Annotated in this window: 50 protein-coding genes and 1 tRNA gene (2 of these 51 running past the window's edge); 29 read left to right on the top strand and 22 right to left on the bottom strand. The window is 69.6% G+C overall.

Features of this window, described 5'->3' with window-relative positions:
- The 6 genes from kdgD to garD form a co-directional block, all read left to right on the top strand.
- On the top strand, window positions 1–637 hold the 3' portion of the coding sequence (kdgD, locus tag JI746_RS17315; protein ID WP_201691266.1) for a 5-dehydro-4-deoxyglucarate dehydratase. 275 nt of this gene lie to the left of the window's left edge; the window shows 637 of its 912 coding nt (coding positions 276–912); its start codon lies off the left edge, out of view; it ends in the stop codon at window positions 635–637.
- A gap of 29 nt (window positions 638–666) precedes the next feature.
- The gene (locus tag JI746_RS17310) at window positions 667–1,623 is read left to right on the top strand and encodes a Bug family tripartite tricarboxylate transporter substrate binding protein (RefSeq protein WP_408004112.1); all 957 of its coding nucleotides are present in this window, start codon (window positions 667–669) and stop codon (window positions 1,621–1,623) included.
- Window positions 1,624–1,630: 7 nt separating this feature from the next.
- Complete coding sequence (gene gudD, locus JI746_RS17305; RefSeq protein WP_408004109.1) at window positions 1,631–2,956, top strand: glucarate dehydratase; 1,326 nt, start codon at window positions 1,631–1,633, stop codon at window positions 2,954–2,956.
- A 129-nt stretch (window positions 2,957–3,085) separates the two neighbouring features.
- A complete protein-coding gene (locus JI746_RS17300) occupies window positions 3,086–4,525 on the top strand; it encodes an aldehyde dehydrogenase family protein (RefSeq protein WP_201691264.1) in 1,440 nt (479 codons plus the stop codon).
- 38 nt (window positions 4,526–4,563) lie between these two features.
- Window positions 4,564–5,535, top strand: a complete 972-nt coding sequence (locus tag JI746_RS17295; protein ID WP_201691263.1) for a Bug family tripartite tricarboxylate transporter substrate binding protein — start codon at window positions 4,564–4,566, stop codon at window positions 5,533–5,535.
- A 23-nt stretch (window positions 5,536–5,558) separates the two neighbouring features.
- Window positions 5,559–7,091 carry a galactarate dehydratase gene (garD, locus tag JI746_RS17290; protein ID WP_201691456.1) on the top strand — a complete coding sequence of 511 codons (1,533 nt, stop codon included), beginning with the start codon at window positions 5,559–5,561 and terminating at the stop codon, window positions 7,089–7,091.
- A gap of 189 nt (window positions 7,092–7,280) precedes the next feature.
- Here the strand turns inward: garD and JI746_RS17285 are convergent, their stop codons facing one another.
- The 3 genes from JI746_RS17285 to JI746_RS17275 form a co-directional block, all read right to left on the bottom strand.
- Window positions 7,281–8,321 carry an NUDIX domain-containing protein gene (locus JI746_RS17285; protein WP_330893022.1) on the bottom strand — a complete coding sequence of 347 codons (1,041 nt, stop codon included), beginning with the start codon at window positions 8,319–8,321 and terminating at the stop codon, window positions 7,281–7,283.
- Window positions 8,322–8,365: 44 nt separating this feature from the next.
- Entirely contained in the window at window positions 8,366–9,664 is a 1,299-nt protein-coding gene (locus tag JI746_RS17280) for a lytic murein transglycosylase (protein WP_201691261.1), read from the bottom strand.
- Window positions 9,665–9,732: 68 nt separating this feature from the next.
- On the bottom strand, window positions 9,733–10,158 hold the full coding sequence (locus tag JI746_RS17275; RefSeq protein ID WP_201691259.1) for a GlcG/HbpS family heme-binding protein: 426 nt from the start codon (window positions 10,156–10,158) through the stop codon (window positions 9,733–9,735).
- A 215-nt stretch (window positions 10,159–10,373) separates the two neighbouring features.
- On the opposite strand from JI746_RS17275, the gene JI746_RS28225 reads away from it, so the two are divergent.
- Window positions 10,374–12,062: a methyl-accepting chemotaxis protein gene (locus JI746_RS28225; protein WP_201691257.1), complete on the top strand. Its 1,689-nt coding sequence runs from the start codon at window positions 10,374–10,376 to the stop codon at window positions 12,060–12,062.
- Window positions 12,063–12,099: 37 nt separating this feature from the next.
- Here JI746_RS28225 and JI746_RS17265 read toward each other — a convergent pair whose 3' ends face one another.
- The 4 genes from JI746_RS17265 to JI746_RS17250 form a co-directional block, all read right to left on the bottom strand.
- Window positions 12,100–12,834 (bottom strand): ABC transporter substrate-binding protein, encoded by a 735-nt coding sequence (locus JI746_RS17265; RefSeq protein ID WP_201691256.1) that lies wholly within the window; start codon window positions 12,832–12,834, stop codon window positions 12,100–12,102.
- Window positions 12,835–12,871: 37 nt separating this feature from the next.
- Window positions 12,872–13,774, bottom strand: a complete 903-nt coding sequence (locus tag JI746_RS17260) for an alpha/beta fold hydrolase (protein WP_201691254.1) — start codon at window positions 13,772–13,774, stop codon at window positions 12,872–12,874.
- 73 nt (window positions 13,775–13,847) lie between these two features.
- A tRNA-Leu gene (locus JI746_RS17255) sits at window positions 13,848–13,932 on the bottom strand.
- A 38-nt stretch (window positions 13,933–13,970) separates the two neighbouring features.
- Window positions 13,971–14,939 (bottom strand): Bug family tripartite tricarboxylate transporter substrate binding protein, encoded by a 969-nt coding sequence (locus tag JI746_RS17250; RefSeq protein ID WP_201691252.1) that lies wholly within the window; start codon window positions 14,937–14,939, stop codon window positions 13,971–13,973.
- Window positions 14,940–15,004: 65 nt separating this feature from the next.
- Here JI746_RS17250 and JI746_RS17245 point away from each other — a divergent pair, with 65 nt between their 5' ends.
- The gene (locus tag JI746_RS17245) at window positions 15,005–15,955 is read left to right on the top strand and encodes a 2-hydroxyacid dehydrogenase (protein ID WP_201691250.1); all 951 of its coding nucleotides are present in this window, start codon (window positions 15,005–15,007) and stop codon (window positions 15,953–15,955) included.
- Window positions 15,956–16,119: 164 nt separating this feature from the next.
- On the opposite strand, the gene JI746_RS17240 is transcribed toward JI746_RS17245, so the two are convergent.
- From JI746_RS17240 to JI746_RS17230, 3 genes are all read right to left on the bottom strand, one after another.
- Window positions 16,120–16,464, bottom strand: coding sequence for a DUF2917 domain-containing protein (locus tag JI746_RS17240; RefSeq protein ID WP_201691248.1), 345 nt, complete (start codon window positions 16,462–16,464; stop codon window positions 16,120–16,122).
- Window positions 16,465–16,588: 124 nt separating this feature from the next.
- Entirely contained in the window at window positions 16,589–17,503 is a 915-nt protein-coding gene (locus JI746_RS17235; RefSeq protein ID WP_201691246.1) for a LysR family transcriptional regulator, read from the bottom strand.
- 47 nt (window positions 17,504–17,550) lie between these two features.
- Window positions 17,551–18,354: a response regulator gene (locus JI746_RS17230; RefSeq protein WP_201691244.1), complete on the bottom strand. Its 804-nt coding sequence runs from the start codon at window positions 18,352–18,354 to the stop codon at window positions 17,551–17,553.
- Window positions 18,355–18,538: 184 nt separating this feature from the next.
- Here JI746_RS17230 and gcl point away from each other — a divergent pair, with 184 nt between their 5' ends.
- From gcl to JI746_RS17210, 4 genes are all read left to right on the top strand, one after another.
- A complete protein-coding gene (gene gcl / locus JI746_RS17225; RefSeq protein ID WP_201691242.1) occupies window positions 18,539–20,326 on the top strand; it encodes a glyoxylate carboligase in 1,788 nt (595 codons plus the stop codon).
- Window positions 20,327–20,372: 46 nt separating this feature from the next.
- Window positions 20,373–21,152, top strand: coding sequence for a hydroxypyruvate isomerase (hyi, locus tag JI746_RS17220; RefSeq protein WP_201691240.1), 780 nt, complete (start codon window positions 20,373–20,375; stop codon window positions 21,150–21,152).
- On the top strand, window positions 21,149–22,042 hold the full coding sequence (locus JI746_RS17215; RefSeq protein WP_201691238.1) for a 2-hydroxy-3-oxopropionate reductase: 894 nt from the start codon (window positions 21,149–21,151) through the stop codon (window positions 22,040–22,042). The genes hyi and JI746_RS17215 overlap by 4 nt, the downstream gene beginning before the upstream one ends.
- A gap of 90 nt (window positions 22,043–22,132) precedes the next feature.
- The gene (locus JI746_RS17210) at window positions 22,133–24,424 is read left to right on the top strand and encodes an NADP-dependent malic enzyme (RefSeq protein WP_201691236.1); all 2,292 of its coding nucleotides are present in this window, start codon (window positions 22,133–22,135) and stop codon (window positions 24,422–24,424) included.
- Between the two features lie 135 nt (window positions 24,425–24,559).
- Here JI746_RS17210 and JI746_RS17205 read toward each other — a convergent pair whose 3' ends face one another.
- The 5 genes from JI746_RS17205 to JI746_RS17185 form a co-directional block, all read right to left on the bottom strand.
- Complete coding sequence (locus tag JI746_RS17205) at window positions 24,560–24,778, bottom strand: hypothetical protein (RefSeq protein ID WP_201691234.1); 219 nt, start codon at window positions 24,776–24,778, stop codon at window positions 24,560–24,562.
- A gap of 52 nt (window positions 24,779–24,830) precedes the next feature.
- Complete coding sequence (locus tag JI746_RS17200; protein WP_201691232.1) at window positions 24,831–25,118, bottom strand: DUF1330 domain-containing protein; 288 nt, start codon at window positions 25,116–25,118, stop codon at window positions 24,831–24,833.
- 325 nt (window positions 25,119–25,443) lie between these two features.
- On the bottom strand, window positions 25,444–25,788 hold the full coding sequence (locus tag JI746_RS17195; RefSeq protein WP_201691230.1) for a hypothetical protein: 345 nt from the start codon (window positions 25,786–25,788) through the stop codon (window positions 25,444–25,446).
- A 145-nt stretch (window positions 25,789–25,933) separates the two neighbouring features.
- On the bottom strand, window positions 25,934–26,155 hold the full coding sequence (locus JI746_RS17190) for a type II toxin-antitoxin system HicA family toxin (protein ID WP_201691228.1): 222 nt from the start codon (window positions 26,153–26,155) through the stop codon (window positions 25,934–25,936).
- Window positions 26,148–26,360, bottom strand: coding sequence for a hypothetical protein (locus JI746_RS17185; RefSeq protein ID WP_201691226.1), 213 nt, complete (start codon window positions 26,358–26,360; stop codon window positions 26,148–26,150). Before JI746_RS17185 ends, JI746_RS17190 begins: the two co-directional genes overlap by 8 nt.
- Window positions 26,361–26,641: 281 nt before the next feature.
- On the opposite strand from JI746_RS17185, the gene JI746_RS17180 reads away from it, so the two are divergent.
- The 4 genes from JI746_RS17180 (at window position 26,642) to JI746_RS17165 (ending at window position 28,535) form a co-directional block, all read left to right on the top strand.
- Entirely contained in the window at window positions 26,642–27,292 is a 651-nt protein-coding gene (locus JI746_RS17180; RefSeq protein ID WP_201691224.1) for a Crp/Fnr family transcriptional regulator, read from the top strand.
- 65 nt (window positions 27,293–27,357) lie between these two features.
- A complete protein-coding gene (locus JI746_RS17175) occupies window positions 27,358–27,549 on the top strand; it encodes a YgaP family membrane protein (protein ID WP_201691222.1) in 192 nt (63 codons plus the stop codon).
- A 10-nt stretch (window positions 27,550–27,559) separates the two neighbouring features.
- Complete coding sequence (locus tag JI746_RS17170; protein WP_201691220.1) at window positions 27,560–28,021, top strand: OsmC family protein; 462 nt, start codon at window positions 27,560–27,562, stop codon at window positions 28,019–28,021.
- A 313-nt stretch (window positions 28,022–28,334) separates the two neighbouring features.
- On the top strand, window positions 28,335–28,535 hold the full coding sequence (locus JI746_RS17165; RefSeq protein ID WP_201691218.1) for a hypothetical protein: 201 nt from the start codon (window positions 28,335–28,337) through the stop codon (window positions 28,533–28,535).
- Between the two features lie 37 nt (window positions 28,536–28,572).
- On the opposite strand, the gene JI746_RS17160 is transcribed toward JI746_RS17165, so the two are convergent.
- Together JI746_RS17160 and JI746_RS17155 are read right to left on the bottom strand one after the other, a co-directional pair.
- A complete protein-coding gene (locus JI746_RS17160) occupies window positions 28,573–30,114 on the bottom strand; it encodes an acetolactate synthase large subunit (protein ID WP_201691216.1) in 1,542 nt (513 codons plus the stop codon).
- Between the two features lie 58 nt (window positions 30,115–30,172).
- A complete protein-coding gene (locus JI746_RS17155; RefSeq protein ID WP_201691215.1) occupies window positions 30,173–31,141 on the bottom strand; it encodes a Bug family tripartite tricarboxylate transporter substrate binding protein in 969 nt (322 codons plus the stop codon).
- 131 nt (window positions 31,142–31,272) lie between these two features.
- Between JI746_RS17155 and JI746_RS17150 the strand changes: the two genes are divergently transcribed.
- Window positions 31,273–31,467: a hypothetical protein gene (locus JI746_RS17150; protein WP_201691213.1), complete on the top strand. Its 195-nt coding sequence runs from the start codon at window positions 31,273–31,275 to the stop codon at window positions 31,465–31,467.
- 140 nt (window positions 31,468–31,607) lie between these two features.
- Here the strand turns inward: JI746_RS17150 and JI746_RS17145 are convergent, their stop codons facing one another.
- A complete protein-coding gene (locus tag JI746_RS17145; RefSeq protein ID WP_201691211.1) occupies window positions 31,608–32,495 on the bottom strand; it encodes a hypothetical protein in 888 nt (295 codons plus the stop codon).
- Window positions 32,496–32,702: 207 nt separating this feature from the next.
- Here JI746_RS17145 and JI746_RS17140 point away from each other — a divergent pair, with 207 nt between their 5' ends.
- The 12 genes from JI746_RS17140 to JI746_RS17085 all read left to right on the top strand — a co-directional run bounded on the left by JI746_RS17140 (window position 32,703) and on the right by JI746_RS17085 (window position 43,225).
- Window positions 32,703–33,419 carry a DUF1028 domain-containing protein gene (locus JI746_RS17140; RefSeq protein WP_201691209.1) on the top strand — a complete coding sequence of 239 codons (717 nt, stop codon included), beginning with the start codon at window positions 32,703–32,705 and terminating at the stop codon, window positions 33,417–33,419.
- Window positions 33,419–34,432 carry an ABC transporter ATP-binding protein gene (locus JI746_RS17135; protein ID WP_201691207.1) on the top strand — a complete coding sequence of 338 codons (1,014 nt, stop codon included), beginning with the start codon at window positions 33,419–33,421 and terminating at the stop codon, window positions 34,430–34,432. Before JI746_RS17140 ends, JI746_RS17135 begins: the two co-directional genes overlap by 1 nt.
- Window positions 34,429–35,601, top strand: a complete 1,173-nt coding sequence (locus JI746_RS17130) for an ABC transporter ATP-binding protein (RefSeq protein WP_236599913.1) — start codon at window positions 34,429–34,431, stop codon at window positions 35,599–35,601. Before JI746_RS17135 ends, JI746_RS17130 begins: the two co-directional genes overlap by 4 nt.
- 22 nt (window positions 35,602–35,623) lie before the next feature.
- Complete coding sequence (locus tag JI746_RS17125) at window positions 35,624–37,156, top strand: ABC transporter substrate-binding protein (RefSeq protein ID WP_201691206.1); 1,533 nt, start codon at window positions 35,624–35,626, stop codon at window positions 37,154–37,156.
- A gap of 166 nt (window positions 37,157–37,322) precedes the next feature.
- On the top strand, window positions 37,323–38,264 hold the full coding sequence (locus JI746_RS17120; RefSeq protein ID WP_201691204.1) for an ABC transporter permease: 942 nt from the start codon (window positions 37,323–37,325) through the stop codon (window positions 38,262–38,264).
- Window positions 38,265–38,271: 7 nt separating this feature from the next.
- Window positions 38,272–39,156, top strand: coding sequence for an ABC transporter permease (locus tag JI746_RS17115; protein ID WP_201691201.1), 885 nt, complete (start codon window positions 38,272–38,274; stop codon window positions 39,154–39,156).
- A gap of 181 nt (window positions 39,157–39,337) precedes the next feature.
- Window positions 39,338–40,870: an acetyl-CoA hydrolase/transferase family protein gene (locus JI746_RS17110; protein WP_269129468.1), complete on the top strand. Its 1,533-nt coding sequence runs from the start codon at window positions 39,338–39,340 to the stop codon at window positions 40,868–40,870.
- A gap of 54 nt (window positions 40,871–40,924) precedes the next feature.
- Window positions 40,925–41,386, top strand: a complete 462-nt coding sequence (locus JI746_RS17105) for a hypothetical protein (protein ID WP_201691200.1) — start codon at window positions 40,925–40,927, stop codon at window positions 41,384–41,386.
- A gap of 135 nt (window positions 41,387–41,521) precedes the next feature.
- Window positions 41,522–41,935, top strand: coding sequence for a bacteriohemerythrin (locus JI746_RS17100; RefSeq protein WP_201691198.1), 414 nt, complete (start codon window positions 41,522–41,524; stop codon window positions 41,933–41,935).
- A 114-nt stretch (window positions 41,936–42,049) separates the two neighbouring features.
- Window positions 42,050–42,814, top strand: a complete 765-nt coding sequence (locus JI746_RS17095; RefSeq protein WP_201691196.1) for a ZIP family metal transporter — start codon at window positions 42,050–42,052, stop codon at window positions 42,812–42,814.
- A gap of 15 nt (window positions 42,815–42,829) precedes the next feature.
- Window positions 42,830–42,967, top strand: coding sequence for a hypothetical protein (locus JI746_RS17090; RefSeq protein ID WP_201691194.1), 138 nt, complete (start codon window positions 42,830–42,832; stop codon window positions 42,965–42,967).
- A gap of 60 nt (window positions 42,968–43,027) precedes the next feature.
- Entirely contained in the window at window positions 43,028–43,225 is a 198-nt protein-coding gene (locus tag JI746_RS17085; RefSeq protein ID WP_201691192.1) for a hypothetical protein, read from the top strand.
- On the opposite strand, the gene JI746_RS17080 is transcribed toward JI746_RS17085, so the two are convergent.
- The 4 genes in view from JI746_RS17080 to JI746_RS28220 are tightly spaced (at most 9 nt apart) and all read right to left on the bottom strand, a layout consistent with a single transcriptional unit that may run on beyond the window.
- Window positions 43,222–44,118: a reductase gene (locus tag JI746_RS17080; protein ID WP_201691190.1), complete on the bottom strand. Its 897-nt coding sequence runs from the start codon at window positions 44,116–44,118 to the stop codon at window positions 43,222–43,224. The genes JI746_RS17085 and JI746_RS17080 overlap by 4 nt on opposite strands.
- Before the next feature lie 9 nt (window positions 44,119–44,127).
- Window positions 44,128–44,721 carry a thiamine pyrophosphate-dependent enzyme gene (locus tag JI746_RS17075; protein ID WP_201691188.1) on the bottom strand — a complete coding sequence of 198 codons (594 nt, stop codon included), beginning with the start codon at window positions 44,719–44,721 and terminating at the stop codon, window positions 44,128–44,130.
- Complete coding sequence (locus tag JI746_RS17070) at window positions 44,718–45,248, bottom strand: thiamine pyrophosphate-binding protein (protein WP_201691186.1); 531 nt, start codon at window positions 45,246–45,248, stop codon at window positions 44,718–44,720. The genes JI746_RS17075 and JI746_RS17070 overlap by 4 nt, the downstream gene beginning before the upstream one ends.
- On the bottom strand, window positions 45,248–45,907 hold the 3' portion of the coding sequence (locus tag JI746_RS28220; RefSeq protein WP_330893024.1) for an NAD(P)-dependent oxidoreductase. 318 nt of this gene lie beyond the right edge of the window; the window shows 660 of its 978 coding nt (coding positions 319–978); the start codon falls outside the window, past its right edge; its stop codon occupies window positions 45,248–45,250. Before JI746_RS28220 ends, JI746_RS17070 begins: the two co-directional genes overlap by 1 nt.

The raw sequence follows: 45,907 nt of genomic DNA, 5'->3' as shown, positions 1-45,907 counted from the left end.
GGCCATCCGGTACGCGCAGGAAGCCGAGCGCAATGGCGCGCAAGGCGTGCTGCTGCTGCCGCACTACCTGACCGAAGCGACGCAGGACGGCCTGGTCGCGCACGTCGAGGCCGTCTGCAGGAGCGTGAAGATCGGCGTGGTCGTGTACAACCGCGGCGCCACCAAGCTCACCGCCGAATCGCTGCTGAAGCTGGCCGAGCGCTGCCCCAACCTGATCGGCTTCAAGGACGGTACCGGCGACATCGAGCGCATGGTCTCCATCCGCCAGAAGCTGGGCGATCGCTTCGCCATGATCGGCGGCATGCCCACCCACGAGGTCTACGCCCATGCGTACAAGGCGCTCGGCGTGCCGACGTATTCCTCGGCGATCTTCAACTTCATCCCGCGCACCGCGATGGAGTTCTACAACGCCTACTGGGCCGGCGACACGGCCACCACCGGCCGCCTGATCGATGAATTCTTCCTGCCCTACCTCGCGATCCGCGCCAAAGGCGAAGGCTATGCCGTGTCGATCGTGAAGGCCGGTGCCACCATCGTCGGCAAGAGCGCCGGCCGGGTGCGCCCGCCGCTGTCGGACCTCAAGCCGCAGGAAGCCGAGGAACTGGCCGCGCTGATCCGCAAGCTCGGCCCGCAATGAGAGACAACGTTTTTCAAGGAGACTCCATGATCAAGAAGACCCTGATGGGCCTGGCGCTGGCTGCCGCCGCCGTGAGCGCGTTCGCCGCCTGGCCCGAGAAGACCGTGACGATGGTCGTGCCCTTCCCGCCGGGCGGATCGACCGACGCGATCGCCCGCATCCTGGCGCAGAAGCTGCCCGAAAAGCTCGGCGGCACCTGGATCATCGACAACAAGCCGGGGGCCACCGGCACCATCGGCGCGGCCTTCGTCAAGCGCGCCGCTCCGGACGGCTACACGCTGTTCGTGTCCTCGCTCGGCCCGTTCGTGATCGCGCCGCACCTGATCAAGGGCGTGCAGTACGACGCGCTGAAGGACTTCGATCCGGTCACCGTCGTCGTGCAGGCGCCCAACGTGCTGGTGGTGCCCGCGGCCTCGCCGTACAAGACCGTCGCCGACCTGCTGGCCGGCCTGAAGAAGACCCCGGGCAAGGTGAGCTTCGCCTCTTCGGGCAACGGCTCGTCCGACCACCTCTCGGCCGAACTGCTCTGGCAACAGACCGGCACCGAAGGACTGCACATCCCGTACAAGGGGGGCGGTCCGGCCATCAACGACCTGCTGGGCGGACAGGTCGATGCGGCCTTCGTGAACATCAACAGCATCATCCAGCACATCAAGGCCGGCAAGGTGCGCGCGCTGGCGATCTCCTCCGAGAAGCGCTCGCCGCTGCTGCCGGAACTGGCCACGCTGCAGGAACAGGGCATCAAGGGCGCCGAGGTGCAATCGTGGCAGGCCGTGGCGGCGCCCAAGGGCATCCCCGCGGACGTCCGGGCGAAGCTGCAGAAGGCCATCGCCGAATCGCTCAACGAACCGGCCGTGAAGGAAAAGCTGCTGGCCCAGGGTTTCGAGATCGTGGCCAACACGCCGGAGCAGTTCGCGAAATTCCAGGCGGCCGAATACGCCAAGTGGAAGCAGCTGATCGAGACCCGCAAGATCACTGCAGACTGATCGCAGCATGAGCACGCCTGTCGTCAAGAGCATGCGCGTCGTCCCGGTCGCCGGCCGGGACGGCATGCTGCTGAACCTCTCGGGCGCACACGCGCCCTTTTTCACGCGCAACATCGTTCTCGTCACCGACAACGCCGGCCACACCGGCCTGGGTGAAGTGCCGGGCGGCGAGAAGATCCGGCAGACGCTGGAAGACGCGCGCCCGCTGGTGGAGGGCCAGGCCATCGGCAACCTGCAGGCGATCCTGAACGCGATGCGCGCGAAGTTCGCGGACCGCGACGCCGGCGGCCGCGGCAACCAGACCTTCGACCTGCGCACGACCATCCACGCGGTGACGGCCGTCGAAGCCGCGCTGCTGGACCTGCAGGGCCAGCACCTGGGCGTGCCGGTCGCGGCGCTCCTCGGCGAAGGCCAGCAGCGCGCATCGGTGCAGATGCTCGGCTACCTGTTCTACGTCGGCGATCGCCGCAAGACCGACCTGCCTTATGCCGGCGAGCCGGAAGCGCAGGACGACTGGCTGCGCCTGCGCCACGAGGAGGCGCTGACGCCCCAGGCGGTAGTGCGCCTGGCCGAGGCGGCGCAGCAGCGCTATGGGTTCCAGGACTTCAAGCTCAAGGGCGGCGTGCTGGCCGGCGATGCGGAAGTCGAGGCCGTGGCGGCGCTGCACGAGCGCTTCCCGCAGGCGCGCGTGACGCTGGATCCCAACGGCGGCTGGCTGCTGAAGGACGCGATCCGGCTGGGCGAGAAGATGCGCGGCATCGTCGCCTACGCCGAAGATCCCTGCGGCGCCGAGGAAGGCTTCTCCGGGCGCGAGGTGATGGCGGAGTTCCGGCGCGCCACGGGCCTGCCGACCGCGACCAACATGGTGGCGACGGATTGGCGCCAGCTGGCGCATTCGCTGTCGCTGCAGTCGGTCGACATCCCGCTGGCGGACCCGCACTTCTGGACCATGGCCGGATCGGTGCGGGTGGCGCAGACCTGCCGCGACTGGGGCCTGACCTGGGGCTCGCATTCGAACAACCACTTCGACATTTCGCTGGCGATGTTCACGCATGTCGGCGCCGCGGCGCCGGGCAAGGTGACGGCCATCGACACGCACTGGATCTGGCAGGACGGCCAGCGCCTGACGAAGGAGCCGCTGCAGATCCGCGGCGGTTACGTCGACGTGCCGAAGAAGCCCGGGCTGGGCATAGAGATCGACGAAGGCGCGCTGGAGAAGGCCAACGCGCTGTACCGGCAGCACGGCCTGGGCGCCCGCGACGACGCGACCGCGATGCAGTTCCTGGTGCCGGGGTGGAAGTTCGATCCGAAGCGGCCGGCGCTGGTGCGTTGATTTTTCCTCCCTCCCCCTCCGGGGGAGGGTCGGGGTGGGGGCGCCCGATGCCCCGCGGTAGTTGTTCGCGCCCCGGAGCGCCCCCACCCCAGCCCTCCCCCAGAGGGGAGGGAGAAAGACAGAAACATCATGTTCAACAACCTGATCAACGGCGAGTGGGTCGCCGGCGCCCGCGTCTCGCGCAACATCAATCCCTCCGACACGCGTGACGTCGTCGGCGAATACGCGCAGGCGGACGCCGAACAGGCACGTGCCGCCATCGGCGCGGCGACCCAGGCGCAGCACGCCTGGGCCTTGTCCACGCCGCAGCAGCGCTTCGACATCCTCGACGCCGCCGGCGCCGAGATCCTGGCGCGCCGAAACGAGCTCGGCGACCTGCTCGCACGCGAGGAAGGCAAGACCCTGCCGGAAGCCATCGGCGAGGTCGTCCGCGCCGGCAACATCTTCAAGTTCTTCGCCGGCGAGGCGCTGCGCATCCGCGGCGACGTGCTCGGATCCGTGCGCCCCGGCGTCGGCGTGGAAGTCACGCGCGAGCCGGTCGGCGTGGTCGGCCTGATCACGCCCTGGAACTTCCCGATCGCCATCCCCGCCTGGAAGATCGCCCCCGCCCTCGCCTACGGCAACACGGTGGTGCTCAAGCCGGCGGACCTGGTGCCGGGCAGCGCCTGGGCCATCGCCGACATCCTGCACCGCGCCGGCCTGCCCGCCGGCGTGTTCAACCTGGTGATGGGCCGCGGCTCCGAGGTGGGCCAGGTGCTGCTGGAAGACAAGCGCGTCCACGCGATCAGCTTCACCGGTTCGGTGGCGACGGGCCAGCGCATCGCGCAGGCCTGCGTTGCCCGCATGGCCAAGTTCCAGCTCGAGATGGGCGGCAAGAACCCGATGGTGGTGCTGGACGACGCCGACCTCGCCGTCGCCGTGAGCGCCGCCGCCAACAGCGGCTTCTTCTCCACCGGCCAGCGCTGCACGGCCTCTTCGCGCCTGATCGTCACCGAAGGCATCCACGACCGCTTCGTCGCCGCGATGGCCGAGAAGATGAAGACGCTGGTCGTCGACGACGCGCGCAGGAAGGGCACCGACATCGGTCCCGTGGTCGACGAAAAGCAACTGGCCCAGGACCTCGAGTACATCGCCATCGGCCGCTCCGAAGGCGCGAAGCTCGTCGCCGGCGGCGAAGCAATCGAGAAGAACCCCGACGGCGCACCCGGCTGGTACCTGCGTCCCGCCCTGTTCACCGAGACCACGGCGCAGATGCGCATCAACCGGGAAGAGATCTTCGGCCCGGTGGTGAGCGTGGTCCGCGTGAAGGACTACGAGGAAGCGCTGGCGCTGGCCAACGACACCGACTTCGGCCTGTCCGCCGGCATCGCGACCACGTCCCTGAAGCACGCCACGCACTTCAAGCGCCACGTGCAGGCCGGCATGGTGATGGTGAACCTGCCGACGGCGGGCGTGGACTACCACGTGCCCTTCGGCGGCCGCAAGGGCTCGAGCTTCGGCCCGCGCGAGCAGGGCAGCTACGCCGCGGAGTTCTATACGACCGTGAAGACGGCCTACACGCAAGCCTGATTCGGCAAGACCCGACCCCACCCCCAAGGAGACGACGCATGAAGATGAACCGGCGCCACGCCCTGCTCTCCACCGCCGCGGCCTTCGCGGCCCCGGCAGCCTTCGCGCAGAAGGACGGCTGGCCCGCGAAGCCGCTGCGCATCATCGTGCCGTATCCGCCGGGGGGCTCCTCGGACATCATCGCCCGCGCCATCGGCAACCTGCTGGCGGACGCGCTGAAGCAGTCCGTGATCGTCGAGAACAAGCCGGGCGCCAACGGCAACCTCGGTGCCGACTTCGTCGCCAAGGCGCCGCCGGACGGCTACACGCTGCTGCTGTGCGACGTCGGCGCGCTGGCGATCTCGCCTTCCGTGTATCCGAAGCTGCCCTTCGACCCGTCGAAGGAACTGCGCGGCGTCAGCATGCTGGCCTACTCGCCGCACCTGCTGGTGGTGCACCCCTCGGTGCCCGCCAACAACCTGAAGGAACTGGTCGCGCTGTCGAAGCAGAAGGACCTGAACTTCGCCATCAGCGGCACGGGCGGCGCGCCGCACCTGGCCGGCGTGGCGCTGCAGCGCGCCGTCGACGCGCGCTGGCAGTACGTGCCCTACAAGGGCGGCAGCCAGGCGATCCAGGACACGGTGGGCGGGCAGACGCAGGTCATGATGAACGGCATGCTGGCCACCTACCCGCACGTGCAATCGGGCAAGCTCAAGCTGCTGGCCGTTTCCAAGCGCACGCGCATGCCCCTGATCGGCGAGGTGCCGACGGTGGCCGAACAGGGCGTGCCGGGCTTCGAATCCGGCACCTGGCAAGGCGTGCTGGTGCCGAAGGGCACGCCGGAAGCCGTCGTGCAGAAGCTCAACGCGGAACTTGTGCGCGCGATCCGGAATCCCGAAGTACGGGGCCGCCTGGCCGGCCAGGGCGCCGAAGTCGTCACCATGACGCCTTCCGAGCAGGACCAGTTCTTCGCCCAGGAGCGCAAGCGCTGGGCCGAAGTCGTGAACGCGGCCAACATCCGCGCGGAATAGTGAACCACGCTCTCTACATCACCATGCACGAGGCCGACAACGTCGGCATCGTGGCGAATGACGGCGGCCTGCCCGCCGGCACCGTGTTCCCCAGCGGCCTGACGCTGCGCGAAAAGGTGCCGCAGGGCCACAAGGTGGCGCTGGTCGACCTGCCCGCGGGCACGGCGGTGCGCCGCTACGACGTGACGATCGGCTACGCCGAGAAGGACATCCCGGCCGGCAGCTGGGTGCACGAGCGCCTGCTGCGCATGCCCGAGGCGCGCAGCCTGGAAGACCTGCCGATCGCCACCGTGCGGCCGCGCGCGGTGGAGCCGCTGGCGGGCTACACCTTCGAGGGTTACCGCAACGCCGACGGCACGGTGGGCACGCGCAACCTGCTGGCCATCACGCAGAGCGTGCAATGCGTGGCGGGCGTGACGCGCTTCGCCGTGGACCGCATCCGCGCCGAGCTGCTGCCGAAGTACCCGAACGTCGACGGCGTCGTGGCGCTGGAACACAGCTACGGCTGCGGCGTGGCCATCGACGCGCCGGATGCCGTGATCCCGATCCGCACGCTGCGCAACATCAGCCTCAACCCGAATTTCGGCGGCGAGGTGATGGTGGTGAGCCTGGGTTGCGAGAAGCTGCAGCCGGAGCGCCTGATGCCGCCCGGCACGATCCCCATCGCCGACCAGCGCGGCGAACCGCAGGGCCTCGACGTGGTGTGCCTGCAGGACGAGGGCCATGTCGGCTTCATGTCGATGGTCGAATCGATCATGAAGCAGGCCGAGGTCCACCTGCAGCGCCTGGACCGGCGCCGCCGCGAGACGGTGCCGGCCAGCGAGCTGGTGGTGGGCGTGCAGTGCGGCGGCAGCGACGCCTTCTCCGGCGTCACGGCCAATCCGGCGGTGGGCTTCTGCGCCGACCTGCTGGTGCGCGCCGGCGCGACGATCATGTTCTCCGAGAACACCGAGGTGCGCGACGGCGTGGCGCAGCTCACCTCGCGCGCTGCCACGCCGGAGGTGGCGCAGGACATCATCCGCGAGCTGGGCTGGTACGACGAGTACCTGAAGCGCGGCAGCGTCGACCGCAGCGCCAACACCACGCCGGGCAACAAGAAGGGCGGCCTGTCCAACATCGTCGAGAAGGCGATGGGCTCGATCGTGAAGTCAGGGTCGTCGGCGATCGCGGGCGTGGTCGCGCCGGGCGAGAAGCTGAATGGCCGCAAGGGCCTGGTCTACACGGCCACGCCGGCCAGCGACTTCATCTGCGGCACGCTGCAGCTCGCCGCCGGCATGAACCTGCACGTGTTCACCACCGGCCGCGGCACGCCGTACGGGCTGGCCGAAGTGCCTGTGATCAAGGTGGCGACGCGCAGCGACCTGGCGCGCCGCTGGCACGACCTGATGGACGTGAACGCGGGCACCATCGCCGAAGGCAAGGCGACGATCGAGGAAGTGGGCTGGGAGCTGTTCCGGCTGATGCTCGACGTGGCCAGTGGCCGCAAGAAGACGTGGGCCGAGCGGTGGAAACTGCACAACGCGCTGGTGCTGTTCAATCCGGCGCCGGTGACTTGACGAGCCGTCAGCGCGCTGGCACTGTCACACCCGCTGATACCGTCACCCCGCTATTCCGTCACCCCCGCGCAGGCGGGGGCCCAGAAAAGCGCCGCACTGCGGCGTTTTCTTTTCATCGGGAGCCCTGGATTCCCGCCTCCGCGGGAATGACGCCGAGGCGCGAATGACGCGGAGGCGCGAATGACGCGGTCAGGTGATGCTCAGGAACGCGTCCAGGATGTGGAAGTGGTCGTCGTGGAACTGCTCCTCCAGCGAAGGCAGCTCCGCGATCGGCACCCAGCGCGCTTCGGCCGCATCGTCGCTGCCGGCGATCTCGGGCAGCATGCGCTGGCCGAAGTCGAAGTGGAACGCGTGCGTGATCACCCGGCCGCGCTGGCTGCGGTCCGGGTGGTCGAACACGCGCACCGCCTTCAGCGCGTGCTCCATCTCCTGGGGAAACAGCTCGAAGCCGGTCTCCTCCTGCAGTTCCCGCACCGCCGACTGGTACGCCGTCTCGCGCTGTTCGATGAAGCCGCCCGGCATCGCCAGCAGGCCCTTGCCCGGCGCCCGGCCGCGGCGGATCAACAGCACCTGGTCGGCGATGCGCACGACGGCATCGACCGTGACGAACACCGGCGGGTAAGGCGCGCAGGCCCACTTGTCATGCTCCTGCGCGAGCTCGGCCCATTCCTCGCGCAGCTTGGCCAGGAAGGGCAACTGCGCCCAGGACCGGATGAAGGCGAGCGTGCTCGCAGGCACCTGGCCCGCGATGGCGGCGAGCGAGGCATCCAGCGAATCGCCGCTGAACAGGGCGGCGCGCAAGGCCTTGCCGTGGATCTCGCCCCTGCTGCCGATGTCGTGCAGCGGCCAACCGGGAAAGTCGTGGAGGTATTCGCCGGTCGGGTCCTTGCGGTGGCCCACCAGCACCACGCGCGTGCGGTCCGACCCGGTCAGTTTCGCCATCGCGGCCTGCACCTGCGCGACCCAGCGCTTCTGGTCGAACGTGTCGCGGATCGCGAGGAAGTCCACGCGCCGGCGCTCGTCGTCCGAAAGCGCGAGCCGGATCGTCTCCACCCGTTCCCGGTAGGTGAAGGGATTGCGCGGCGAGCGCGCCTGGAAGGCCGAGCCGACCAGGACCGCGCAGCGCGGCGCCAGCTCCAGCGCCTGGCGGACCAGCGCAAGCTGCGCGTCGTGGAACAGCTGGAAGCGGCCGATGCAGGCCGCCCATGGGGGCTGGGGTTCGATCGTCACGCCGGCATTCTGCGGCCAGGGCTACCCGTGCGGGGGCGGCGCGGTCACTGGGGCTGCATCAACAGCTGCATCGTGCGCTGGCCCACCCGCCGCTGCGGCGGCAGGCCCCGGGCAACGAACTCCTGCTCGATCGCATCGCGCGTGTTGCGGCCCATCACGCCGTCGGCCGAGACCTGCGCGTGCCCGCGTTGCAGCAGCCAGGCCTGCAGCTCGCGCACCTGCGCGCGCGTGAGGCCGGGGTCGTCGGTGGGCCACGCGGTCACGAAGTCGCCGCCGCCACCGATCTTGCTGGCCAGCAGCGAGACCTCCATCACGTAACGCTCCGAGCGGTTGTAGCGCAGGATGGTGTCGAAGTTGCGCGAGACGAGGAAGGCCGGCCCCGGCAGTCCGACCGGCAGGAAGGGGTACATCTCGGGGTCGCCCGTCAGCTGCGGCGTCAGCTGCTCGCCCTTCGGGCCCAGCACGCGCCAGCCCTGCGCCATCCATTGCGACAGCGGCCGGGCGCGATCGGGAAGGCGGATCGACTTGCCGGTGGCTGCGAACTCGGCCTGCTGCTCCTTCGGGATCACCACCTCCAGGTACACCGGGGCGTTCATGTTCCAGCCGCCGCGCTGCTTCAGGTGGTTGGCGGTGGTGGCCCAGGCATCCGCCTCGGAGTTGATGATGTCCGCGATGCCGTCGCCGTCGAAGTCGACGGCGAGCTGCTCGAAGCTGTCCGGCACGAACTGCGTGCGGCCGAAGGCCGCAGCCCACGAGCCCTGCCAGTTCTCGGCCCGCACCCGCTTGTCGCGCAGCACGCGCACCGCGGCATAGGCGCGCTCGCGCGCGATGCAGGAGCCCGCGCCGCCGCTCGCCGATGCCGGGCAGGGGCGCAGGCAGGCATAGCTGAGCGCTGCATCGAGCACGGGGATCTTGCCCTGCGAGGGGCCGAAGTTGGTCTCGATGCCGTAGATCCCGAGCACGATCTCGCGCGGCACGCCGAACTGCGCTTCGATCTTCTTCAGCGTGGCGCCCTCGCGCGCCAGGATCGCGCGGCCTTCGCGCACCCGGTCCTCGTCGGTGGTGGCCGCCAGTTCGTCCCACCAGAAGGTCGGCTCGCCGGCCGCGACGAGCATCGACTGCCGCACGCGGTCGTCGTACTTGCCGTTGCCGGCGATGCGCAGGAAGTCCGTGCGCGTGAGGGGACGGCCCGCCGTGGAGGTCTGGTCCGCGAGGTTCTGCACGCAGGCCGAGAAAGCCTCGGGCGTGAGCGGCTGCTCGAGCAGGCTCTGCGCGAAAGCGCCGGTCGATGCGAAGGCGGCCAGGGCGGCCGCGACGATGCAGGAAGAAAGACGCGTTGCCATGGGTCCAATATAGAAGGCCCCTTCCCGGCCGTGGGGTCACTGCCGCGGCCGGTAACAGCCGCCGTGGCTCAGCCGGCGACGAGCCCCACCGCCGCGACGCCGGCCGCGCAGATGGCTTCGTCCTCTTCGCCGGTGCCCCCGCTGGCGCCGACGGCGCCGAGCACGGTGCCGTCCTGGTCCTTGATCACCACGGCGCCCGGCTGGGGCAGGAACCTGCCTTCGGCGGTGGCGGCCAGCGCGACGAAGAAGTTCGGATTGTCCCGGGCCCGCTGGGCCAGCACGCCGCTGGCCACCCCCATGCCGACCGCGCCCCAGGCCTTGGCGCGGGCGATGTCGAAGCGGAACATGCTGGCGCCGTCCTCGCTGGCGAAGGCCTTGAGGTGGCCCGCGGCATCGAGCACGGCGACGCCCATGGGCTTGTAGCCGCTCTCCTTCGACTTCGCGAGGGCGGCGGCGATGATCTGGTTGGCGATCTGCAGGGTGAGCTGGGTCATGCGTAGCGGTGGAGTGAAAAGTGCGACGCCATTCTGGCTGCAGGCCAGCCTCCGCGCTGACCTCGGGGTCGGCCTCTCCGTGGATCCATCACGACCAGCGGGCGCCAGCGCGGGGCGAATGGTTCAGTTCGCGGGCAAGAATCACCGAAACTTCCTGTCACATTTCAACTCGTTGTATCCGGCCGCGCGCTGCCGCCCGGCCGGAGGGAGATCCCGTGAAAATCTGGCACAAGATCCTGGTCGCGCCCGGCGTGGCGATCGCTTTCCTGGTGGCGCTCGGCGTCACCGGCTTCCTGATGCTCAAGCAGCAGAACGACGGGCTCGAAACCCTCGTGACCCAGCGCATGGCGCGCTTCGAGACCGCCGCCGATGCGGCGCGCGACATGGGGCAGGTGCACTCCGGCGTCTATCGCCTCATGACCTGGATGGCGAACTACGACGACGCGAAGATCAAGACCATCGCGTCGGGCCTGCGCAGGAACATGGACGAAGTGTCCGCTTCGCTGCAGAAGCTGGCGAGCGGCGACCTCGGCGCCGAGGAGCGCCGCCTGGTGGAAGCGGTGCAGCCGCTGCTGGCCAAGTACCGCGCCGGCGTCGACAAGGGCGTCGACCTCGGGACGGTGGACATCTCGATCGGCCTCATGGCCCTGCAGACCAGCGACACGGACTTCCAGGCCGTGGTGCAGGACCTGGACACGCTGGTGGCGCTGGAACAGCGCCTGGCGCGCGAGAGCTACGAGGCCGCCGGTGCCGCCTACCGCCGCACGCTGCTGATCCTCGGCTCGCTGGTGGCCGGCGCCGTGGCGGCCGCCTTGCTGCTGGCCCTAAGCATGAGCCGCACCATCGTGCGCCCCCTGCACACCGCCATCGACGCGGCCAACCGCATCGCCCACGGCGACCTCTCGGTCAAGCTGCGCGCTGCGGGGACCGACGAATCGGCGCAACTGCTGCGCGCCGTCGATGCCATGAACGAGGGCCTGCGCAAGCTGGTGGGCGAAGTGTCGAGCGGCGCGCGGATGGTGGCGGACACCAGCACGCAGATCGCGCACGGCAACGTCGACCTGTCGCAGCGCACCGAGGAACAGGCCAGCACGCTGGAGGAAACGGCCAGCTCGATGGAGGAACTCACCTCCTCGGTCACGCAGAACGCGATGAACGCGCGCCAGGCCAGCGAGCTTGCGCGCGGCGCCGCCGACGTCGCGCGCAAGGGCGGCAGCGTGGTGGGCGAGGTGGTCAGCACCATGGACGGCATCTCCGCCGCGTCGCGGCGCATCGCCGAGATCATCGGCGTGATCGACGGCATCGCGTTCCAGACCAACATCCTGGCGCTCAACGCCGCCGTCGAGGCGGCGCGGGCGGGCGAACAGGGCCGCGGCTTCGCGGTCGTCGCCGGCGAGGTGCGCCAGCTCGCGCAACGCAGCGCCGAGGCCGCCCGGCAGATCAAGTCGCTGATCGGCGACTCGGTCACCAAGGTGGAAGCGGGCACCCGGCTGGTGGACACGGCCGGCAAGACGATGAACGAGATCGTCACGGCAGCCTCGCGCGTGAGCGACCTGATCGCCGACATCGCCGCGGCCTCGCAGGAACAGAGTTCCGGCATCGCGCAGGTGAACACCGCCGTCACGCAGATGGACCAGGTGGTGCAGCAGAACGCCTCGCTGGTGGAGGAATCCACCGCCGCCACGGAAGCGATGAAGGAGCAGGCCAGCACGCTGCTGAAGCTGGTCGCGCGCTTCCGGCTCGGCGAGCAAGGCGTTTCTGCAGCCAGCGAGGAACCCGCGCGCCAGGCCGTCGCGGCGGTGCCGCCGATCCGCGTGCGCCCGCGGGCGGAGCCCCTGCAGTTCGAGCCGTCCCCGGTCGTCGCGAGCGCTTCGCACGCCGGCGCGGGCTGGAAGGAATTCTGAGCCGGAGGCGCCCGGCGCGCGGACGCCGGTCCGCCGCTCAGGCGCCGGGCGGCGCCACCGACGCGCCCTGGATGCCGTGCCGCGCCAGCGCCTCGGCGACGAAGCCCGAGGCCTTCATCTCCTCGACGAAGCGCGCGAGTTCGGCCGCCGCCGCCTCGCCGCGGCTGCGTGCACAGCCCATCGCCTGCCGGATCACCATGAAGCGGCCCGGCAGCAGGCGCAGGCCGCCGATCGGCGCCGCGTCCTGTTCCAGCTGCTGCCGCACGCCGGCCGCCACTTCGGCGCCCGCATCCAGGAAGTGCTGCAACACCGCCTGGGACGACGGCGCGTGCACCACCTGCGCCTGCTTCAGCTCGCGCGACAGGTGCAGGTCGTAGGCACTGCCCTTGCCCACCACCACGCGCGTGCCGGGGCGATCGACTTCCTCGTTGGCCTGCAGCGGCGAATCCTGCCGCACCAGGTAGCAGCCCTCGATCAGCACGTAGGGCGGCGTGAAGTGGATGCCTTCGCCGCGCTTGGGATCGATGGCGAAGAAACCGATGTCGGCCTCGTCGCGCGTCACGGCGTCCACCGAGGCGCCGGCGGTGTCGAACACCACCAGCTCGATGTCGACACCGAGCCGCCCGGCGAAGCGGCGCGCCAGGTCCACCGAGACGCCCTTCGCGGCACCGCCGGCGTCGCGGCCGGCGAGCACCGGGTTGCCGAGGTTGATGGAGGCGCGCAGCCGCCCGGTGGGCGTGAAGGCGCGGACGACGTCGCTCGCAGCGGGCATGGTGGAAGCTCCTGGATCGCGCCGATGGTAGCCGTGCTCAGGGTTTGCCGCCGGGGCCCCAGATCGAGGGGCGCGTGGCCGCATCGCGGGCGGCGTAGCGGCCCGTTTCCACCTGCACCAGGAAGTCTTCCAGCAGGCGGTTGAACAGGGCCGGCTCCTCCAGGTTGATCGCATGGCCGCTGCGCGGAAGCATCGCCAGCCCCGCCTGCGGGATGGTGCGCTTGATCAGCAGCGAGGGCTCGAGGCAGGGCTCGTCCTCGTCGCCCGTCATCACCAGCACCGGCACGTCGATGCGGCCCATCTCCTCGGTCAGCTCGTACAGGCACGGCCGGCGCGCCTGGTAGCCGCGCATGGTGTTGGCCGAACCCGTCGCCGAGTGCTCGGCGAGCTGGCGCGCGAATTCCGCGAAGCCGCGCGGATCCTTCTCGCGCAACTGCACGCGGGCAGGGCCATGGCCATAGGTGGCGGCGAAGTGCGCCATGCCGAGACGCTCGATGCCGTCGGCCAGCGCCCGCGCGTCCTGCTGGAACTGCGCGTAGACGGCGGGATGCGCGCCGGTGCCGCAGCCGGCCAGCGTGAGCGAGCGGGCGCGCGCCGGGGCGCCCTGCGCGCAGTAGCGCATGCCGAAGTGCAGCGTGGCGAAGGCGCCCATCGAGAGGCCCACGATGTGCGCGCCCCGCAGGTCCAGCCCTTCCAGCACGCAGCGCAGGTCTTCGCGGACGCGCTCCTGCGAATAGCGCTCCACGTCCTGCGGCACATCGGAAGGCGGATAGCCGCGGGCGTTGTAGGTGATGCAGCGCCAGCGGCGCGAGAAGTGCCGCACCTGCGGCTCCCAGCTGCGGCTGTCGCCGGCGAATTCGTGCACGAAGACGATGGGCGTGCCGGCGCCGCTGTCCTCGCAGTGCAGCTTGACGCCGTCGTCGGTGGTGATGGTGGTCATGCGGTTTCTCCTGGCGCCGCATTGGAGCACAGCCCGGCCGGAAACGACAAAGCCGGCGCGTGCCGGCTTTCGTTGGTGCCCAGGAGAGGACTCGAACCTCCACGGAGTTACCCGCTAGTACCTGAAACTAGTGCGTCTACCAATTCCGCCACCTGGGCTTTCAGGAGGCGCGATTGTAGAGCATTTCTCCAGGCTCCTAGTTGCCGGCGGTGGCGCCGACCGACTTCGCGATGCGCCGGATCTTGTCGACTTCCTCGGCGATGAGCGCGCCGAATTCCTCCGGGCTGCCGGTGGCGACGTCGGTGCCGATGGCGAGGAACTGCGTCTTCGTCTCGGGCTCGGCGAGGATGCGGCGGATCTCGCGATTGAGCCGCGCCAGCACGTCGGCCGGCAAGCCGGCCGGCCCCACCACGCCTTGCCAGGTGGCGAAGCCGAAGCCGGGGTAGCCCGATTCCGCGAGCGTCGGGATGTCGGGGACGATGGCCGAACGCGTCTTCGTGGTGACGGCGATCGGCACCAGCTTGCCGGCCTTCACCTGGCCGACGACGTCGGAGATCTGCGCGAACATCACCTGCGCCGTGCCGGCCAGCAGGTCCTGCATCGCCGGCGCGCCGCCCTTGTAGTTCACCGTCAGCCAATCCAGTTTCGCCGTCTGCTTGAACTGCTCGCCCGACAGACGCACCAGCGTCGTCGGCCCGGGTGAAGCCATGTTCACCTTGCCGGGATTCGCCTTGCTGTAGGCCACGAGTTGGGCCACGTCATGCACGTTCAACTGCGGCGTGGCGACGAGAACGATCGGAACGGTGGCGACCAGGGCCACCGGCGTGAAGTCCTTGACCGGATCCCAGGCCAGCTTGTCGAAGAAGGCCGGCGCCGCCGCCATCGAGGTCGCGGCCATCATCAGCGTGTAGCCGTCGGCCGGCGCATGCGCCACCGTTTCGGAGGCGATGTTGCCGCTGGCGCCGACCTTGTTCTCCACCACCACGGACTGCCCCAGCGCCTGCGAGAGCCGGCTGGCCAGCAGCCTTGCGGCCAGATCGGTGGAACCACCGGCGGGGAAGCCCACGAGGAGCTTGATCGGCCGGCTGGGCCAGGACTGCGCGGACGCCAGCGGCGAAGCGAACAGCAGGGCGAACCCGGCGAGCGCCAGGGCGAACTTCCTCATGACACGGACTCCTGGAGGTGTGGCCGCGACCATAGCCCAGGTCCGGGCCACGCCACAATCGGGTGATGAACCGACCTGCCCTCCTGCAAGCCATTCCCCTGCTGCCCTCGCTGGAGCGCCGTCTCGCCGAACGCTACGACGTGCAGCGCCTGCCCGCACCCGGGCCGGACCGCGACGCCTTCCTGCGCGAGCACGGGGCGGGCTATGAGGGCCTCGTCACCTCCGCCGCGCACGGCGCCACCGCAGCATTGATCAACGCCCTGCCGCGACTGCGCGTGATCTCCAGCTTCGGTGTCGGCCTCGACCAGCTCGATCTCGGCGCCGCCGCGCAGCGCGGCATCCCGGTCGGCTACACGCCCGACGTGTTGAACGATTGCGTGGCGGACCTCGCCTTCGGCCTGCTGCTGGCGATCGGCCGGCGCATCCCGGAGGGCGACCGCTTCGTGCGCGCCGGCCGCTGGAGCGCGCAGCCGCCGACGCCCTTCCCGCTGGGGCGGCAGGTGAGCGGCGCGAAGCTTGGCATCGTCGGCCTCGGCCGCATCGGACGCACGATCGCCCGGCGCGCCAGCGGCTTCGACATGGACGTGCGCTACCACAGCCGTCACCCCGTCGAGGGCGTGGCTTGGCAGCACGAGCCGCAATTGCTGGAGCTGGCACGCTGGTGCGACTTCCTGGTCGTGATCACGGCCGGCGGCGCCGAGACGCGGCACCTGATCGATGCGACGGTGCTCGAGGCGCTCGGGACCAAGGGCTACCTGGTCAACGTCTCGCGCGGCACCGTGATCGACGAGAAGGCGCTGGTCCAGGCACTGCAGGAAAAGCGCATCGGCGGCGCCGCGCTGGACGTGTTCGAGCGCGAGCCGCACGTCCCGCCGGAGCTGTACACGCTGGACAACGTGGTCGTCGTCCCGCATATCGCCAGTGCCACGGTGCAGACGCGCGAGGCGATGGCGCAGCGGGTGGTGGACAACCTGGATGCGTTCTTCGCGGGCAAGGCGCTTTTGAGCGCGGCCTGAACGGGGGCTGGTGAGCCGCGCGAGGGCGTGTCGTAGGCTGGTGGTGAGCCGCGCCAGCGCGCGAACCCCAGCGATGCGCGAAGCGCTGCGGGTGCGCCAAAGCGCTGGGGTTCGCGCCCTTCGGGGCTCACCACCAGCCTACGAATCCAGTGCCGCGCCAGCCCTCAATGCCGCGCCAGCACATCGTCCTCGAACTCGATCTCCAGCACGCAGCGCTGCATCGCAAACACATGCATCGCATCTTCGCGCTCCGCGTGGTAGCTCTCGTTCGCACCGAGGATGATGTCCTTCGGGTCGCCGTCGTGCGTGATCCAGACGCTGCCGCTCGCGCAACCGATCATCACCGTGTCGTCCACCGGGTCGAAGCGCCGCGCCTCGCCCTGCTCCATCTCGATGGCGAAGCGGCGCTTGACGCGCGGGGGCGACAGCAGCCGCAGTTCACGGGCCAAGGGAGAATGGTTGTGGCGCAGTCGTTCCTGCACGAACTGCAGTGAGTCCTCTTTCGTCATTGTTCGCTCCTTGGATCCATGCTGCCGCACAGGGTTGGCGGCGTGCGCCGGGACCGTCCGGCAGCGCGCGTCGGAGGAGAGCGCCGCTCCCGGTAAGGGCTGCCTCCTCAGCCGTCGGGCGAACTCAGCTCCTGGGAAGCTGCTGCCACCAGCCGGGTTCGAAGTGGCCCTGCAGGAAGCCGATGAAGGCCAGCACCTTCTGCGGCACCAGCTTCGGTGAGGGATAGACCGCGTGGATTTCCTGCTCGGGCACGCTGTGGCCCTTGAGCACTTCGACGATCGCGCCGGCCGCGAGCGAGTCGGCCGCCACGTACCACGGCAGGGCCGCGATCCCCATGTCCGAACGGGCGGCGGCCAGCACCGCGGAGAGATTGTTCGAGCGCAGCCGCGGGGTCAGGCGTACCGTCACGGCCTCTCCGCGCGGCGTCAGCACCCGCCAGACGTCGTTGCCCTGCACGCTGATGTAGGTCAGCGTGGGATGGTCCGACAACTCCGCGGGCCGGCGCGGCGTGCCGCAGCGCTTGAGGTACTGCGGCGAAGCGACCAGCAGCCACGGATTGGTGCCGAGGAAGCGCGCGCCCAGCGAGGAATCGGCCAGCTTGCCCAGGCGCAGCGCGACGTCCACGCCCTGCGCCACGAGGTCGGTGTAGCGGTCCTCGAAGCTCAGGTCCACCTGCAGCTGCGGGTGCAGCCGCATGAACTCCATCGCGAGCGGCACGACGACGCGGCGGCCGAAGGCGACCGAGCTGCCCACGCGCAGCAGCCCCTGGGCCGGCGACTCGCGCATGCGCACGATGTTCTCGGCCTCCTCGGCTTCGCGCACGATGGTCTTGCACTTCTCGTAATAGAGCGCCCCCGCTTCGGTCAGGCTCACGCCGCGCGTGTTGCGATTGAGCAGGCGCACCTTCAGCCGCGCCTCGGTGGCGGCGACCTGCTTGGTCACCGTGGGCTGCGTGGTGGCGAACTCGCGCGCGGCGCGCGAGAAACTGCCCGTCTCCACGACGCGCACGAACATCTCCATGGCCTGCAGTCGATCCATCAGGCGTGCATTCCAGCGCGGAATGAGCGCGCTGGCAAGCAGTCGCGTCAGCGCAGCCTGGGATCGCCCCAGGTTCCGGGCGGGGCGCCGGGGTCTTCCTCCGGCAGGCCGAGCACGGTGCGCACGGCCCGCAGCAGCGACTCGGGCTCGAAGGGCTTGGTGATGTAGCCGTCGGCGCCGCCGGCGATGCCCTTGAGGACGGCCTCGCGCGTGGCCTTGCCGGTGAGCATGATGACCGGCACGTCCTTCAGCACGGAATGCTGGCGCACCCGCTGCAGGATGTCGAAGCCGTCGGCATCGGGCAGCATCACGTCGAGCAGGATCAGGTCCGGCACCGGCGGGCGGCGGATCTCCGCCACCACTTCGGCGCGGTTGTGTGCGTTGCGGACCTCGAAGCCGGAGAGGTTGAGCAGCGTGCGCGTGAACATGCCCAGCGCCGCGTCGTCCTCCACCACGACGGCCGTCAGGGGACGCCCCGGGTGCGCCGGATGCTGCTTGCTGCGCTCGCGCGCGATCTGCACGTAGAAGCCACTGCGCTGCAGCGCGGCCAGGCCGGCATCGGCCTGGGCCGGCCGCACCGCCTGCGTGAGCATCTCCACCTGTGCGTTCCAGGTCCGCGTGAAGGGATCGAGCTCCACCAGCGTGACGAGGCGGCGCTGCAGCAGGCTGCGGAAGACCGCATCGAAGCCGGCCCGGGCCTCGGGCGCCAGGCTGGCCAGGATCTGGCCGACGGTCAGCATGCCGTCCAGGCGGACCAGCACGTCGATCTCGGCTGCGGTCAGGCGCGTCGCGCTGCTGCGCAACTCGCCCTCGCCCAGCGGCGTCAACGCGTAGATGTCGTTGTTCTCCATGGCGGTTCCGGGGTGCTGGAGCGCAGTTTAGCCGGGCGGCCTGGCACGGCGGCCTCGGCTGTCGGGGCCGCTGGGCGGGCCGCGCATTCCGCCGGCGAATATCACTTATGGCTCGCGCTTGTCTTCTGCCTGGCCCTGCCGCTGCCTAGAGTGCGGCGCATACGCCAACCACTGGAGACACGACATGGCAAGAATGACCGCCGCCCAGGCCGCCGTCTGGGTGCTCGAGAAGGAAGGGATCACGCAGGCCTTCGGCGTGCCCGGTGCCGCGATCAATCCCTTCTATGCCGCGCTGCGGCAGCAGGGCACGATCGGCCACATCCTGGCGCGCCACGTGGAGGGCGCATCGCACATGGCGGAGGGCTACACGCGCGCGGCGGCCGGCAACATCGGGGTGTGCATCGGCACCTCCGGGCCCGCCGGCACCGACATGATCACCGGGCTCTATTCCGCGCAGGCGGACTCGATCCCGATCCTGTGCATCACCGGCCAGGCGCCGCGCGCGCGCCTGCACAAGGAGGACTTCCAGGCCGTCGACATCGAGTCCATCGCCAAGCCGGTCACCAAGTGGGCAACCACCGTGCTCGAGCCGGCGCAGGTGCCGGGCGCCTTCCAGCAGGCCTTCCACCTGATGCGGTCCGGCCGGCCGGGGCCGGTGCTGATCGACCTGCCGGTGGACGTGCAGACGGCCGAGATCGAGTTCGACCCGGACACCTACGCGCCGCTGCCCGTCTACAAGCCCGCGGCGACGCGGGCGCAGGCGGAGAAGGCCATCGCGCTGCTGCAGGAAGCCGAGCGGCCGCTGATCGTGGCCGGCGGCGGCATCATCAACGCCGATGCTTCGGATCTGCTGGTCGAATTCGCCGAGCTCACCGGCGTGCCCGTGATCCCCACGCTGATGGCCTGGGGCAGCATCCCCGACGACCACCCGCTGATGGCCGGCATGTGCGGCCTGCAGACCAGCCACCGCTACGGCAACGCCACGATGCTCGCCAGCGACTTCGTGCTGGGCATCGGCAACCGCTGGGCGAACCGCCACACCGGCTCCGTCGAGGTCTACACGAAGGGGCGCAAGTTCGTCCACGTCGACATCGAGCCGACGCAGATCGGGCGCGTGTTCGCGCCGGACTTCGGCATCGTCTCCGATGCCGGCGCGGCCCTGCGCCTGTTCATCGAGGTGGCCCGCGAGATGAAGGCCGCCGGCCGCCTGAAGGACCGCGGCGCCTGGGCCGCCGAGTGCCTGCAGCGCAAGGGCACGATGCTGCGCAAGACGCACTACGACGATGTGCCGATGAAGCCGCAGCGCGTGTACCAGTGCATGAACCGCGCGTTCGGCGAGGACACCACCTACGTCAGCACCATCGGGCTGTCGCAGATCGCCGCCGCGCAGTTCCTCCACGTCTTCGGGCCGCGCCGCTGGATCAACTGCGGCCAGGCCGGCCCGCTCGGGTGGACGGCACCGGCGGCGCTGGGCGTGCGCGCCGCCGACCCGACGCGGCGCATCGTCGCCATCTCGGGCGACTACGACTTCCAGTTCCTGCTGGAGGAACTGGCGGTGGGCGCGCAGTTCAAGCTGCCGTACATCCACATGGTGGTGAACAACTCCTACCTGGGCCTCATCCGCCAGGCGCAGCGCGGCTTCAACATGGATTACTGCGTACAACTGGCCTTCGACAACATCAACCTGCCCGAGGATGCGCCCGAGCGCAGCTATGGCGTCGACCATGTGAAGGTGGTGGAAGGCCTGGGCTGCAAGGCGATCCGCGTGCACCGGCCCGACGAGATGGCGCCGGCCATCGCGCAGGCGGAGGCCTGGATGAAGGAGCACCAGGTGCCCGTGATGATCGAGGTGATCCTGGAGCGCGTGACCAACATCGCGATGGGCGCGGAGATCGACCGGATCGTGGAATTCGAGGAGTTGGCGACTTCGCGCGCCGACGCGCCGACAGCCCTGGCCGTGGCCCTGGATTGAAAGGCCGGGGTTCGCGCAGCTCACCGCCCGCCTACGAGGAAACACCATGCCGAGATTCGCCGCCAACCTGAGCATGCTCTTCACCGAGCTGCCGTTCCTGGACCGCTTTGCCGCCGCGCGCGCTGCCGGCTTCCGCGCCGTCGAATACCTGTTCCCCTATGAGTTTGCCAAGGAGGAACTCGCCGCGCGCCTGCGCGGCGAAGGACTCAGGCAGGTGCTGCACAACCTGCCCGCCGGCGACTGGGCCGCGGGCGAGCGTGGCATCGCCTGCCACCCGAACCGCGTCGACGAATTCCGCGCCGGGGTCGATCGCGCCATCGACTATGCCAACGCGCTCGATTGCGGGCAGCTCAATTGCCTGGCCGGCAAGCTGCCGCAGGGCGTCAGCCGCGAACAGGCGCAGGCGACGCTCGCCGCCAACCTGCACTACGCGGCCGGGCGGCTGCGCGAAGCCGGCATCCGGCTGCTGATCGAGCCGATCAACAGCTACGACATCCCCGGCTTCTTCCTCACCCGCACCGAGCAGGCGATCGCGCTGATCGAGGAAGTCGCGAGCGACAACCTGTTCGTGCAGTACGACATCTACCACGCACAGCGCATGGAAGGCGAGCTGGCCGCCACGCTGCAGCGCTACCTGGCCAACATCGGCCACATCCAACTCGCCGACAACCCCGGCCGCAACGAGCCGGGCACGGGCGAGATCAACTTCGCCTGGCTGCTGCGGCATCTCGACGCGCTGGGCTGGAAGGGCTACATCGGTTGCGAGTACCGGCCGCGCACCACCACCCTCGAAGGCCTGGGCTGGATGAAGGAGTTCGCGCAATGACGGTGCTGAGGATCGGGTTCATCGGCCTGGGCGTGATGGGCGCGCCCATGGCGGGCCACCTGCTGGCCGCCGGCCACGCCTTGTTCGTCCACACGCGAAGCAAGGTGCCGGGCCCGCTGGCCGAAGGGGGCGCCGTTTCCTGCAGCAACGCGCGCGCCGTGGCGGAACACGCGGACATCGTCTTCCTGATGTTGCCCGACACGCCCGACGTGGAGAAGGTCCTGTTCGGCGAATACGGCGTCGCGTCCGGGCTCGCGCGCGGCAAGGCCGTGGTGGACTGCAGCTCGATCGATCCGATCGCCACCCGCGGCTTCGCAGCGCGCATCGCGGAGCTGGGCTGCGACTATGTCGACGCACCGGTCTCTGGCGGTGAGGTCGGCGCCAAGGCGGCCAGCCTCAGCATCATGGCCGGTGGCAGCGATGCCGCGTTCCAACGCGTGCAGCCGTTGCTGGCGCTCATGGGCAAGAACATCACGCACGTCGGCGGCGTGGGCGATGGCCAGGTCTGCAAGGTCGCCAACCAGATCATCGTCGGCCTGAACATCGCCGCCGTTGCCGAGGCCCTGGTGTTCGCCGGCAAGGCGGGCGCCGATCCGGCCCGCGTGCGCCAGGCGCTCATGGGCGGATTCGCCAGTTCGCGCGTGCTCGAAGTGCATGGCGAGCGCATGCTCAAGCGCAGCTTCCAGCCGGGCTTCCGCATCGCGCTGCACCAGAAGGACCTGAACCTCGCGCTGCAGGGCGCGCGCAGCCTGGGCGTGGCACTGCCGCAGACGGCGATCGCCGCGCAGCTGATGCAATCCTGCGCCGCCCTGGGGCTGGCGCAGGCGGACCACTCCGCGCTGGTGCGGGCCCTTGAAACACTGGCGCAACACGCGCTCGGCGAAAGCTGATCCGCGTCAACACTGGGTGGTTTCACAGTGCCCACCCGCGGATCATCGGCGTAGGGTGATGGGTTCCCAGACAAGAGAGCGGAGATCTCCATGCATGAACCCATCACCCAGGCCGAACTGGCCCTGCGCGACGCGGCCCGCGAATACCATCGCAGCCCCTCGCGCGGCAAGATCTCGATCACGCCGACCAAGCCGCTGTCGAACCAGCGCGACCTGTCGCTGGCGTACTCGCCGGGCGTGGCGTATCCCTGCCTCGACATCCAGGCGAACCCGGCGCTCGCTGCCGACTACACCTCGCGCGCCAACCTGGTGGGCGTGATCACCAACGGCACGGCGGTGCTGGGCCTGGGCGACATCGGCCCATTGGCCGGCAAGCCGGTGATGGAAGGCAAGGCCTGCCTGTTCAAGAAGTTCGCCGGCATCGACGTGTTCGACATCGAACTGGCCGAGCGCGATCCCGACAAGCTGGTCGACATCGTCGCCGCGCTGGAGCCCACGCTGGGCGGCGTCAACCTCGAGGACATCAAGGCGCCCGAGTGCTTCTACATCGAGCGCAAGCTGCGCGAGCGGCTGAACATCCCGGTGTTCCACGACGACCAGCACGGCACCGCGATCATCTCCGCGGCAGCCCTCATCAACGGGCTGGAGCTGGTGGGCAAGAAGATCGAGGAAGTGACGCTGGTGTCCTCCGGCGCCGGGGCCGCCGCGATCGCCTGCCTGGACATCTTCGTCGGACTGGGCCTGCAGAAGCGCAACATCTACGTCGTCGATTCGAAGGGCCTGATCTACCAGGGCCGGCCCGGCGGCTACGACGAGTCGAAGGCGAAGTACGCGCAGGACACCTCCAGGCGCACGCTGGCCGACGTGGTGAAGGGCGCCGACGTCTTCCTCGGCTGCTCCACCGCCGGCGTGCTGACGCCGGACATGGTCAAGACGATGGCCGACCAGCCGATCATCCTGGCGCTCGCCAATCCCGAGCCCGAGATCCGGCCCGAGCTGGCGCGCGCGGCCAGGCCCGACTGCATCATCGCGACCGGCCGCTCGGATTATCCCAACCAGGTCAACAACGTCCTGTGCTTCCCGTACATCTTCCGCGGCGCGCTCGACTGCGGCGCGACCAAGATCACGGAAGCCATGAAGCTCGCCTGCGTGCGCGAGATCGCGCAGCTCGCCAAGGCCGACATCAGCGAGGAAGTGGCCAATGCCTACGCTGGCAAGGAACTGGCCTTCGGGCCCGACTACATCATCCCGACGCCGTTCGACTCGCGGCTGATCCTGCGCATCGCGCCGGCGGTGGCGCGGGCGGCGGCGGAGTCGGGCGTGGCGACGCGGCCGATCGCCGACTTCGACGCCTACGCGCACAGCCTCACGCGCTTCGTCTACCAGACCGGCATGATCATGCGGCCGGTGTTCGAGGCGGCGAAGAAGTCGACGGCGCGCCGGGTCGCCTATGCGGAGGGCGAAGACGACCGCGTGCTGCGCGCCGCGCAACTCGCGATCGACGAGAAGCTGGCGCAGCCCATCCTGATCGGCCGGCCGCAGGTGATCGAGGCGCGCATCGCCAAGGCGGGCCTGCGCCTGAAGCTCGGGCAGGACGTGGAGGTGGTCAACCCCGAGAGCGATGCGCGCTTTCGCCAGTACTGGGAGACCTACCACCACATCATGGGCCGCGACGGCATCACGCCGGAGGCCGCCAAGGCGGCCGTGCGACGCTCCAACACCTTGATCGGTGCCCTCTCCGTGCACCTGGGCGATGCCGACGCGATGCTGTGCGGCATGGTCGGGCGCTTCGAGCACCACCTGGAACACGTGCGCGACGTCGTCGGCTGCCGCGACGGCGAGGGGCTGGCGGCGCTCAACGCGCTGATGCTGCCGGACCGGACCCTGTTCGTCGCCGACACCTACGTGAACGAGGAGCCGGATGCGCCATTGCTGGCGCGCATCGCCTTCATGGCGGCCACCGAAGTGCGCCGCTTCGGGCTGCCCCCCAAGGTCGCCTTCCTGTCGCACAGCAACTATGGCTCGTCCACCCGCGGCTCGGCGCTGAAGATGCGCGCGGCGCGCGACCTGTTCCGCAAGATGGCGCCGGACATCGAGTGCGACGGCGAACTGCAGGGCGACTCGGCGCTGTCGGAGAAGGTGCGGCGTTCCTCACTGATGGACACCACGCTCAACGGCGAAGCGAACCTGCTGATCTGCCCGAACCTCGACGCAGCGAACATCCTGTTCAACGTGTTGAAGATGACCGGCGGCCACGGCGTGACGGTCGGCCCGATGCTCCTGGGCGCCAAGGCGCCGGTGCACGTGCTGACGCCCTCGGCCACGGTGCGTCGCATCGTCAACATGACGGCGCTGGTGTCGGCGACGGCGGTTCGGGGGTAGGCGGGAAGCCTCGGCGCGGTGGGAAGGCGCCGAGGCTCCCGCGCTCAGCGCTCGGTGAATGCGATAGTCCGAGGAATCCGGGGCTGAACATGTTGCGCCTTGGACGTTCACGTCGGCGTGGGACGTGCGGTGGCGTCACTCTTGCTCGATCGCATAGGCAACCTCGTACTGCCCCGGCGCCACGGTTCCGAGCGCGGTGTTCCGCTGAATCAAGCCGCAGGACAGCAGGTGCCGCGTGACCGCCCGCGCCGCTGCGTGGCTTTCGAACTGCACGTAGTTCACGACCTGCCGGCCGTCGAAGCTCTTGTGGATCGAAGCCGAGATCCAGCCGGGAACGTGCCTCGCCTCATTCACCGTCTCGATCAGTTGCGCGCCCTCTAGGCAGTGGCGGGCGGCGGGTGCGATGCTAGCTCGCGTAGGAGAGGAGGACCACCTCCGCTGCCTGTTCACGCAAGGGGATGAGCGATTGGTAGGCGGGCGACGTGAACCACTGGTTCAGCGCCGCGAGGTCGGGGAACCGGATCACGACGATGTCGGCGTGCGGATTGCTGCCGGCCAGCGCAGCCACCTGTTTTCCCCGAAAGACGAGTTCCGCGCCCCAGGGCACGAGCGTCCCTGGTACTTGGCTGGTGTACTCCGCCCACTTGTCGGGCTGCTTGACGGTGATCTGGCCGACCAGGAATGCATAACTCATCGCATGTGGCTCCTGCTGAAGAGGGAAGTCTGAAGTCGAGATGGCAACCGGCGCCGGCGCTGCCGCGTGACGCTGCGGATCCGTATCGAAACGAGGGGGAGCAGCGCACTCGATCTGGCCGTCGATGGCGCAGTCTATGCGTCGAACGACCTGTCAGACCGCGGTCCGCGTGTCGAAGATTGCAAGGCGATGCCCCTCATGTTTGAGTTGCTTGTGCGTCGGCAGCGACTCGGATCTGAGAGTGAAACCAGCCGCAGAGCAACGGGACCCAGTTCCTGATGGTCGGCCAGTGAAGCCACGGTCAGCATGGGACGTCCTGCGCGTTCTAGGGACCGCGGTATCTCTCTGTCCCCGACTTGTAGGAAGCGAATTCGGCACGTGCAGAGGAGTCGTTCTGCTTTCCGTGGACGAGACACCACGCCGCCAGTTCGTCCGCGTCAATGTCGATCATGATGGGATTCCCGATCGCAGCCCGGATTTCCCTCAATGCATCCTCCGCCATCTTCACCCATTCCGGGTAAGTGGCCTCGAACAGTTCAGGGTCGACGGCACTTGCCTTCACTCGCGCCCACTGCTCCTCGCTGTACCACGCGACGGAGACCCTCACGTTTTCGCGCTGCGCCTTCTTTGCGCGTAGACGGTCCAGCAGACTGGGTTTCGCCTTCTTCATGGGCCAATGCTAACTGGCCGTTCGTCTGCGGTCGAATCGTCGAAGTTGACCGCACGCAGCGGCTTTGTGCCGCGAGACGTATGCTCCCGCGCACGGCTTGCGGCGCCGTGCCGGTGCGTGTCCGCGTCGAACGACCTGTTAGACCTCACCGCTTGAGCGCCTCGGTGAAATCCTCGGGCGTGACATCAGCCTGCCGCAGCAGACCAGCGAGGGTGCCCACCTTCAGTTCAGCGTGCATCGGAACGACGCATCCCTTTGCTTCGCGACGCATCACAACGTGACTACCGCTTTGCCGAAGCTTGACAAAACCCAAACGCTCCAAAGCTCGCTGCGCCTCAGCGCCCGAAACTCGGGGCAGCTTAGGCATGGCTGGGAGTGGGGATCGTGAAAATCGTTACGACGGGATTGCCTGTGGACGGCAGCGGGAACTCGGAGAGGTAAAGGGCCGTCGCCTCGCGCAAGTTGGCCACCGCCTCTTCAACCGTTTCGCCCTGGGTGGTCGTCCCCGTTTCCGGATTCAAGGCAACGTACCCGCCTTCTTCCGCAGGGGTAAGCACAGCCGTGAGTTGCATGATTCGCTCCCGTTCGGCCTTCATTATGTCGCTGCGCCTCCGTGAGGTCTAAGGTCGGAGTTGACCGGCACGCGCCGTTTCCGGACACGCTCGCCAGCAGGCGATCCGCAAGACGCACCCGCTCCTCAGCTGAAAGCTGCAGCGCTTCGGCTTCAATCTTGGCGAGTGAGGCGGTCACGGCCACTCCGGGCGATGATGATGCAATGTTACTGCCGCCGTTCAAGGCCGGCGGCTTGACCCGCATCAACGAACCGGGCGCTCACCGGATCAAGCATCGCCCCATGGCCCCAACCCTGGCAGAACTCCAGCACCTCTATCCCGCCCTCGGCGCCTTGCGCGGGCAGCTGGAGGCGCTTGCGCTCCAACCCGTCACCGCCCCCGCCGGCACCGTCCTCTTCAGCGAGAACGATCCCTGCAAGGGCTTTCCGTTGCTGCTCGAAGGCGAAGTGCGCGTGAGCCGCAGTTCGCCCGACGGCCGCTCGCTGGAGTTGTACCGCCTGGTTCCCGGCGACATGTGCCTGGCCTCCAGCGCCTGCCTGTTTCGCAGCCAGCCGTTGTCGGCCCGCGCCGTCACGACGCGCCCGACGCGCCTGCTCCTGATTCCGCCTCCAACGTTCAGGCGCTGGCTCGCGGAGCCCGCCTTCCGCGACTTCGTGCTGGGCCTCTACGCGGAACGCATGGCGGACCTGACGGCGCTGGTCGACGAAGTCGCCTTCCACAAACTGGACCGGCGCCTGGCGGCGGCGCTTCTTGGACACGGCCCCGAGCTGGCGATCACGCACCAGGAGCTCGCGAATGTGCTGGGCACCGTGCGCGAGATGGTCACGCGCCTGCTGCGGCGCTTCGAGCGCGAGGGCTGGATCGAGCTGGCCCGCGAGCGCATCCGCATCCGCGACGGCGCCGCCCTGCGCCGGCTGGCGGAGGCTGCGTAACCAAAGTCACATACGCGAGCCGCCCGCCCTGCTGCAATGCGCTCACCCCACCAAGGAGAACCGCATTGAAGACCAACGTCGGCAGCATCGACCGCATCGTCCGCATCCTCGTCGGACTGGCCCTGATCGGCCTCACGCTCGCGGGCCAGATCGGCCTGTGGGGCTGGCTGGGCGTGGTGCCGCTGGCCACCGGGCTGGCGGGCTGGTGCCCGCCGTATGCCCTGCTGGGGCTCAGCACCTGCAAGACGCGGCGTTGAGGCGGTGACGATGCAACCGTTCCCGCATCACTATCGTGCGCAGGCCCGCGCAGCAAGCACCGGTCGCGTGACCGCCAGCGCCGAAGGCGTGCCGGAGATCGCAAGCAGCGCGCCGCCGGAATTCGGCGGCCCGCCAGGCTACTGGTCGCCGGAGACCTTGCTGGTCGCCGCGATCGCAGACTGTTTCATCCTGACCTTCCGCGCCTGCGCCCGTGCCTCGAAACTCGCGTGGCTGTCGATGACGGTGGATGTCGAAGGCGTGCTGGACCAGGAGGACGCCACGGCGCTCTTCACGCAGTTCACGCTCTCGCCGCGCGTCACCGTCCCTCCCGCGACCAGCGAGGCGCTCGCCGCGCGCGTGCTGCAGCAGGCCAAGCGCAAGTGCCTCGTGACCAACTCGCTGCGCGCGGCATGCGAGCTCTCGCCGAACGTGTCCGTGGTGGCGAACGACGAAGCGCCTGCGGGCATCTGACCTCGGGCGCGACGCCTACGCGCACGCCCTTACGGGCCACCCGTAGATGCCGCCGGCAGGCGCCGCCAGTGCGCAATCCCTCACGCCGCGCGGGCCCGCCGGCAACTGGACCAAGGCAGGGGCGCATCGCCCGATGCGCTGATGGCCGTCGCGGCATAGGACGCCTCCTATCCCGCCTCGGCGCGGACCGTGCCCGCGAATCGGAAGCGGCCGAGGCTCTGATTCAGTTCCGGCTGATCGCGGCGGACCGGGTCCTCGCCGATAGTGGATGCATGCCGAGAGGCGATGCAACCCCGATGCGAGGAGAACCCAAATGATGGATTCCAGCTCCAGCCAGTTCCAGCTCTGCTTCCGTTCGCTGTTCGACAGCGGTCGTGGTTTCGCATTCCCCTGCGACCCCAAGGGCGAGGTCGACCTCGACCGGATGAGCGAGAAGGCACGCAACAACTATTTCTACGCCCGCGCCATGATCGGCCGCGAGGTGACCTACCCGGCCGTCGAGGTCCTGCACTGAGGCTTCACCCGGAGGGCCGCTGCCCTCCCGGCGGGGCTCACACCATCAGTTCGATGAGGAAGGGCCCCGGTTGCCGCAAGCTGTGCGACAGCAGATCGGCACACTCCTCCATCGTGCTGGCCCGGGCGCCTTCGACGCCCATCCCGGCGGCCAGCTGAATCCATCCGAGATCCGGATCGCCCAGGTCCAGCATCCGCAACGCGGTCGGACCCGGGGTTGCTCCGACGCTCCGGTATTCCCCCTGCAGGATCGCGTATTTGCGGTTGTTGAGCAAAACCGTCGTGCACGGCAGCCGCTCGCGCGCCTGGGTCCAAAGCGCCTGCAGCGAATACATCGCCGATCCGTCCGCCTGCAGGCTGAGCACGCGCCGCTGTCCGCCCGCCCCGATGGCCGCACCGGTGGCGACCGGCAGCCCGGCGCCGATCGCGCCGCCGACCAGGTGCAGCCAGTCGTGCGGCGGCGCAGCATGCGAGTGCCTGTAGAAGCCGCGGCCGAAGGACACGCTTTCGTCGGAGACGATGCAGTGCTCCGGCATCAGCGCCGCGATCGTCAGCGCGAGCTTGTCCGGCGCCGGCGCGCCGCAGGCCGGCTGCGGCCGCGGACCGGGATCGGGCAGTGCAAGCTCCCGGGCCCCCAGCGTTTCCGCCAACGCGCGCAAGGCGGCCGCCGCGTCCTGCTCGGGGCGGGTCACGACGTGCAGTTGCGCGTGCGCCGGCGCCTGCGTCGACGGCTTGCCGGGATAGGCGAAGAAGGCCACCGGCGGCCTGGCACCGACCAGCAGGATGTGGTCGAAGCGCGCCAGCGCCTCCATCGCCAGATCGGTGTTGTAAGGCGTGCGCTCCAGCTGCAGGCGACCGCGTCCGCGCTCGACGTGCCCGTTCATGTAGTCGGCCATCAGCCGGGCGCCGGTGGCCTGCGCGATGCGCCAGGCCAGCGCCTGCGATGCGCCGCGCACGGCGCCGCCCGCCAGCAGGATCAGCGTCGGCTTGCCGCTGCGCAGCACGCGGGCGGCGTTCTCGATCGCGAAGGCGTCGAACGCAGACGGTGCCGGCACCGCGAGCGGTTCGGCCACCACGCCGCCCTCGTCCCACGAAGCGTCCGAAGGCAGGATCAGCGTCGCGACCTGTCCCGGCGCCGTGCGCGCGGCCTGCACGGCCGCGGCCGCATCACGCCCGACTTCCGACGCCGTGCTGCTGGTGCGCACCCACGCCGAGACGCTGCGCGCCAAGCCTTCGGTGTCGGCGGTCAGCGGCGGATCGTGCGGCCGGTGCCAGGTGGCCTGGTCGCCGACGATGTTGACGATGCCGCTGCGCGCGCGCCGCGCGTTGTGCAGGTTGGCGAGGCCGTTGGCCAGCCCCGGGCCGCAGTGCAGCAGGGTGCAGGCCGGCTTGCCGGCGATGCGCCAGTAGCCGTCGGCCATGCCGGTGACCACGTTCTCCTGCAGGCCGAGCACACAGCGCATGCCGGCGCTCTGGTCGAGCGCCGCCACGAAGTGCATCTCGCTGGTGCCGGGGTTGGCGAAGCAGGTATCGACCTCGGAGGCCAGCAGCGTGGCGACGAGGCTCTGGGCGCCGTTCATGGGTGGGTCCTCATGGGGGCCGATCTTAGAACGGCCCGCCACGAGGACCCGGGGACGATCAGTCGACCTTGGCGCCGGAGAAGTGGACGATCTTGGCCCACTTCTCGGTTTCCGACTTGTGCAGCGCCCAGAACTGCTCGGGCGTTCCGGGGATCGGCACGCCGCCCAGGTCCGCCAGCTTGGCCTTCATGCCGGGATCGGCCAGCGCGGCCTGCACTTCGCGGTTGAGGCGCGCGATCGCGGCCGGCGGCGTGCCCTTGGGCGCGGCGATGCCGAACCAGGCGCTCGCCTCGTAGCCCGGCACCGTCTCGGCCACCGTCGGCACGTCCAGCGCCGGCGAACGCTGCGCGCTCGTCACCGCCAGCGCGCGCACCGAGCCGCCGCGGATGTGGCCGATGATGGAAGGCATGTTGTCGAACAGCACGTCGACCTGGCCGCCGATCAGGTCGGTGATGGCCGGGCCGGCGCCCTTGTACGGCACGTGCTTCATGTCGACGCCGGTCATGAACTTGAACATCTCGCCGGACAGGTGCACCGAGGTGCCCGAACCGGAAGACGCCATGTTCACCTTGCCCGGGTTCTTCTTCGCGTAGTCGATGAACTCGGCCACGGTCTTGGCCGGGAAGTTCTTGGTCACCGTCATCACGTTGGGCACGCGGATGATGCCCGCCACCGGCGTCATGTCCTCCAGGAAGTTGAAGGGCAGCTTCGGGTACAGCGTGGCGTTGATCGCGTTGGCCGGGTTCACCAGGAAGATCGTGTAGCCATCCGGCGGCGAGCGGACCGCCATTTCGGTGCCGATGTTGTTGCCGCCGCCGGCCTTGTTCTCCACCACCACCTGCTCTTTCAGCCGCGTCGACAGCCACTGGCTCATGAGGCGGGCGACCAGGTCGGTCGAGCCGCCGGGCGGATACGGCACGATGAACTTGATGGGCTTGTTCGGATAGTCGGACTGCGCGGACGCGGGCAGCGCGAACAGGCTGCCCAGCAAGACCAGGCCGGTGAAAATCCTCGGGATCAGACGCATCGCGGCTCCTGTGAAACGGAAGTCCGGCAGGCTACAGGGGCCGGCGAGGCAGCGTCAATCGGGACTCGCGGCAGGCGAAGAACGGCGGACGCCTACATCCGCCGGCTGCACGGCGGGCCATCATGGCGAGCATGAACACCCCGGGACAACCCGCGAAAGCGGACCTGAACGACGCCACGCCGACGCCGCCGGAAGAGGTGCAGGCCGACCTGGACAAGGCGAAAGCCGAGAGCGACCGGCTCGATTCGCCGCGCCGCACCAACGATTCGACCATCGATCCAGAGCGCGCGCCCGACGACATCCTCAAGGGCTTCCACGGCGGCTGAGCCCGCGCCCTCGGCACGCTGCCCGCGCCCTTCGTAGGCTGGTGGTGAGCCGCGCCAGCGCGAACCCCAGCAACAAAAAAGGGGGATGCCACAGCATCCCCCATCCCACGATCTTCCCCTCGAGGGGAAGGCCTCACACACTACTTCCCGACGGACACGCCCTGGGCGAAGATGATCTTCTCGAAGGTCTTGCCCAGCGAGCGCGCCGTGAAGTTGCTCATCTGCGTGGCGCCCTGCCACTCGACCTTGTCGCCCTTCTTCATGGGTGTTTCCATCGCGGCCACCCACACGGTCTTGCCGCCACCCTGGTCCACTTCGATATAGCTGTAGCCGCCGGCGTTGGTCACCGTCTTGACCGTCCCGCGTGCCGAGGGATCGGCGGCCGCTGCGGGCGCCGCACCAGCCGCCGCGGCGGCCATTTCATCGGCGCTGGCCGCCGGCGCGCCGTTCGGGAACTTGCCGTGCGGGCTCACCGCCACGGGCGCCTGGCCGGCAGGGGCCCAGCGGTCCACGAACAGGATCTCGGAGAAGGTGCGGTTCAGCGACTTCGCCTGGAAGTCGCGCATCAGGCCGTAGTTGCCCCATTCGACTTCGGCGCCCGGCTTGACATCGATGTGCGAGCCGGCGATCCAGACCTTCTTGCCCGAAGTCATCTGCACTTCGGCATACGTGTAGCCGCCGCCCTCGGCCACCTGCAGCACCTTGCCGCGATTGTGCGAGGCGGGCTCGGCCGGCGCGGCGTTGGCACCGAACATGTCGACCGCCTGGGCCTTCGCCTGCGGCGCGGCCGCAGGCGCCTTCTGCACCACCGCCTCGGCGGCCGGTGCGGCGGCTGCCGCCGGTGCGGCGGCAGCAGGCGCCTGCGTGGCGGGAGCGGCCGCAGGCGCTGCATCGGCCGCCGGCGCGGCGGCAGCCACCGTCGCAGCGGCGGGCATCGCCGGCGCCTGCGCGGCAGTGGGGGCTTCTTGCCTGGAGCAGCCACCCAGCAGGACGAGGACGGCGGCGACGGTCACGAGCGGTCGAAACACGGAATCTCCTTCAACGCAGGCAGCGCACCTGCAATGGGAGCCGATTCTTGGCCCGGGGCGGCCAGGGCCAGTTGATCTTCCTCAGTCGGGGCCGCGTTTGGCACGCCGCACGGCCGGGGCACCTCAGGGTTGCGCCGGGCAGCCTGCACGGGCGGTTGGCGCCAGAATGCCCCCGAACTGGGCCCCACGGCCCCAAAGGATGCGGGAATGACGTGGTCGATCCTGGCGCGCGACGAGGCGGGTTGCTTCGGCGCCGCCATCGCCAGCCGGTTCTTCGCGGTGGGCGCCCTCACCGTGCATGCGCGCCGCGGCGTCGGCGTGCTGTCGACGCAGGCGCTCATGAATCCGCTGTACGGCCCGCAGGGCCTGGACCTGCTGGCCGCCGGCCGCTCGCCCGAACAGGTCATCGCCATGCTCACGGGTGCGGACGCCGGGCGCGAGCAGCGGCAGCTGCACGTGCTGGCCGCGCAAGGCCACCCCGCGGTCTGGACCGGCGCCGCCTGCATCGACTGGTGCGGGCACCGCGTCGGCCAGGATTTCAGCGTCGCCGGCAACATGCTGGCCGGCCCGCGCGTGATCGAGGCCACGGCCGAAGGCTTCCAGTCCACCCGCGGCAAGCCGCTGGCCGAGCGCCTGCTGGCCGCGCTCGCGGCCGGCGAAGCCGCCGGCGGCGACAAGCGCGGCAAGCAGGCTGCCGCACTGCGCATCCAGGCCGACGAGGACTATCCACGGCTCGACCTGCGCGTGGACGACCACGAGGAACCGGTGCAGGAACTGCAGCGCCTCTACCGCAAGAGCCTTGAGCGGGCCCAGCCCTTCCTCGCCTGCCTGGCCGGGCGGCGCGATCCGGTGGGCATCATCGACCGGGCCGAGATCGAGGCGCGCATCGAACGCTTCCAGCGCGAGCGCGGAGGTGCGGCCTGATGCCCGTGCTCGAAGTCCGCGACCTGCGCACCGAGTTCACCACGGACGACGGCAACTTCCCCGCGGTGGACGGCGTGAGCTTCGCGGTGGACGCCGGCCAGACCCTGGCGATCGTCGGCGAGTCCGGATGCGGCAAGAGCGTGAGCGCGCTGTCGATCATGGGCCTGGTGCCCGATCCGCCCGGGCGCATCGCCGCCGGCTCGATCCGCTTCGAGGGCCGCGAGCTGGTGGGCGCGCCGCGCGGCGAGCTGCTGGACTTGCGCGGCAACGGCATGGCCATGATCTTCCAGGAGCCGATGACCTCGCTCAATCCCGCGTTCACGATCGGCGACCAGATCGTCGAGGCGCTGCTGCGGCATCGCGCCCTGCCGCGCGCCGCCGCCGTGGCGCGGGCGATCGAGGTGCTGCGCCAGGTGCGCATCCCGGCGCCCGAGCAGCGCTTCCACGAATATCCGCACAAGCTCTCGGGCGGCATGCGCCAGCGCGCCATGATCGCCATGGCGCTGGCCTGCGAGCCGCGCCTGCTGATCGCCGACGAGCCGACGACCGCGCTGGACGTCACCATCCAGGCGCAGATCCTCCAGCTGATGGCGAGCCTGCAGCAGGAAACCGGCATGGCGCTGATCCTGATCACGCACGACCTCGGCGTGGTGGCCGAAGTGGCCGACGAAGTGGCCGTGATGTACTCCGGCCGGATCGTCGAGCGCGCGCCCGTCGAGGCCATCTTCGCGCAGCCGCAGCATCCCTATACCGTGGGCCTGCTGGGCTCGATCCCGCGGCTGGACGTCACGCGCGAACGGCTGGCCTCGATCGAAGGCCAGGTGCCCAATCCGCTGCGGCGGCCGCGCGGCTGCCACTTCGTCGCCCGCTGCCCGTTCGCCATCGCGCGCTGCCACGCGGAGGCGCCGCCGCTGCTGGAAGTCGGTCCGCAGCATGCGTCGGCCTGCTGGCGCGCGCCGCTCGACCCGGACGTGCTGGCGCCGCATGTGCCCGAAGCCGTGGAGGCTCCATGAACGCAGCCCCCGTCATGAGCGCAGCCTCCGTCATTCCCGCGCAGGCGGGAATCCAGAGCGCCCTGGCTCCCCGCCTGCGCGGGGAAGACGCCGCGGTGCCGCTGCTGCGCGCCGAGGGACTGGTCAAGCACTTCCCCGTGCGGCGCGGCCTGTTCGGCCGCGTGAGCGGATTGGTGCGGGCGGTCGACGGCGTGGACTTGCAGCTGGCGGCCGGCGAGACGCTGGGCGTCGTCGGCGAGTCGGGCTGCGGCAAGTCGACGCTGGGGCGCCTGATCCTGCGCCTGATCGAGCCGACCGCCGGCCGCGTGCTGTTCGAGGGCGGGGAGATCGGCCGCCTTTCCACCACGCAACTGCGGGCGCAGCGGCGCGCCATGCAGATCATCTTCCAGGATCCGTATTCCTCCCTGAACCCGCGCATGACGGTCGGCCAGACCCTGGCCGAGCCGCTGCGGCTGCACGGCCTGCACGCGGGCCATGAAGCCGATCGCGTCGCCCAGCTGCTGCGCATCGTGGGTCTCGCGACGGAGCACGCGCAGCGCTATCCGCACGAGTTCTCCGGCGGGCAGCGCCAGCGCATCGGGATCGCACGGGCGCTCGCGGTGGAGCCGAAACTGATCGTCTGCGACGAGGCCGTGTCGGCGCTGGACGTGTCGGTGCAGGCGCAGGTGGTCAACCTGCTGCAGGACCTGCAGCGCCGCTTCGGCCTGGCCTATGTGTTCATCGCCCACGACCTCGCGGTGGTCAAGCACATCGCCACGCGCGTCGCCGTGATGTACCTGGGCCGGGTGGTCGAGACGGCCGACAAGGACGCCCTGTTCGCCTTGCCGCGCCATCCGTACACGCAGGCGCTGCTGTCGGCGATCCCGCGTCCGGAACCGGAGGCAGCGCGCGACCGCCGGGTGATCGGCGGCGACGTGCCCAGCCCGCTGCATCCGCCCACCGGCTGCCATTTCCACACGCGCTGCCCGCACGCGCGGCCGGTGTGCTCGCAGCAGGTGCCGCTGCTCGAAGCGACGCCCGACGGCCACGCCGCCGCCTGCCATTTGTGGCGCGAGCTGCAGGCCGGCGCGGCGGCCGTGCAGCCGATCGCCTTCGCTCCCGCGCGCCGCCGGCTCGAACGCCTGCAGGCCGCCTTCGTCACGCCGGCGCCGGCCGTGCCGGGTCCCTGAACCAACCTCCTGGAGATCCAAGATGCCCAGCTTCACTCGATCCCTGTTGCGGCCCCTGGCCGTCGTCCTGCTCGGCGCCGCCGCGCTGGCGGCACAGGCGCAGACCACCTTGCGGGTCGGCCTGGCCGAAGACCCGGACGCGCTCGATCCCTCGCTCGCGCGCACCTTCGTCGGTCGCGTCGTGTTTGCCGCGCTGTGCGACAAGCTGTTCGACATCGACGAGAAGCTCAATGTGGTGCCGCAGCTCGCGACGGGCTACGAGTGGTCCGCCGACGGCAAGGCGCTCACGCTCAAGCTGCGCCCCAACGTCACCTTCCACGACGGCGAGAAGTTCGATGCGGCGGCCGTGAAGTTCAACATCGAGCGGCACAAGACCATGCCGGGCTCGAACCGCCGCGGTGAACTCGCGCCCGTGCAGACCGTCGATGTCGTGGATCCGGCCACCGTGCGCCTCAACCTCTCGGCGCCGTTCGCGCCGCTGCTGGCCGCGCTGACCGACCGCGCCGGCATGATGGTCTCGCCCAAGGCGGCACAGGCGGCCGGCGACAAGTTCGCCACCCACCCGGTCTGCTCCGGCCCCTACAAGTTCGTCGAGCGCGTGCCGCAGGACCGCATGGTGCTGGAGCGCTATCCCGAGTACTGGAACAAGGGCGCCGTCGCCTTCGACCGCATCACCTACGTGCCGATCCCGGACGCCACGGTGCGCCTGGCCAACCTGCGCTCCGGCCAGCTCGATTTCATCGAGCGCGTCGCGCCCAGCGACATGGAGAAGATCGTCAAGGAGAAGAAGCTCAAGACGGCCAGCATCACGGAGATCGGCTACCAGGGCATCACCATCAACGTGGGCAAGAGCGACAAGGGCAAGAACAGCCCGCTGGGGCGCGACCCCCGCGTGCGCGAGGCCTTCGAGCTGGCGCTGGACCGGCAGGGCCTGGTGCAGGTCGTGATGGACAACGAGGCGATCGTCGGCAACCAGTGGGTGCCGCCGAACAACAGCTTCTACGCGAAGAACGTGCCGATCCCCAAGCGCGACGTCAATCGCGCCAAGGCGCTGCTCAAGGAGGCCGGCATCCCCAACCCCAGCTTCACGCTGCTGACGCCGACGACCTCGGATGCGCAGCGCATCGCGCTGGTGGTGCAGGCCATGACGCGCGAGGCCGGCTTCGACGTGAAGATCCAGGCGACGGAGTTCGCGACCACCCTGAACATGGCGGACAAGGGGGACTTCGAGGCCTATGTGCTGGCATGGAGCGGCCGGCCCGACCCGGACGGCAACCTCTTCAGCTTCGACGCCTGCAACCAGCCGCTGAACTACGCCGGCTACTGCGACGCCGAGACCGACAAGCTGATCAAGGCATCGCGCGAAGTGCGCGACGTCAACGAACGCAGGAAGCTGTTCGAGCAGGTCGCCGCGCGCGTGCTGAAGGCCCGGCCCATCGTGTACCTGTACCACCGCAAGTGGCTGTGGGCCTACAACCCGAAGCTCACGGGCGTGCGCCACATCCCGGATGGATTGCTGCGCGTGCAGGGGCTGAAGATGGGGAACGGGGCTTGACGCCCCAGCGCCGTCATCCTCGGGTCGATGGGGAGCGCGCCTTGACGCCCACACGCCGTCATCCCCGCGAAGGCGGGGATCCAGGGCTCCCGATGTCACGCGCTGCGCGCGTGCCCTGGCCCCCCGCCCGCGCGCGGGGATGACGAAGTCGTGCGCGTGACCCTCCATGTTCGACTACCTCCTCAAGCGCATCGCCCAGCTCGTTCCGACACTGATCCTGGTGTCGATGCTGATCTTCGGCCTGCAGCAACTGCTGCCCGGGGATCCGGCGAAGATCCTCGCCGGCGAGGAGCAGGACCCCAGCGTGATCGCGTACCTGCACAAGAAGCTGCACCTCGACGAACCGCTGCCGGTGCGCTACGCGTACTGGGTCGGCGGCGTGCTGCGCGGCGACCTGGGCGAGTCGATCCGCAACCAGCAGCCGGTGCTGGATCTCGTCGTGCAGAAGCTGCCCGTCACGCTGCAGCTCGCGGCGATGGCGATGGCGATCGCGCTGCTGATCGGGATTCCCGCCGGCATCATCTCCGCCGTCGGGCGCGGCAGCCTCTGGGACTGGGCGGCCAACATCTTCGCCTTGTGGGGCATCTCCACGCCCAACTTCTGGCTCGGCATCCTGCTGATCCTGCTGTTCGCGGTGAACCTGGGCTGGCTGCCGGCCTCCGGCTACGTGAGTCCCTTCGAGGACCTCTGGGGCAACCTGCAGGCGATGATCATGCCGGCCTTCGTGCTGGGCAACGCCATCGCGGCGGTGCTGATGCGGCACACGCGCAGCGCCATGCTGCAGGTGCTGTCGGCCGACTACGTGCGCACCGCCCGCGCGAAAGGGCTCGATGAACGGACGGTGGTCCTCAAGCACGCGCTGCGCAATGCGCTCACGCCGGTGATCACGCTGGGCGCGCTGGAGCTGGGCACGCTCCTCTCCGGCGCCGTGCTCACCGAGCAGGTCTTCACCATCCCCGGCTTCGGCAAGCTGATCGTGGACGCGGTGTTCAACCGCGACTACGCCGTGGTGCAAGGCGTGATTCTGGTCACGGCGACGGCGTACATGGTGCTGAACCTGCTTGCGGACGTCGCGTACTTCGCAGTGAATCCGCGCCTGCGCCACTGAAAGAACCATGGCTGCCGTCCTGCCCGTTCCCGCTTCCGAAGCCGTCGCGCCGCCGGCCGGCCCGTGGCGCCGCGCCTGGCGGCGGCTGGTGCGCCGGCGCGCCGCGCTGCTGGGGCTGGCGATCGTCATCGGCTTCATCCTGCTGGCGCTGTTCGCGCCCTGGGTCGCGCCGCAGGACCCCATCGCCACGAGCTGGAGCGCCATCCGCCAGGCGCCCTCGGCGGAACACTGGTTCGGCACCGATGAAATCGGGCGCGACGTGCTCTCGCGCGTGATCTGGGGCACGCGCGCTTCGCTGCTGGCCGGTGTCGTCTCGGTGTCGATCTCGCTGCTGATCGGCGTGCCGATCGGCATGGCGGCCGGCTTCCTCGGCGGCTGGGTCGACGGCGTGATCTCGCGCATCACCGATGCGTTCCTCGCCTGCCCGTTCCTGATCCTCGCCATCGCGCTCGCAGCCTTCCTGGGCCCCAGCCTCACCAACGCGATGGTGGCCATCGGCGTCTCGGCCGCGCCGATCTTCGTGCGGCTCACGCGCGGGCAGGTGCTGGGCGTGAAGGTGGAGGACTATGTCGAAGCCGCCCGCGCCGTCGGCAACCCGCCCTGGCGCATCGCCCTGCGCCACATCCTGCCGAACATCACGGCGCCGCTGATGGTGCAGGCCACCTTGGCGATCGCTGCCGCCGTCATTGCGGAGGCCAGCCTGTCCTTCCTGGGCCTGGGCCAGCAGCCGCCGGCGCCAAGCTGGGGCAGCATGCTGAACACCGCCAAGAACTTCATCGACAACGCGCCGTGGATGGCGGTGTGGCCGGGGGTGTCGATCTTCCTGCTGGTGCTGTCGTTCAACCTGCTGGGGGACGGGTTGCGGGACGCGCTGGATCCGCGGCAGCGGTGAAAGTGCGGGGGTTCCAGCGCTGGCGCGCGTCACCGCCAGCCTGCATCCGGGGAACCCGCGACGGTCGGTAGGCTGGTGGTGACCGAAGGGAACCCGGGCGACATTCCAGTTGACTTCGCTCAGCCCGACCGCATGCACCCGCCCGTAGACTGCCTGCAAAACGGAGAGAAGAAAGAAAGTGCTGTCCCCCGCCTCCCGCGTCCTGCATCCCGGCCTGCGCCAGAAGATCATGTCCGCCGAACAGGCGGCCGCCCTCATCCAGCACGGCGACCACGTCGGCATGAGCGGCTTCACCAGCTCCGGGTATCCCAAGGCCGTGCCGCCCGCCCTCGCCCGCCGGATCGAGGCGGCCAACCAGCACGGCAACGTGTTCCGCATCGGCGTGTGGACCGGCGCGTCCACCGCGCCCGAACTCGATGGCGCGCTGGCCAAGGTCGGAGGCATCGAGTTGCGCCTGCCCTACCAGTCGGATCCGACCTGCCGCACGCGCATCAACGCCGGCGAGATGGAATATATCGACATCCACCTGTCGCACGTGAGCCAGTTCGTCTGGTTCGGCTTCCTCGGCAAGCTCAACGTCGCGCTGGTCGAAGTGGCCGGCGTGCTGGAAGATGGCCGCCTGATCGCGGCCTCCTCGCTGGGCAACAACAAGACCTGGCTGGACCTGGCCGACAAGGTGATCCTCGAGGTGAACAGCGCGCATGCGCTGGGCCTCGAAGGCATGCACGACATCTACTACGGCACGGCGCTGCCGCCGAACCGCCGGCCGATCCCGGTGCTGCACCCCAGCACCCGCATCGGCGACGCCTACCTGCATGTCGACCCGGCCAAGGTGGTCGCGATCGTCGAGACCAACATCCCGGACCGCAACCCGAAGTTCACGCCGCCGGACGCCGCCTCGGAACGCATCGCGGAGCACATCCTCGATTTCCTCGAGCACGAGATCACGCGCGGCCGCCTGCCCAGGGAACTGCTGCCGATCCAGTCCGGCGTGGGCAACACCGCCAACGCGGTGCTGAGCGGCCTGGACAAGGGCAAGTACAAGGGCCTGACGGCGTACACCGAAGTGCTGCAGGACGGCATGCTGGAGATGCTCAAGTCCGGCACCCTGGCCTTCGCCTCGTCGACGGCGCTGTCGCTCAGCGACGAAGGCATGCGCGAGTTCCTCGACAACATCGACTACTACCGCGAACGCATCCTGCTGCGCCCGCAGGAGATCTCCAACCACCCGGAGGTGATCCGGCGCCTGGGCGTGATCTCCATGAACGGGATGATCGAGGCCGACATGTACGGCAACGTCAACTCGACCCACCTCATGGGCACGCGCATCATGAACGGCATCGGCGGCTCGGGCGACTTCGCGCGCAACGCCTACCTGTCGATCTTCATGACCGCATCGACGGCCAAGAACGGCGCCATCTCCTGCATCGTGCCGATGGCCAGCCACGTGGACCACACCGAGCACGACGTGCAGGTGGTCGTGACGGAGCAGGGCCTGGCGGACCTGCGCGGCCTGGCCCCGCGCCAGCGCAGCAAGGTCATCATCGAGCGCTGCGCGCACCCTTCCTACCGCGCCGCCCTGCAGGACTACGAGGACCGCGCGCAGGCGCTGGCCCGCTCCGGCCGCGCCGGCCTGCACACCCCGCACCTGCTGCGCGAAGCGCTGTCCTGGCACGAGCGCTACGAGGAAACCGGGCACATGCTGCCGCAATAGGCGGGCGCCCGGCGGGACTTCCCGCCGGTGCCGCGTTTCTGGGATAGTTGCGGCGTGACCTCCTCCGCGCCGCGCTGGCTCCTGCCCCTGGTGGGGCTGGCCGCGCTCGCCTGGACGCTGCAGTCCTGGCTGCCCGCCACGGCCACGCTCTCGCCCGCCGCCATCGACCGGCAGGACCTGCTGCGCGGCACCTGGCTGCGGGAATACAGCGAAGACGGCGTGCGGGTGCGCCGGGTGCTGGAACTCGATGCCGGCGGCGCCTTCCACGAAAGCGTGCGCATCGCCGATGCCGGCGGGCGCATCACGCGCATGGAGCACGAGGGCACCTGGCTGTACGACGGCACCAACCTCAAGCGCAAGTACACCCTCATGAACGGGCATCCGCCCTCGCGCCTGAACGTGCCCTTCGCCACCTTCGAGGTCGATTTCCAGGGCCGCAACGACTTCATCGGCGTCGACCACGTGCACCGCGTGCGGGTCGAATACCGCCGGGTGCCGGAGGACACGCAGCCCTGAGGCAAGGCGGGGCCCGCGTGAAAGCGTCACGCCGCCCCGAGGCCCGCGGCGCCGCAAGCGCGTCCAGTTGCGCTATCACAAGGAAGAAGGTCGCCGGACGCGCTACTTTTCTCCCCGGATAGGAGCCACCGACAAATGAGCGTCATCGTCTGGGAAGACAAGTACAGCCTGCACATCGCCGAAATCGACCGCCAGCACCAGCGGCTGTTCGCCCTGTTCAACCAGCTCTACGAGGCCATGCAGCAGGGCCAGGCTGGCGAGGTGATCGACAAGGTCCTGACCAGCGTGGTCGACTACACCGTGTACCACTTCGATTTCGAGGAAAAGCTGCTGCACGAGGCCGGCTTCCAAGAGGAAGCCGCGCACCACGCCGAGCACGGCAAGCTGACCGCGCAGGCCAAGGCCCTGGCGCAGAAGCTCAGGGAATCGCGGGATGACACGACCGTGAGCATCGCCACCCTGAAGTTCCTCGGCGACTGGCTGGCCCGCCACATCCTGGTGTCGGACAAGGAGTTCGCGCCGTTCCTGATCGCGCGGGGGGTGGGCTAGCGCGGGCAAACTGGGGTTCCGGCGCTTCGCGCGCCACCGCCAGCCTACGGGATCGCCGATCGGCGCTGCGGATTGCGGCACCCGCGCGGGCGCGAGCGGCGCTAGCATCGGCCGATGATTCCGACCGCACTGCAGGCTGCCCTGTGGGGCTTGCTGGCCGGCGGCGCCCTCGTGCTCGGGGCCGCGATCGGCTGGTTCTTCCACGTCCCGCAACGGCTGATCGCGGCCGTGATGGCCTTCGGCGCCGGCGTGCTGATTTCGGCGCTGGCCTTCGAGCTGATGGAAGAGGCCTACGAGCGCGGCGGCTTCCTGGCCACGGCGATCGGCTTCGTCGGCGGCGCGCTCCTCTTCACCATCGCGAACTGGTGGCTGGCGCGCCAGGGCGCCAAGCATCGCAAGCGCTCGCAGGGCCAGCAGCCTTCGGAGCAGCAGGACGGCGGCAGCGGCCTTGCCATCGCAGTCGGCGCGCTGCTCGATGGCGTGCCGGAGTCGGTGGTGATCGGGCTCAGCATGCTGCGCGGCGGCGCCGTGAGCATGGTGGCGGTGATCGCGATCTTCCTGTCCAATATTCCCGAAGGCCTCTCCAGCGCGGCGGGGATGCGGCGTGCCGGCCGCTCCGCCGTGTACGTCTTCGGGGTCTGGGGCGCGATCGCGCTCACATCCTCTGCCGCGGCCTGGGCCGGCTTCGCCGTGTTCCGGGACTTCCCGCCCGGCGTGATCGCCGCAACGACGGCCGTTGCGGCGGGCGCGATCCTCGCCATGCTGGCCGACACCATGGTCCCCGAAGCCTTCGAGCACACCCACGATGCGACGGGGCTGATCACGGTGCTGGGCTTCCTCGCGGCCTTCACGCTGTCCAAGCTCGGCGGCCACTCCTGAGAAGCTGTGAACGCCATGACGAACACCCTGCTCTGGACCGCGCTGTACGTGTTCATCGCGCTGGTGGTGCTGGCGGTCGTCGTGCGCGCTGCGAAGCGCCTGTCGCGGCGCGACGAGGGGCGCCGGCCCTACCGGGGACGCCGCCGTGAGTGACCTCCCGCTGGCGACGCCCCGCAGGCGCTGCTAACATCCTCGCGCACCAGCCTCGTTGCCATGCCAGACCGCATCCTGTTTCTCGACCCCGAGGTCAAGCCGCCGGAATACCGCGTCCCGCGCGGGCGCAGCGGCGTCGGCGCGCGCTCCGCGCTGGAAACCCTGCTGAGCGACCTCGAGCGCATCCGCAAGGCCAAGGAGGCCTACCGCGAACTCTTCCAGGGCATCGAGGACGCTGTCACGCGGAACTGGCACTAGGAGATCTCTGAACTCCGGATCGATCTGGCCTGCGCCTTGATCGCGTCGAACTCGGCCCGGGCACGGGCGATCTCCTCGGGACTTGCGCGCTCGATGTTGCAGTAATCGCGCTTCCATTCGCTCGATGCGCTCCAGCGGATCGGCGACTGCAGCGTGGTGCGCGCAGCCGTTGCGGTCTGCAGCAGTTGCAGCGCCAGCTCCAGCGTCTGCCGCTGCGAGGCGGGATCGTGCGGCTTGCCGGCAGCGTTGCCGAGCGGGAAATCCGAGAACAGGAAGCGCGGCACGCCCACGTGCTCCACGATGTCCTTCGCGCAACCCATCACCACGGTCGAAATGCCGGCGGCTTCCAGCCCGCGCGCGGTGAGCGCCAGCGTCTGGTGGCACACCGGGCAGTTGGGCACCAGCAGCGCCGCATCGACGCCGTCGTCGAGGCAGCGCTGCACGATCAGCGGCACGTCGTGCTCCAGCGTGTGGCGCTGGCTGCGGTTGGTGGGCGCGCCGTGGAAGCGCGGCGCCAGCCGCAAGCGCCCCTCGCGTGCGAACGCACGCAGCAGCGGCAGCGGGAACCAGCAGTTGCTGTCCTCCATCGACGTGTGCCTGCGGTCGATCGCCACGTGCGCGATGCGCAGGTCGTGGTCGCGGGCGGTGTCGCCGGTGTAAGGCACGTAGAACTTGACTGAGGCGTTCATCGGCGCCCCCGGCCCTTGCGGGCCCTTGCCGGGCTGGTAGGGGGCCGCCGTGGTCACCAGCGTGACGACGGACGCGGCCAGCGGCTTCTTCAGCGGCTGGAACGGCACCTCGTCGAACTGGGCGTAGCGGTACGGATTGCCGTAGCCGAGCGCCAGATACCACGCGCGGGTGCGTTCGATGTAGGCGATGGGGGCGTCGTGCATGCGCTCGTCCTAGAAGGGCGGCAGGCCCAGTGCTGCGCGGAAACGGTTCTTCAGGTACACCCCGTCGCGGGCCGGCAGCGCCTTGGGCAGGTCCTCGCAGGCGACGTGCACCTGCGCCAGGATGCAGCCTGCACGCGCGGCGACGTGGGCGGCCAGCGGGGCCAGCGCATCGAGTTCGCGGATCGCCTGCGCATGCCTGAATCCGCAGCCGCGCGCCACCGCCACCAGGTCGGTGCCCAGGCTGGTGTGGCTGCGCTGCATGCCGGTTTCGCCGTAGTGCCCGTTGTCGAGGACGACGAGCGCCAGGTTGGGCGGCTGCTGCGCGCCCAGGGTGGCCAGCGCGCCCAGTCCCATCAGCTGCTCGCCGTCGCCGGTGATCACCAGCACGCTGCGTTGCGGCTGCGCGAGCGCGAGGCCGAGCCCCATGGCGGCCGCCCCGCCCATGGCGCCCCAGAGATAGAAAGTGCCGTCGCGGTCGCCGGCCGCGAACGCATCCCAGCTCGGCGAACCGAGGCCGGTGATGACCAGCGCCTCGGGACAGCGCACGAGCAGTTCGCGCACGACGGCGCGCCGGTCCAGCGCGGGCGTCTGTTCGGCGGTCATCGCGCGCCCTCCCACTGCTTGCGCCCGATCAGCCTCTGCGCCAGCAGCACCGCGACCGCTTCGCCGGCGTCGAAGGCCGCGTCGACGCCGGCCTGCACGGTCGGGGCGACTTCGTCGGGATGCGTCGCGCACAGCACCCGCACGCCCATGGCCTCGAGGCAGGGGCGCACCGCCTTGCTCATGGGAACCTGCCACGGGTTGAACTCGGCCCACTCGCCGCGCATGGTGACCAGCGCCAGGAAGGGGAAGCGGCCGTTCTCCACCAGCGACAGCATGTTGATGCAGTTGCCCACGCCGCTGCTTTGCATCAGCAGCACCGCGCGCTCGCCGCCCAGCCAGGCACCGCACGCGAGCGCGATGCCCTCCTCCTCGGTGGTCAGGACGACGCCGCGCAACTGCGGGTCCGCATGCACGCGGCGGATCAGCTGGGCGTGGCCGGCATCGGGCACGTAGGCCACCTGCCGCACCCGGCCTTGCTTGAGGACGTCGAAGACCTGGTCCTGCCAGGCGCCGGCGGTGGGCTCCATCAGGACTCCAGCCGCGGCGGGACGGCGCCGGCGAGTTCGCACCAGGCGTCGGCCATGGCGGAGAAGTCCTTGCCGCCGTAGCCGCGCGCGCGGGCCAGGCTGTAGGCCTCGCGCGCCGCGGCTGCCGCGGGCACCGGCATGCGCACCGCGTTGGCCGCTTCGACGATCAGCGTCAGGTCCTTGTGCGCCAGGTCGATCGTGAAGCCCGGCTCGGTGTCGCCGCGCAGCACCTTGGTCGGCCACGCGATCTTCAACTGCCCGTTGGTGGCCGTGGTGCCGTGGATCACCTCCAGCGTCTTGTCGAGCGAGAGGCCGAACTTCTGCGCCAGCGTGAGCGCCTCAGCGTTCAGGTGGCAGGAAACGATCGCGAGGTAGTTGTTGACCAGCTTGGTGCGGGTGCCGCTGCCCGGCGGGCCGCAATGGTGGATCGTGGTGCCCATGGCTTCCAGCAACGGCCGCACGGCAGTGAAGTCGCGCTCGCTCGCGCCCACCATGAACAGCGACTCGCCGCGGTCCGCGTGGCTCGCCAGGCGCCCCACGGGCGCATCGACGAAGCCCATCTCGCGCCGTGCCGCCGCCGCCGCGACGCCGTCGGTCACTTCCGGCGCCACCGTGCTCATGTCCAGGACCAGCGTGCCGGGGCGGGCGCTGGCCAGCAC

This window comes from Ramlibacter alkalitolerans (genome assembly GCF_016722765.1).
Lineage (GTDB): Bacteria > Pseudomonadota > Gammaproteobacteria > Burkholderiales > Burkholderiaceae_C > Ramlibacter > Ramlibacter alkalitolerans.
The sequence above is the reverse complement of the archived record's forward strand: the minus strand, read 5'-3'. Positions and strand labels throughout refer to the sequence as shown.

Bases quoted from the DNA above. Each gene is read 5' to 3' on its own strand.
- JI746_RS17275 (WP_201691259.1), bottom strand. From the start codon at position 10,158: ATGACCCAGCTCACCCTGCAGATCGCCAACCAGATCATCGCCGCCGCC.
- JI746_RS17080 (WP_201691190.1), bottom strand. From the start codon at position 44,118: ATGCACGACGCCCCCATCGCCTACATCGAACGCACCCGCGCGTGGTAT.
- JI746_RS17155 (WP_201691215.1), bottom strand. From the start codon at position 31,141: ATGCGTCTGATCCCGAGGATTTTCACCGGCCTGGTCTTGCTGGGCAGC.
- JI746_RS17245 (WP_201691250.1), top strand. From the start codon at position 15,005: ATGAACCGACCTGCCCTCCTGCAAGCCATTCCCCTGCTGCCCTCGCTG.
- JI746_RS17210 (WP_201691236.1), top strand. From the start codon at position 22,133: ATGCATGAACCCATCACCCAGGCCGAACTGGCCCTGCGCGACGCGGCC.
- JI746_RS17115 (WP_201691201.1), top strand. From the start codon at position 38,272: ATGGCTGCCGTCCTGCCCGTTCCCGCTTCCGAAGCCGTCGCGCCGCCG.
- JI746_RS17235 (WP_201691246.1), bottom strand. From the start codon at position 17,503: ATGGATCGACTGCAGGCCATGGAGATGTTCGTGCGCGTCGTGGAGACG.
- JI746_RS17180 (WP_201691224.1), top strand. From the start codon at position 26,642: ATGGCCCCAACCCTGGCAGAACTCCAGCACCTCTATCCCGCCCTCGGC.
- JI746_RS17070 (WP_201691186.1), bottom strand. From the start codon at position 45,248: ATGGAGCCCACCGCCGGCGCCTGGCAGGACCAGGTCTTCGACGTCCTC.
- JI746_RS17165 (WP_201691218.1), top strand. From the start codon at position 28,335: ATGATGGATTCCAGCTCCAGCCAGTTCCAGCTCTGCTTCCGTTCGCTG.
- JI746_RS17185 (WP_201691226.1), bottom strand. From the start codon at position 26,360: ATGCAACTCACGGCTGTGCTTACCCCTGCGGAAGAAGGCGGGTACGTT.
- garD (WP_201691456.1), top strand. From the start codon at position 5,559: ATGCACGAGGCCGACAACGTCGGCATCGTGGCGAATGACGGCGGCCTG.
- JI746_RS17190 (WP_201691228.1), bottom strand. From the start codon at position 26,155: ATGCCTAAGCTGCCCCGAGTTTCGGGCGCTGAGGCGCAGCGAGCTTTG.
- JI746_RS17100 (WP_201691198.1), top strand. From the start codon at position 41,522: ATGAGCGTCATCGTCTGGGAAGACAAGTACAGCCTGCACATCGCCGAA.
- JI746_RS17140 (WP_201691209.1), top strand. From the start codon at position 32,703: ATGACGTGGTCGATCCTGGCGCGCGACGAGGCGGGTTGCTTCGGCGCC.
- JI746_RS17090 (WP_201691194.1), top strand. From the start codon at position 42,830: ATGACGAACACCCTGCTCTGGACCGCGCTGTACGTGTTCATCGCGCTG.
- JI746_RS17125 (WP_201691206.1), top strand. From the start codon at position 35,624: ATGCCCAGCTTCACTCGATCCCTGTTGCGGCCCCTGGCCGTCGTCCTG.
- JI746_RS17215 (WP_201691238.1), top strand. From the start codon at position 21,149: ATGACGGTGCTGAGGATCGGGTTCATCGGCCTGGGCGTGATGGGCGCG.
- JI746_RS17200 (WP_201691232.1), bottom strand. From the start codon at position 25,118: ATGAGTTATGCATTCCTGGTCGGCCAGATCACCGTCAAGCAGCCCGAC.
- gcl (WP_201691242.1), top strand. From the start codon at position 18,539: ATGGCAAGAATGACCGCCGCCCAGGCCGCCGTCTGGGTGCTCGAGAAG.
- JI746_RS17265 (WP_201691256.1), bottom strand. From the start codon at position 12,834: ATGCCCGCTGCGAGCGACGTCGTCCGCGCCTTCACGCCCACCGGGCGG.
- JI746_RS17300 (WP_201691264.1), top strand. From the start codon at position 3,086: ATGTTCAACAACCTGATCAACGGCGAGTGGGTCGCCGGCGCCCGCGTC.
- JI746_RS17085 (WP_201691192.1), top strand. From the start codon at position 43,028: ATGCCAGACCGCATCCTGTTTCTCGACCCCGAGGTCAAGCCGCCGGAA.
- JI746_RS17250 (WP_201691252.1), bottom strand. From the start codon at position 14,939: ATGAGGAAGTTCGCCCTGGCGCTCGCCGGGTTCGCCCTGCTGTTCGCT.
- JI746_RS17230 (WP_201691244.1), bottom strand. From the start codon at position 18,354: ATGGAGAACAACGACATCTACGCGTTGACGCCGCTGGGCGAGGGCGAG.
- gudD (WP_408004109.1), top strand. From the start codon at position 1,631: ATGAGCACGCCTGTCGTCAAGAGCATGCGCGTCGTCCCGGTCGCCGGC.
- JI746_RS17075 (WP_201691188.1), bottom strand. From the start codon at position 44,721: ATGACCGCCGAACAGACGCCCGCGCTGGACCGGCGCGCCGTCGTGCGC.
- JI746_RS17280 (WP_201691261.1), bottom strand. From the start codon at position 9,664: ATGGCAACGCGTCTTTCTTCCTGCATCGTCGCGGCCGCCCTGGCCGCC.
- JI746_RS17120 (WP_201691204.1), top strand. From the start codon at position 37,323: ATGTTCGACTACCTCCTCAAGCGCATCGCCCAGCTCGTTCCGACACTG.
- JI746_RS17240 (WP_201691248.1), bottom strand. From the start codon at position 16,464: ATGACGAAAGAGGACTCACTGCAGTTCGTGCAGGAACGACTGCGCCAC.
- JI746_RS17095 (WP_201691196.1), top strand. From the start codon at position 42,050: ATGATTCCGACCGCACTGCAGGCTGCCCTGTGGGGCTTGCTGGCCGGC.
- JI746_RS17170 (WP_201691220.1), top strand. From the start codon at position 27,560: ATGCAACCGTTCCCGCATCACTATCGTGCGCAGGCCCGCGCAGCAAGC.
- JI746_RS17130 (WP_236599913.1), top strand. From the start codon at position 34,429: ATGAACGCAGCCCCCGTCATGAGCGCAGCCTCCGTCATTCCCGCGCAG.
- JI746_RS17295 (WP_201691263.1), top strand. From the start codon at position 4,564: ATGAAGATGAACCGGCGCCACGCCCTGCTCTCCACCGCCGCGGCCTTC.
- JI746_RS17195 (WP_201691230.1), bottom strand. From the start codon at position 25,788: ATGAAGAAGGCGAAACCCAGTCTGCTGGACCGTCTACGCGCAAAGAAG.
- JI746_RS17260 (WP_201691254.1), bottom strand. From the start codon at position 13,774: ATGACCACCATCACCACCGACGACGGCGTCAAGCTGCACTGCGAGGAC.
- hyi (WP_201691240.1), top strand. From the start codon at position 20,373: ATGCCGAGATTCGCCGCCAACCTGAGCATGCTCTTCACCGAGCTGCCG.
- JI746_RS17160 (WP_201691216.1), bottom strand. From the start codon at position 30,114: ATGAACGGCGCCCAGAGCCTCGTCGCCACGCTGCTGGCCTCCGAGGTC.
- JI746_RS17135 (WP_201691207.1), top strand. From the start codon at position 33,419: ATGCCCGTGCTCGAAGTCCGCGACCTGCGCACCGAGTTCACCACGGAC.
- JI746_RS17150 (WP_201691213.1), top strand. From the start codon at position 31,273: ATGAACACCCCGGGACAACCCGCGAAAGCGGACCTGAACGACGCCACG.